The 57348-nt window shown below is 72.7% G+C and carries 47 protein-coding genes and 1 pseudogene (1 of these 48 only partly in view); 29 read left to right on the top strand and 19 right to left on the bottom strand.

Annotation, left to right across the window (positions count from 1 at the left end; all coding sequences use genetic code 11):
• Positions 1–1026, bottom strand: partial view of an FUSC family protein gene (locus ACI2L3_RS38160; protein ID WP_404757056.1) — the 5' portion only. It extends 756 nt beyond the left edge of the window; only the first 1026 of its 1782 coding nucleotides appear in the window; its start codon is at positions 1024–1026; its stop codon lies beyond the left edge, outside the window.
• Positions 1027–1193: 167 nt separating this feature from the next.
• Between ACI2L3_RS38160 and ACI2L3_RS38155 the strand changes: the two genes are divergently transcribed.
• The gene (locus ACI2L3_RS38155; protein ID WP_404757055.1) at positions 1194–1748 is read left to right on the top strand and encodes a DUF5134 domain-containing protein; all 555 of its coding nucleotides are present in this window, start codon (positions 1194–1196) and stop codon (positions 1746–1748) included.
• 27 nt (positions 1749–1775) lie between these two features.
• Here the strand turns inward: ACI2L3_RS38155 and ACI2L3_RS38150 are convergent, their stop codons facing one another.
• Positions 1776–2417, bottom strand: a complete 642-nt coding sequence (locus tag ACI2L3_RS38150) for an HAD family hydrolase (protein WP_404757054.1) — start codon at positions 2415–2417, stop codon at positions 1776–1778.
• Positions 2418–2558: 141 nt separating this feature from the next.
• On the opposite strand from ACI2L3_RS38150, the gene ACI2L3_RS38145 reads away from it, so the two are divergent.
• From ACI2L3_RS38145 to ACI2L3_RS38130, 4 genes are all read left to right on the top strand, one after another.
• Positions 2559–3494 (top strand): M56 family metallopeptidase, encoded by a 936-nt coding sequence (locus tag ACI2L3_RS38145; RefSeq protein WP_404757053.1) that lies wholly within the window; start codon positions 2559–2561, stop codon positions 3492–3494.
• Positions 3495–3602: 108 nt separating this feature from the next.
• Positions 3603–4292, top strand: coding sequence for a phosphatase PAP2 family protein (locus ACI2L3_RS38140; RefSeq protein WP_404757052.1), 690 nt, complete (start codon positions 3603–3605; stop codon positions 4290–4292).
• 34 nt (positions 4293–4326) lie between these two features.
• Entirely contained in the window at positions 4327–5022 is a 696-nt protein-coding gene (locus tag ACI2L3_RS38135) for an HAD family hydrolase (protein ID WP_404757051.1), read from the top strand.
• Positions 5023–5205: 183 nt separating this feature from the next.
• Positions 5206–5859 carry a TetR/AcrR family transcriptional regulator gene (locus ACI2L3_RS38130; protein ID WP_404757050.1) on the top strand — a complete coding sequence of 218 codons (654 nt, stop codon included), beginning with the start codon at positions 5206–5208 and terminating at the stop codon, positions 5857–5859.
• Here ACI2L3_RS38130 and ACI2L3_RS38125 read toward each other — a convergent pair.
• Positions 5825–7327: an LVIVD repeat-containing protein gene (locus ACI2L3_RS38125; protein ID WP_404757049.1), complete on the bottom strand. Its 1503-nt coding sequence runs from the start codon at positions 7325–7327 to the stop codon at positions 5825–5827. The genes ACI2L3_RS38130 and ACI2L3_RS38125 overlap by 35 nt on opposite strands.
• 212 nt (positions 7328–7539) lie before the next feature.
• Here ACI2L3_RS38125 and ACI2L3_RS38120 point away from each other — a divergent pair, with 212 nt between their 5' ends.
• From ACI2L3_RS38120 to ACI2L3_RS38110, 3 genes are all read left to right on the top strand, one after another.
• Positions 7540–8163 (top strand): DUF305 domain-containing protein, encoded by a 624-nt coding sequence (locus ACI2L3_RS38120; RefSeq protein WP_404757080.1) that lies wholly within the window; start codon positions 7540–7542, stop codon positions 8161–8163.
• 114 nt (positions 8164–8277) lie between these two features.
• Positions 8278–9648, top strand: coding sequence for an FAD-dependent oxidoreductase (locus ACI2L3_RS38115; protein ID WP_404757048.1), 1371 nt, complete (start codon positions 8278–8280; stop codon positions 9646–9648).
• 3 nt (positions 9649–9651) lie between these two features.
• The gene (locus tag ACI2L3_RS38110; RefSeq protein WP_404757047.1) at positions 9652–10224 is read left to right on the top strand and encodes a hypothetical protein; all 573 of its coding nucleotides are present in this window, start codon (positions 9652–9654) and stop codon (positions 10222–10224) included.
• A 44-nt stretch (positions 10225–10268) separates the two neighbouring features.
• Here the strand turns inward: ACI2L3_RS38110 and ACI2L3_RS38105 are convergent, their stop codons facing one another.
• A complete protein-coding gene (locus ACI2L3_RS38105) occupies positions 10269–10643 on the bottom strand; it encodes an ArsR/SmtB family transcription factor (protein ID WP_404757046.1) in 375 nt (124 codons plus the stop codon).
• Between the two features lie 151 nt (positions 10644–10794).
• Between ACI2L3_RS38105 and ACI2L3_RS38100 the strand changes: the two genes are divergently transcribed.
• On the top strand, positions 10795–11874 hold the full coding sequence (locus ACI2L3_RS38100) for an NADH:flavin oxidoreductase/NADH oxidase (protein WP_404757045.1): 1080 nt from the start codon (positions 10795–10797) through the stop codon (positions 11872–11874).
• 277 nt (positions 11875–12151) lie between these two features.
• On the opposite strand, the gene ACI2L3_RS38095 is transcribed toward ACI2L3_RS38100, so the two are convergent.
• A complete protein-coding gene (locus ACI2L3_RS38095) occupies positions 12152–13258 on the bottom strand; it encodes a transporter substrate-binding domain-containing protein (protein WP_404757044.1) in 1107 nt (368 codons plus the stop codon).
• 18 nt (positions 13259–13276) lie between these two features.
• Complete coding sequence (locus tag ACI2L3_RS38090; protein ID WP_404757043.1) at positions 13277–13972, bottom strand: hypothetical protein; 696 nt, start codon at positions 13970–13972, stop codon at positions 13277–13279.
• A gap of 182 nt (positions 13973–14154) precedes the next feature.
• Between ACI2L3_RS38090 and ACI2L3_RS38085 the strand changes: the two genes are divergently transcribed.
• Complete coding sequence (locus ACI2L3_RS38085) at positions 14155–14457, top strand: DUF3040 domain-containing protein (RefSeq protein ID WP_404757042.1); 303 nt, start codon at positions 14155–14157, stop codon at positions 14455–14457.
• 33 nt (positions 14458–14490) lie between these two features.
• On the opposite strand, the gene ACI2L3_RS38080 is transcribed toward ACI2L3_RS38085, so the two are convergent.
• Positions 14491–14754, bottom strand: a complete 264-nt coding sequence (locus tag ACI2L3_RS38080; RefSeq protein WP_404757079.1) for a GlsB/YeaQ/YmgE family stress response membrane protein — start codon at positions 14752–14754, stop codon at positions 14491–14493.
• 102 nt (positions 14755–14856) lie between these two features.
• The gene (locus ACI2L3_RS38075) at positions 14857–15240 is read right to left on the bottom strand and encodes a VOC family protein (RefSeq protein WP_404757041.1); all 384 of its coding nucleotides are present in this window, start codon (positions 15238–15240) and stop codon (positions 14857–14859) included.
• Between the two features lie 107 nt (positions 15241–15347).
• Between ACI2L3_RS38075 and ACI2L3_RS38070 the strand changes: the two genes are divergently transcribed.
• A complete protein-coding gene (locus tag ACI2L3_RS38070) occupies positions 15348–15638 on the top strand; it encodes a WhiB family transcriptional regulator (RefSeq protein WP_404757040.1) in 291 nt (96 codons plus the stop codon).
• A 91-nt stretch (positions 15639–15729) separates the two neighbouring features.
• On the opposite strand, the gene ACI2L3_RS38065 is transcribed toward ACI2L3_RS38070, so the two are convergent.
• Positions 15730–16083 (bottom strand): DUF6479 family protein, encoded by a 354-nt coding sequence (locus ACI2L3_RS38065; RefSeq protein ID WP_404757039.1) that lies wholly within the window; start codon positions 16081–16083, stop codon positions 15730–15732.
• Positions 16084–16232: 149 nt separating this feature from the next.
• Between ACI2L3_RS38065 and ACI2L3_RS38060 the strand changes: the two genes are divergently transcribed.
• From ACI2L3_RS38060 to ACI2L3_RS38040, 5 genes are read left to right on the top strand one after another with little or no spacing between them, the layout of a single operon-like run.
• Positions 16233–17132, top strand: a complete 900-nt coding sequence (locus ACI2L3_RS38060) for a DUF4132 domain-containing protein (protein ID WP_404757038.1) — start codon at positions 16233–16235, stop codon at positions 17130–17132.
• A complete protein-coding gene (locus ACI2L3_RS38055; protein ID WP_404757037.1) occupies positions 17129–22045 on the top strand; it encodes a hypothetical protein in 4917 nt (1638 codons plus the stop codon). Before ACI2L3_RS38060 ends, ACI2L3_RS38055 begins: the two co-directional genes overlap by 4 nt.
• Complete coding sequence (locus ACI2L3_RS38050) at positions 22042–23202, top strand: AAA family ATPase (protein WP_404757036.1); 1161 nt, start codon at positions 22042–22044, stop codon at positions 23200–23202. The genes ACI2L3_RS38055 and ACI2L3_RS38050 overlap by 4 nt, the downstream gene beginning before the upstream one ends.
• On the top strand, positions 23189–27109 hold the full coding sequence (locus ACI2L3_RS38045) for a DUF5682 family protein (protein ID WP_404757035.1): 3921 nt from the start codon (positions 23189–23191) through the stop codon (positions 27107–27109). The genes ACI2L3_RS38050 and ACI2L3_RS38045 overlap by 14 nt, the downstream gene beginning before the upstream one ends.
• Positions 27106–29001 carry a hypothetical protein gene (locus ACI2L3_RS38040; RefSeq protein ID WP_404757034.1) on the top strand — a complete coding sequence of 632 codons (1896 nt, stop codon included), beginning with the start codon at positions 27106–27108 and terminating at the stop codon, positions 28999–29001. The genes ACI2L3_RS38045 and ACI2L3_RS38040 overlap by 4 nt, the downstream gene beginning before the upstream one ends.
• Here the strand turns inward: ACI2L3_RS38040 and ACI2L3_RS38035 are convergent.
• From ACI2L3_RS38035 to ACI2L3_RS38020, 4 genes are read right to left on the bottom strand one after another with little or no spacing between them, the layout of a single operon-like run.
• The gene (locus ACI2L3_RS38035; protein WP_404757033.1) at positions 28996–30264 is read right to left on the bottom strand and encodes a hypothetical protein; all 1269 of its coding nucleotides are present in this window, start codon (positions 30262–30264) and stop codon (positions 28996–28998) included. The genes ACI2L3_RS38040 and ACI2L3_RS38035 overlap by 6 nt on opposite strands.
• A 22-nt stretch (positions 30265–30286) precedes the next feature.
• Positions 30287–31132 carry a transporter substrate-binding domain-containing protein gene (locus ACI2L3_RS38030; RefSeq protein WP_404757032.1) on the bottom strand — a complete coding sequence of 282 codons (846 nt, stop codon included), beginning with the start codon at positions 31130–31132 and terminating at the stop codon, positions 30287–30289.
• 16 nt (positions 31133–31148) lie between these two features.
• On the bottom strand, positions 31149–32741 hold the full coding sequence (locus tag ACI2L3_RS38025; protein WP_404757031.1) for a M81 family metallopeptidase: 1593 nt from the start codon (positions 32739–32741) through the stop codon (positions 31149–31151).
• The gene (locus tag ACI2L3_RS38020; RefSeq protein ID WP_404757030.1) at positions 32738–33946 is read right to left on the bottom strand and encodes an ROK family protein; all 1209 of its coding nucleotides are present in this window, start codon (positions 33944–33946) and stop codon (positions 32738–32740) included. The genes ACI2L3_RS38025 and ACI2L3_RS38020 overlap by 4 nt, the downstream gene beginning before the upstream one ends.
• A 236-nt stretch (positions 33947–34182) precedes the next feature.
• Between ACI2L3_RS38020 and ACI2L3_RS38015 the strand changes: the two genes are divergently transcribed.
• The 9 genes from ACI2L3_RS38015 (at position 34183) to ACI2L3_RS37975 (ending at position 44820) form a co-directional block, all read left to right on the top strand.
• The gene (locus ACI2L3_RS38015) at positions 34183–36024 is read left to right on the top strand and encodes a peptide ABC transporter substrate-binding protein (protein ID WP_404757029.1); all 1842 of its coding nucleotides are present in this window, start codon (positions 34183–34185) and stop codon (positions 36022–36024) included.
• Positions 36021–36998 (top strand): ABC transporter permease, encoded by a 978-nt coding sequence (locus tag ACI2L3_RS38010; RefSeq protein WP_404757028.1) that lies wholly within the window; start codon positions 36021–36023, stop codon positions 36996–36998. The genes ACI2L3_RS38015 and ACI2L3_RS38010 overlap by 4 nt, the downstream gene beginning before the upstream one ends.
• On the top strand, positions 36995–37900 hold the full coding sequence (locus ACI2L3_RS38005; RefSeq protein ID WP_404757027.1) for an ABC transporter permease: 906 nt from the start codon (positions 36995–36997) through the stop codon (positions 37898–37900). The genes ACI2L3_RS38010 and ACI2L3_RS38005 overlap by 4 nt, the downstream gene beginning before the upstream one ends.
• Positions 37901–37917: 17 nt before the next feature.
• Positions 37918–39999: a dipeptide ABC transporter ATP-binding protein gene (locus ACI2L3_RS38000; RefSeq protein WP_404757026.1), complete on the top strand. Its 2082-nt coding sequence runs from the start codon at positions 37918–37920 to the stop codon at positions 39997–39999.
• The gene (gene mmuM, locus ACI2L3_RS37995; protein WP_404757025.1) at positions 39996–40901 is read left to right on the top strand and encodes a homocysteine S-methyltransferase; all 906 of its coding nucleotides are present in this window, start codon (positions 39996–39998) and stop codon (positions 40899–40901) included. The genes ACI2L3_RS38000 and mmuM overlap by 4 nt, the downstream gene beginning before the upstream one ends.
• A 105-nt stretch (positions 40902–41006) precedes the next feature.
• Entirely contained in the window at positions 41007–42092 is a 1086-nt protein-coding gene (locus ACI2L3_RS37990) for a WD40/YVTN/BNR-like repeat-containing protein (protein ID WP_404757024.1), read from the top strand.
• A gap of 33 nt (positions 42093–42125) precedes the next feature.
• Positions 42126–42803 carry a uracil-DNA glycosylase gene (locus ACI2L3_RS37985; protein WP_404757023.1) on the top strand — a complete coding sequence of 226 codons (678 nt, stop codon included), beginning with the start codon at positions 42126–42128 and terminating at the stop codon, positions 42801–42803.
• Positions 42800–43780, top strand: coding sequence for an N-acetylglucosamine kinase (locus ACI2L3_RS37980; RefSeq protein ID WP_404757022.1), 981 nt, complete (start codon positions 42800–42802; stop codon positions 43778–43780). Before ACI2L3_RS37985 ends, ACI2L3_RS37980 begins: the two co-directional genes overlap by 4 nt.
• 95 nt (positions 43781–43875) lie before the next feature.
• Positions 43876–44820: a sirohydrochlorin chelatase gene (locus ACI2L3_RS37975; RefSeq protein WP_404757021.1), complete on the top strand. Its 945-nt coding sequence runs from the start codon at positions 43876–43878 to the stop codon at positions 44818–44820.
• Positions 44821–44919: 99 nt separating this feature from the next.
• On the opposite strand, the gene ACI2L3_RS37970 is transcribed toward ACI2L3_RS37975, so the two are convergent.
• Complete coding sequence (locus ACI2L3_RS37970; protein WP_404757020.1) at positions 44920–45978, bottom strand: lactonase family protein; 1059 nt, start codon at positions 45976–45978, stop codon at positions 44920–44922.
• 285 nt (positions 45979–46263) lie between these two features.
• Here ACI2L3_RS37970 and ACI2L3_RS37965 point away from each other — a divergent pair, with 285 nt between their 5' ends.
• The gene (locus ACI2L3_RS37965; RefSeq protein ID WP_404757019.1) at positions 46264–47007 is read left to right on the top strand and encodes an alpha/beta fold hydrolase; all 744 of its coding nucleotides are present in this window, start codon (positions 46264–46266) and stop codon (positions 47005–47007) included.
• Positions 47004–47579, top strand: coding sequence for a hypothetical protein (locus tag ACI2L3_RS37960; RefSeq protein WP_404757018.1), 576 nt, complete (start codon positions 47004–47006; stop codon positions 47577–47579). Before ACI2L3_RS37965 ends, ACI2L3_RS37960 begins: the two co-directional genes overlap by 4 nt.
• Before the next feature lie 37 nt (positions 47580–47616).
• On the opposite strand, the gene ACI2L3_RS37955 is transcribed toward ACI2L3_RS37960, so the two are convergent.
• The 5 genes and pseudogenes from ACI2L3_RS37955 to ACI2L3_RS37935 all read right to left on the bottom strand — a co-directional run.
• Positions 47617–48633: an endonuclease/exonuclease/phosphatase family protein gene (locus ACI2L3_RS37955; RefSeq protein ID WP_404757017.1), complete on the bottom strand. Its 1017-nt coding sequence runs from the start codon at positions 48631–48633 to the stop codon at positions 47617–47619.
• A gap of 16 nt (positions 48634–48649) precedes the next feature.
• Positions 48650–50158 carry an FUSC family protein gene (locus ACI2L3_RS37950; RefSeq protein WP_404757016.1) on the bottom strand — a complete coding sequence of 503 codons (1509 nt, stop codon included), beginning with the start codon at positions 50156–50158 and terminating at the stop codon, positions 48650–48652.
• A 196-nt stretch (positions 50159–50354) separates the two neighbouring features.
• The gene (locus ACI2L3_RS37945) at positions 50355–51773 is read right to left on the bottom strand and encodes an NAD(P)/FAD-dependent oxidoreductase (protein ID WP_404757015.1); all 1419 of its coding nucleotides are present in this window, start codon (positions 51771–51773) and stop codon (positions 50355–50357) included.
• 68 nt (positions 51774–51841) lie between these two features.
• On the bottom strand, positions 51842–53968 hold the full coding sequence (gene glgX, locus ACI2L3_RS37940) for a glycogen debranching protein GlgX (protein ID WP_404757078.1): 2127 nt from the start codon (positions 53966–53968) through the stop codon (positions 51842–51844).
• Between the two features lie 399 nt (positions 53969–54367).
• Positions 54368–54835, bottom strand: a pseudogene (locus ACI2L3_RS37935) (pep a2); the annotation flags it as partial.
• A gap of 237 nt (positions 54836–55072) precedes the next feature.
• On the opposite strand from ACI2L3_RS37935, the gene ACI2L3_RS37930 reads away from it, so the two are divergent.
• Together ACI2L3_RS37930 and ACI2L3_RS37925 are read left to right on the top strand one after the other, a co-directional pair.
• On the top strand, positions 55073–55315 hold the full coding sequence (locus ACI2L3_RS37930) for a DUF5133 domain-containing protein (RefSeq protein WP_404757077.1): 243 nt from the start codon (positions 55073–55075) through the stop codon (positions 55313–55315).
• A gap of 60 nt (positions 55316–55375) precedes the next feature.
• A partial coding sequence (locus ACI2L3_RS37925; RefSeq protein WP_404757014.1) for an alpha-1,4-glucan--maltose-1-phosphate maltosyltransferase occupies positions 55376–57348 on the top strand: 1973 nt, incomplete at its 3' end.

The following is a 57348-nucleotide window of genomic DNA, read 5'->3' as shown; positions in this document are numbered from 1 at the left end:
CGCGATGGGCAGCAGCGGTGAGCCGGGGGCGAGCCGCCGCCACAGCGGGACCTTCGGCCCGGCGAGTTCGGCGTCCAGGCCGAGGAGTTCGTCGTCCTCGCCGGGGTGTACGCCGCGGGGGCGCGGGACGGCGCCCGTGCCGCGCAGTCCGGCCGCCCAGGAACGGAGCGCGGCGGGGTCGGCCGCGGCGGGCGCGGCGAGGGCTTCCTCGGCGCGGACGACGAGCCGGCACAGGGCGCGCCGGGCGGCGGTGGTGCGGGCGCCGGTGGCGAGCAGCGACTGCCAGGCGGCGTGCACGGCTCCGACCGCTGCGGCACGGGCCCGCTGGGCGCCGGGGCCGAGGGTGTCGGGGCCGACGGCTTCGGGGCCGGGGGTGTCGGCGCGTACGGCCTCCGCGTACGCGGCGGCGCCGTGCAGGGCGCGCGCGGTGGCCCGGCGCTCGGGCCCGTGCGGCCGCACCAGGGCGGGCGCCATGCCGACGAGCCAGGCCATCGCGCCACCGGCGAGGGTCAGCGCGAGGTGGCCGGGGACCTGGCCCGGGCTCTGCGGCGCGAAGAGGGTCGCCGAACTGATGAAGGTGAAGATCAGGTGCCCGGGCGGTCCGACGCGGGTGGCGTCGCAGAGCGTCTTCTGTGCGGCGGCGAGCAGCGCGCCGACCGCGACGAGGATCGCGGCGGAGCTCGTCAGCGAGGCGGTGACCAGGGCGACGGCGACGCTCGCGGTCATGCCCGCGACGACCCCGGCGAGGACCCGCGCGCGGGCGGCGTAGGGGAAGTTGTGGGCGTACAGGGCGCAGAACGAGCCGGCCATCGTGTACATCACCAGGTCGAGCCGCCCGAGGGCGAGCAGCGTCAGGTTCGGTATCCCGGTGGCCACGACCACGCTGCTCGCGGGCTTGAACCAGATGTCGGACGGCTTGCCCGGGCGCAGCACACCGGCGAGCGGGAGCCGGCGGACGCGGACGGGGCGGAGGGGCGGGTGGTGCGGGGACGGGTGCGGGTTCGCGGGCGGCGGCGTACTGCTCATACCCAAAAGGTTAGCAAGTGTTTTACTCGCAAACTACCTGGATCCAAAGCACCCGAAGCGCCCCCTGGCCGCTACCCCGCGCTCCCCCCGCACCCCTGTGCGCTCGCGTACGGCCCCGCGGACCCGGGCATCGACCCGACGAACACCGTCTACAGGGGGAGGGTGCGGTGCACGGACCGGCACACGCCGCCTGGCTGCTCGTCGCGCTGTGCGCGGCGACCGGGGCCTACTGCCTGCTGCGGATGCGCAGCCGGATCGAGGAACAGCGCCGCACAGCGGGCGGCGAGGCGCTCATGGGGTTCGGGATGGCGGTGATGGCCGTGCCCGCGGCCGTGGTCGCGCCGCCGCGGTGGGCGTGGCTGGTCTACGCCGGGGTGTTCGGCGTGGCCGCGCTGCACACCGTGTGGGCGGCCCGCGCCGGCCGCCACCACCTCCACCATCTGGTCGGCGCGTCCGCGATGGTCTACATGTCGGTGGCGATGGCCGCGGCGCCCGGCGCGCACGCGGGGCACGGTGGCACCGGCGTCCCGCTCCTGACGGGTGCGCTTCTGCTCTACTTCGCCGGGTATGTGCTGTGGTCGGGCGCGCGGCTGGCGCCCCGGGCGGTCGCCTCGGCGGCGGGCGGCCCCGCCGTGCTGGGGTGGGCGGACCGCTCCGAGGTGGCGCTGGCGTGCCGCCTTTCGATGGGGATAGGGATGGTGGCGATGCTGCTCACGCTGTAGACGGGCGGCCGCGCCGGCAACGTGAGGTCACCGCTCGATCAGCGGGGCCAGCGCGGTGAGGCTGTCGATCCGCCAGTCCACCGCGTCGGCGACCGCCGGGTCGTCCGCCCAGTAGTGCCCCCACGGGCCGCGGCGGATGTGCGCCGCGAGCAGCCCCGCCCGCTTGGCGGGGAACGTGTCGTGGGCGGGATGGTCGCCGACGTACAGCGTCTCCTGGGGTGCGGCCTGCGCCACTTCGAGCACCCGGGTGAAGAAGGCGGGGTCCGGCTTGGCCACGCCCCAGTCGCCCGAGGTGACGATGAGGTCGGCGGGCAGGTCGAGGTCGCGCAGGAGCTCGGCGGCGCGCGGCGTCCCGTTTCCGGCGACGACGACGCGGACGCCCAGCTTCTGGAGACCGCCGAGGGCCGGCCGCACGTCCGCGTAGAGGTCGGCCTCGCTCAGATGCTCGCCCCGGCCGGCGGTCTCCCGTGCGTGGTGGGCGGAGGCGATGTCCATGTCCGGGCTGACGAACCGCAGCGCGTCGGCGCCGTCACCGCCCTGCGCGACGACGGCGCCGACGAGCGCGGAGAGGGTGTGGCGCGGCACCTGCAGCCAGTCCGCCCAGGCTGCCCAGTAGCGGTCGTCTTTGGTGAGGGTCTCCCCCACGTCGAACACGATGGTCTCGATCACCGTCCGCACACTAACGCCGCCGTGGCACGGGAGCCGTGGTCGTCACTCGTACGTGAGATACACCCGTGTCGGCCGTGGCGTGCGTCACTTGGCCCGGCAGCCCATACCCTCGGGTAGGCCAACCCTCATAGGCTGGGCGGCATGATGGTCCCCGTCGCGCTGTTGCTGCTGGGCGCCCTGACCGCTGTCGTCGCCCCCCGGATGCTCGCGCGGGCCGACTGGCCGGAGCGCGAACCCGTGGTCGCGCTGTGGGTCTGGCAGTGCGTCGTGGCGGGTGTCCTGCTCTGCTGCGCGCTCTCGATGACCCTGAGCGCCGCCGCCGCGTGGCAGGCCGTGCGCGGCCACGTCTTCGCTCCCGCGCCGCACGGCGTGGTCGAGGCGTACGCCCTCCAGGCGCCCGGCCCCTGGGCCGCGGCGACCGCCGTGGCGCTGGCGTGCGGGGGCGTGTGGACGGCGGTCATGCTGACCCGTGAGGTTGCCCGGGCGCGCGCGCGGCGGGCCGGACGGCGGTCCGAACTGCTCGTACGTTCACCGCTGTTGCCCGGCGAGGAGCCCGGCGGCAACCGTCTCGTCGTCCTCGAGGGTGAGCGGCCCGACGCCTGGTGGCTGCCGGGCCAGGCTCCCCAACTGGTCATCACCACGGCCGCGTTGCGTCGCCTGAAGGGCCGTCAGCTGGACGCCGTCCTTGCCCACGAGCAGGGCCACGCGCAGGCCAGGCACGACTGGCTGCTGCACTGCTCGGGTGCGCTGGCCGTCGGGTTTCCGCAGGTGCGGGTGTTCGCGGCGTTCCGCGCGGAGATGCACCGCCTGGTGGAGCTCGCCGCCGACGACGTGGCGTCGCGCCGCTTCGGCCGTCTGACGATCGCCCTCGCCCTGGTCGAACTCAACGAGGACCGCGGCGTGTTCGGCCCCTGCCCGACCCACCACGCGCACGTCCCGCAGCGCGTGCACCGCCTGCTCTCCGCCCGTCCGCGCCTCACCGCGGCACGCCGGCTGCGGCTGACGGCGACGGCGGCGCTCGTGCCGGTCATCCCCGTTCTGGTCACGTTCGTACCGGGCCTGCGCGCACTGGGCTGAGAGCCCGCCGTGAACCCCCGATTACGCCCCGACGTCACGGGCAGACGGGACTTCCGACACGGCCCTCCGGGATGGCCCCCGTCCCGCTCCGTCGGCGAGGATCATTCCATGTACTCCGCGCCCACCGACTCCCCGACCCGACCGTCCGGCCCCCGTGCCGCCCGTGCCGCCGCGGCTCTCGGCGTGCCTTCGCTCCTGCTGCTCCTGCTCGTCGGAGTGGAGTGGCGGCCGCTGCTCTCGCTCGACGACGACATCGCGCACACCACGCACCGCTGGGCGGTGGACGACCCGGACACCACCCGGGTCAGCCGCGTCCTCACCGACTGGGTGTGGGACCCATGGACAATGCGCGCCCTCGTCGCGGTGGTGGTGATCTGGCTCGCGGTGCGGGGCGCCCGGTGGCTCGCGCTGTGGATCACCGGCGCCTGCCTGATCGGGGCGGCGGTGCAGCAGGGCCTCAAAGCGGCACTCGACCGGCCGCGCCCGGTGTGGCCGGACCCGGTGGACTCCGCGCACTACGCGGCGTTCCCGTCGGGCCACGCGATGACGGCGGCCCTCGTCTGCGGTCTGCTCCTGTGGCTGCTGCGCGTGTACGGTGCGGGCCCCGCCCTGTGGCGCACCGGCCTGGCGCTCGCCGTGCTCTCCGTCGCCGGAGTCGGCCTGACCCGGATCTGGCTCGGTGTGCACTGGCCGTCGGACGTCGTGGGCGGTTGGCTGCTCGGCGCCCTGACGGTGGCGCTGACCGTCGCGACGTACGCGTACGGACCCGGCAGGCGCGCCACCGGCGAGGAGGCGTGACCGCGCACTCATCGACGCTTTGGAGGCTCCGCACATGACGATCAAGGGCGTGCTCTTCGACTTCTCCGGGACCCTGTTCCGGATCGAGTCGGCGGAGTCCTGGCTGCGGACCGTGCTCGGCGAGCTCGAAGTGGCGCTGCCCGACGCGGAGTCGGGGCCGATCGCCGCGGCGCTGGAGCGGGCCGGCGCGCTGCCCGGCGGGGCGCACCCCGTCTCCGTGCCCGGGCACCTCGCCGCGCTGTGGGCCGTCCGCGACCGGAGCGCGGAGCAGCACCGCGCCGCGTACACCGGCCTCGCCCGCGAGGTGCCGCTGCCGGACCCGCGACTGTACGACGCGCTGTACGACCGGCACATGGCGCCTCCCGCGTGGCAGCCCTACGCCGACGCGAGGGAGGTGCTGGCCGCGCTGCGGGAGCGGGGCATCGGTGTCGCGGTGGTCAGCAACATCGGCTGGGATCTGCGGCCCGTCTTCCGCGCCCATGGGCTCGACCCGTACGTCGACGCGTACGTCCTCTCGTACGAGCACGAGATCCAGAAGCCCGACACGCGCCTGTTCGCGCCGGCCTGTGAGGCGCTCGGGGCCGATCCGCGGGAGACCCTCATGGTCGGCGACGACCGGCGGGCCGACGGCGGCGCGGCCAGTCTGGGGTGCGCGGTGCACTTCGTCGACCATCTGCCGGTGGACCGTCGCCCGGACGCACTGCGGCCCGTGCTCGACCTCGTCGGATGAGGGGTCCGCGGCCCTCGGAGAGCGCGCGTCGGCAGCCCGCGCGCACGCCTGTGGGCAGGCAACACTCCCCCGCAGTGCTGCCTGCCCCAGGCTCCAGCGACCCGCGCGGAATCCCTCTCGAGACTCCGCCTCGGGACGCACTGAGTATATTGGCTCGGAGCCAGTCAACGCAGGAGTTACAGAATGTCCCCGCGTAGCCCATCGGTCAATGAAGAATTGCGCAGACGTTCCCGGGAGCGGCTGCTGCAGGCCACTGTGGAGCTCGTGGGCCAGCGGGGCTACGAGGCCACGACGCTCGGCCACATCGCGGACCGGGCGGGCGCCGCCCGCGGCCTGGTCTCGTACTACTTCCCCGGCAAGCGCCAGCTGCTGCAGTCCGCGGTGCACCGGCTGATGCACCGCACGCTGGAGGCGGCGCTGGAGCGGGAGCCGCGCACCGACGACGGGCACGAGCGGATGGCGCGGGCCGTCGACGCGATCCTGGGGCTCGCCCGTGACGAGCCGCTGCTCATGCGCACGCACATGGCGGGCATCCTGCAGGCCGAGGGTTTCGTGCAGTGCCCCGAGCAGCAGCGGCTCGCGGAGCTGCTGCGCGACACCGTCGTGCGCTACGGATCGCACGACGTCGAGCGGGACTATCCGCTGCTGCGGGCGCTTTTGATGGGCGCGGTCTTCGCGCTGCTCATTCCCGGGGCGCCGATGCCGCTGGCGACGCTGCGGGCCGAGCTGTTCCAGCGGTACGAGCTCGACTGGAAGCTCGGGGTCCCGCCGGGCGGCGCACCGCCCGGCGGGACCTCCCTGGTCAGTCGAAGTAGTCCGGCTGCGTCTGGACGTTGAGCTCGTGCATGCGGACCCGCTGCGCGGGGTCCGTCCGCTTGTCGTTGATCTTCAGGACGTCGAGGCCCTTGGCCATGTCGTTCGAGTAGACCCGGCCGTTGTAGTAGTACGCCGACCAGGAGCCACCGGTGGTGATCTTGTCGGTGGTCAGCGGGCCGCGCTCGAAGTAACCGATCTCCTTGGGCTTATTGGAGTCGGTGAAGTCCCAGACGGAGACGCCGCCCTGGTACCAGGCCTGGACCATGAGGTCCTTGCCCCTGACCGGGATCAGCGAGCCGTTGTGGGCCACGCAGTTCTCGGTGTCCGCCTGGTGGCGGGGGATCTTGAAGTAGCTCTTGAAGACCAGCTTGCGCTTGTCGCCCTTGCCCTGGATGTCGTAGATGCCGTTGGCGCCGCGCTCGGGGCCGGTGGCCTCGTTGCAGGTGGCGCCGGAGCCGCCGCCGAGCTCGTCGGTGAAGACGACCTTGTTGGCCTTCTGGTTGAAGGTCGCCGAGTGCCAGAACGCGAAGTTGGCGTTGTCCTGGACCTGGTCGATGATCTTCGGGTTCTCCGGGTCCTTGATGGAGAAGAGGATGCCGTCGCCCATGCAGGCGCCCGCCGCGAGGTCCTTGGAGGGCAGCACGGTGATGTCGTGGCAGCCGGTGGTCTTGGAGACGCCCGGGTTGGTGGGCCCGCCCGGGTTGCCGCCGCCGTCGGGTCCCTCACCGGGGAAGAGCACCGGGAAGTTCACGACCGCGGCCTTCTGCGGGGCCTTGCGCGGCACCTTGATGACGGAGATGCCGTCGTGCGGCGGCTTGCAGTCGGGGAAGGTGGCGTTCGGGGAGTACGAGGAGACGTACACGTAGACGTTCCTGCGCTCCGGCACCAGCGTGTGCGTGTGCGAGCCGCAGGCGGTCTCGACGGCGGAGACGTACCTGGGGTTCGACTTGTCGCTGATGTCGAAGATCTTCATGCCCTCCCAGGAGGACTTCTCCGTCGCGGGCTGCGTGGTGCTGTTGCAGGAGTCGTCGCTGCGCGAGGAGTCCGTGGAGAGGAAGAGCAGGTTGCCGGCGACGGAGATGTCGTTCTGCGAACCCGGGCACAGGACCTGCGAGACCGTCCTGGGGGCCTTCGGGTTGCTGATGTCGAAGATCCGGAAGCCGTCGTAGTTGCCGGCGAAGGCGTACTTGCCCTGGAACGCGATGTCGGAGTTGGTGCCGGGCAGCGCGTCCTTGGGGATGTTGGCCAGGTGCTCGATGTTGTCCGAGTGGACGACCTCGTCGGGCGCGGGTATCTCGCCGCGTTCGATGGCCTCCCTGGTCTGGGCGGCGTCGCTCTTGGAGACGCTCTTGGGGGCTGCGGGGGTGTCACCGGGATCGGGGACGGCTCCCGCGGGCGCCGCGGTCAGCAGCGCGGCCAGCAGTCCGGCCGCGGCCGTGCCGACAGCCAGGCGTCTGCGCCGGGTTCGGGGGTTGCTCAACAGGGTCACTGTGTCCTCCCTAGTCGCCGTTCGCAGTTGAACGGTTCACGGACACCCGCAGTATCGTTCTCATCATGCTCAGATCAACAGAGGGAGGCGGACTCGTAACGAGAGTTTCCGGTCCCGAATGCTCATTCGCGTGCTAGGACGGACCCCAACTCGCCCGTGTGCCACAGGAGGTCGCTGTGCTCAACCGTCGTACGTCCGCCGTCACCTCACTCATGGCCGCCGCGCTTCTCGTACTCGCGGGGTGCGACTCCGACACGGGCGGCGGGGGCGGATCCGGTGCCAAGGCCAAGGCGTCACCGGAACCTTCGGTGATCGCGCCGGGCAGGCCGGGTGAGACCGCGGCGACGCTGTCCGCGAAGGACGCCGCGGAGCAGAGATCCGAGGACGACTCCCCCAACACGGCCGACTTCACCTACACGCAGATGATGATCGTGCACCACGGCCAGGCCCTGAAGATGACCGAACTCGCCCCGAAGCGTGCCGAGTCGAGCCGGGTGAAGCGGCTCGCGTCGCGCATCAGCGCCGCGCAGGGTCCGGAGATCGGCGCGATGAAGGGCTGGCTGAAGAAGCACGGCGGCCCGCGCGAGCACGCGGGGCACGACCACGCGACGATGCCGGGCATGGCCAGCGGCGCGCAGCTGAAGCAGTTGCGCGCCGCGAAGGGCAAGGCGTTCGACCAGCTCTTCCTGAAGCTGATGATCACCCACCACAGCGGGGCGGTCACGATGGCCACGGATGTGCTCTCCGAGGGCAACAACATCCAGGTCGAGGAGATGGCGAACGACGTCGTGGCACAGCAGTCGAGCGAGATCAGCAGGATGCGGGAGATGGACTGACCGGATGGCCGGATGGGGTGAACGCGCACGGACGGCCGCACACCCCTGACATCGTGCGGCCCTCGGTGCGATCCTGAAACCGTCCCGGGCGCGCCTCGCGGAAGGAGCACCACAGTGCTGCAGGTCGCCGTCGTCGGTTCGGGCCCCAGCGGGGTGTACGCCGCACAGTCCCTCGTCCAGCAGGACCGCGTGCCGGACGTGCGGGTCGACGTGCTCGACCGGCTGCCCTGCCCGTACGGCCTGGTGCGCTACGGGGTCGCGCCGGACCACGAGAAGATCAAGTCCCTGCAGAACAACCTGCGCACGGTCCTCGAACACGACCGCGTCCGCTTCCTCGGCTCCCTCGAGATCGGCCCCGGCGGCCTCCCTCCTGCCCGGCTGCTCGGCCTCTACCACGCGGTGGTCTACTGCGTGGGCGCGGCGACGGACCGCAGGCTCGGGGTGCCCGGCGAGGATCTGCCGGGCAGCTACTCGGCGACCGAGTTCGTCTCCTGGTACAGCGCGCATCCGGACGCGCTGGCGGGCGGGTACGCGCAGGACGCGTTCGTACAAGGCGTGGAGTCCGCCGTCGTCATCGGCGTCGGCAACGTCGCGGTGGACGTCGCCCGCATGCTGGTCCGCGGCGCCGCCGAACTGCTCCCCACCGACATGCCGGACGCGGCGCTCGGCGTGCTCGCGGGCAGCGGGGTGCGCGAGGTGTCCATGGTGGGGCGGCGCGGGCCCTCGCAGGCCCGGTTCACCACCAAGGAGCTGCGGGAGCTCGGCGCGCTGCCGGACACCGAAGTCGTGGTGGACCCGGCCGAGTTGGCGCTCGACCCCGCCTACAACGACCCATCGGGGCTGCCCGCCGCGAGCCGCCGCAATGTGGAGGTGCTGCGCGGCTGGGCCGAGCACCCCGCGCGGGGCCCGGCCCGGCGGCGGCTCAGGCTCCGCTTCTTCCTGCGGCCGGTCTCCCTGACGGCGGGGGCGGCGGGCCGAGTCGCCCTGACCCGGTTCGAGCGCACGCTGCCGGACGGCCGGGGCGGGGTGACGGGTTCCGGGCAGTACGAGGACATTCCCGCGCAGCTGGTGCTCCGCTCGGTCGGCTACCGCGGAGTGCCCCTGGAGGGGCTGCCGTTCGACGCCGGGCGAGGCACGGTGCCGCACGCGGCGGGACGGGTGCTGCGCGACGGGGTGCCATCACCGGGCGAGTACGTGGCGGGGTGGATCAAACGCGGCCCGACCGGCGTCATCGGCACGAACCGCCCGTGCTCCAAGGAGACGGTCCAGTCCCTGCTGGACGACGCCCCGGCCCTCGCCCGGAAGCAGCTCCCGGAGGATCCTCTGACGGCCCTGCAGGCGGAGGGCCTGCGTCCGGTCGAGTGGCCGGGCTGGCTGGCCATCGAGCGCGCGGAGGCCGCCCTCGGCCGCTCCCTCGGCCGGGGCGTGGTGAAGATCCCGGACTGGGAGGGGCTGCGGGCGGCGGCGCGGGAAGTGCGGGGCTAGCGGGTGGACCAGGGGCTGGCGGCGGTGGTCGCCGGGGCTGCGGGGCTCGTCGGGGCGGTGCTCGGCGCCTGGCTGGGAGGACGGGCGGCGACGGAGGGGACGCGGCTCGGGGCGTCCATCGCGGCCGCGGAGTCGCACGCGCTCTGGGTGCGGCAGGAGCGTACGAAGGCGTACGACCAGGTGTGCACGGCCTACTCGGCCATCGGCGTGCGCCTGTACCCCGTCTACGCCGCCGTCTGCCGGGGTGAGCTCCCCACCGCCGAGCAGGAGGAAGCGGCGCTGCGGGCGGTGGGCGAACTCGCCGGCAGCTGCTCGGGGACCGTGTCGTTCCTGGGCACTCCGGTCATCGCGAGCGCCGCGCAGGGCGTGGTCGATCAGTGCGACCGGTTCGAGATGGAGCTGAGGCCGTTCCTGGCCGCCCTGCGGGCCGGGACGCTGCCGGTCACCGAGGAGTCCTTCGGGGACCGGCTCAATGCGCACATCGACGCCCTGCGGGGCGCCCGGAACACATTGACGGACGAGTTCCGGGGGGTGCTGCTGCACGACGGCGCGGCGGCCGGCCCGGAGGGCGGCTAAATACCGGACGGCGTCCTCGCGGCGGGCGGCTCCCTGCAGGTGACTCAGCCCGCTTCGCCGAGCCGGTCGGCCTGGCGGGCCGCCGCGGCCAGGACGCTGTCGAGCAGGCCCGGGAAGAGCGCGTCCAGGTCGTCGCGGCGCAGCACGTTCAGCTTGGCCGTGCCGCGGTAGATCTGCCGGATGACGCCGCTCTCGCGCAGCACCCGGAAGTGGTGGGTGCAGGTGGACTTGGTGACGGGCAGCTCGAAGTAGGAGCAGGAGAGCCCGGCCGCGCCCTCCTCCCGGGCCAGCTCCCGGACCACCAGCATCCGCATCGGATCGGCGAGGGCGTGCAGCACGGCTTCGAGGCGGATCTCCGGGGGCTCGGGGTGGGCGAGCGTCCTGCTGCTCGCGCTGCCGGTCGCGGCGGCGGTCGTCATGGCGGCTCCACTTCGTCCTGTGCGCCCCGGGCGCTTGACCCCGGGCGATCCCTGCGCACCATTGTACGAGAGCCATCGTAGTTTGACATCCGCCGTACTACGAGGTCTATCGTACGAGGAGCACATCAGCCCCGACGAATGGGAGCCCGCCATGAGCGCGCTGTTCGAGCCCTACACCCTGCGATCGCTGACCATCCCGAACCGGGTGTGGATGCCCCCGATGTGCCAGTACTCGGCGGCCCCCGAGGGGGCCGGGGTGGGCGCCCCGCAGGACTGGCACTTCGCCCACTACGCGGCGCGCGCCACCGGCGGCACCGGCCTGATCATCGTCGAGGCCACCGCGGTCAGCGCCGAGGGCCGCATCAGCCCGTACGACCTGGGCATCTGGAACGACACCCAGGTCGAGGCGTTCCGCCGCATCACGGACTTCCTGAAGAGCCAGGGCACCGTCCCGGCGATCCAGCTCGCCCACGCGGGCCGCAAGGCGTCCACCGACCGGCCTTGGAAGGGCGGCGCCCCGGTCGGCGCCGACGAGTTCGGCTGGCAGCCGGTCGCGCCCAGCGCGGTCGCCTTCGACGACCGGCACCCCGTGCCGACGGAGCTCACCGTCGAGGAGATCCACGAGGTCGTGCGGCAGTTCGTGGACGCCGCGCGGCGCGCGCTGGACGCGGGCTTCGAGGTCGCCGAGCTGCACGGCGCCCACGGGTACCTGATCGGCGAGTTCCTCTCCCCGCACAGCAACAGGCGCACCGACGCGTACGGCGGCTCGTACGAGAACCGCACGCGCTTCGCGCTCGAGGTCGTCGACGCCGTACGGGCCGTGTGGCCCGAGGACAAGCCGCTGTTCTTCCGCATCTCCGCCACCGACTGGCTGGAGGAGGCCGGCTGGACGGCGGACGACACCGTCCGCTTCGCCACCGAGCTCAAGGAGCACGGCATCGACCTGCTCGATGTCTCCACGGGCGGCAACGCGGCGGGCGTCAAGATCCCCGTCGGACCCGGCTACCAGGTCCCGTTCGCGGCGCGCGTGAAGGCCGAGACGGAGCTGCCGGTCGCCGCGGTCGGCCTGATCACCGAGGTGGAGCAGGCCGAGAAGATCCTCGCCAACGGCGAGGCGGACGCCGTCCTGCTGGGCCGGGAGCTGCTGCGCGACCCCTCGTGGGCGCGGCGCGCGGGCCGCGAACTCGGCGCCGAGGTGCACGTGCCGGACCAGTACCACCGCTCCGTCTGAGAGCCGGTCTTTGAACCCCCGTCGTTCGCGCGGAGCGCGGGCGCAGCGGCGGATTGGGGCCTCCCCTGCTCGAGCGAAGCCGAGAGCTTGGGGAAGCGTGCGATCGCGTGCGGTGTCCCAGGTCATGTGGCGGAGCCACCTGTCCTGGGGCGCCGTGCGGCATGGGGGTCCCCCTGCTCGAGCGCAGCCGAGAGCTTGGGGGAGTGCGTGCCGGGCGTCGCTGCGCAGGCGGGGGTTCAAAGACAGGCTCTGAGAACACCGGCGTGTCAGCGGGGGCCTACTGGCCCCCGCACGACGTCTCGGTGAGCGCCTCGAACTCGTCGTCGGTGGGCTTGTACTGCTGCTCGTAGCCGGCGACGCGCTCGGTGATGCTCCTGAAATGCGCCTGGAAGGCGAGCGTCCACCGGGTGTCGAGGAAGCGCTTGAGGGCGCCGTTCAGCTTGCGGCAGTCCGCCTCGTGGCCCTCGCGCAGGCCGATTCCGTAGAACTGCTGTTTCTTGACGGTGATGTCGCGGACGACCTTCACGTCCTTCTTGTACCGCGGGTCCTGCGCGAAGCCCTCCAGGATGATTTTGTCGGTCCATACGGCGTCGAAGTTGCTCCGCGTGAGCTCCCTTACGCACGTTTTGTAGCTGTTGCGGAACTCGGCCACCACATTCGGGCCGAGCGCGTCGCGCACCGACTTCTTCGCCTTGTCGTCCTGCTCGCTCTCGGGATCGCCGGTGGACCCGCGCACGCTGCAGACCCGCTTGCCGTCGACGTCCGGCAGCCTCTCGATGCCCTCCTCGTCCTTGCGGACGAGCACACCCTGGTACGTCTTGAGGTAGGGGGCGGTGAAGTCGATCTTCTTGTCGCGGGGCGCCGTGATGGAGTACGTGGCCACCACCAGGTCCATGCTGCGCTCGCGCAGCACCTTCTCGCGGTTGCGGGACTGGACGTCCCAGTCCGCGGCCTTGAACCCGAGATCAGTGCTGAGGAACTGCACCAACTGCGCCTCGAACCCGGCGAAGTCGTCCTCCTCCTCGCTGCGCGTGCTGAAGCCCGGCTGCCCCTTCTTGACGGCGATGTTGAGCGTCTGCTTGTCGAAGAGGGACGCGGGTCCGCCGCCGGCTGAGCCGCCCGCACGGGAAGGCGAAGCGGAGCCTGACCCGTCACCGGAACCGCCGCCCCCACCACTGCAGGCTGCGACCAGGGTGGACAGGGAGAGGGCCAGCAGACATGTGGTGAGCAGCCGGGGCCGAAAGGCCGGGCGCGGCGCCGGGGTTCGGTGGGACGGGGACGGCGTTCCGGGCGACGGCGTGCTGAGTGACGGCGTTCTGGGCGATGGCGTGCTGGATGACGGTGGTCTGGGCGACGGCGTGCTGCCGGGCATGGGCACTCGCACTCTGGCACTCTCCTTGGGCTACCGGCGGTACTCCGCCTTCTCCAGCGTCAGCTCGACCTGGCAGTCCGGGCTGCCGACGAGCCGGATGTCGACCGTCACCTCGGAACCCGGGTCGTCGAGCGTGAGGGTCGTGGTGAGCGTCTCCTCCAGGTCGACGGGCGCCTTTGCCTCGACGTCCTTCCCCTGGAACCTCAGCTTTCCCATACGCAGACACGGAGATGCGCCCGCCGCACTGTCCCGTGCCGTGAACGACACCCTCAACTCGCCGTTGCCATCCGGCGGCGCTTTGACGTCGAGCCTCGCCGTCACGCCCGCGCCGAGGGTTCCGCCCGTCAGACGCGTGTCGTCCGTGACGTCGTCGGGCCGCGCCGCGAGGACCCACCACAGGACGCCGCCGAGAACGGCCGCCGTGGTGAACGCCGCGAGGAACGCCAGCAGATGCTGCGTCACTTCCTTGCGCTCGTCCCGACGCGCGTAGAGCGTCATGGCCGACACGTACGCGATGAATCCGCCGCCCGCGACGGTCAGAGCGGTCGCCGAGTCACCGATGACCGCGATGGCGACGAGGATGAGCATCAGTACGAGGTGCACGATGAACAGCACCGTGAAGTAGCGCCTGGCCTCGCGGTCCGGTCCCTCGGAGTCCGGCCTCTCGGGGCCCGTCGCGGACCCGCCGTCCCCACGCGGCGGAAGGGGTTTCGACTGCGCGTCCAAAGCAGAACCCCTCCCCCCGGACGAGCGGTACACACGGATGGCAAGGATGCCACAGAGAGTGATGTGGAGGGCATCAACTTGCGCACAGCCGCGGCCCGGACGCCCTGTTAGCCGCTCCCGGCCCTGGGCACCCGGGCACCGAATCTCATCCCGCATAAGAAACCTGCGTAAGAGGGGCGACGATGTCGACAGACCGGCTTCCGGAGCACGAACAGCGCGTCCTCGACGAGATGGAAGCGGCGCTGCGCAACGACCGCCGGCTCAAGACCCGCATGTGGGCCCTGCGCGCCAGGCGCCGCGTACACGCTGTCCTCACGCATACGCCGCGCCCGCTCACCGTGGCGTTCTTCGCCACCGTGTCCTGCACGCTCCTGGTCATCGGCATCCGCACCTCGGCGCCCGGCGTGATCTGGGCCTTCGCCTGCATGTGGCCGCTCACGCTGATCGGGTTCCTGCGGCTGCTGTGCCGGTGGACGGAGCCGTGAGCCGGGCGCGGCGGGTCCGTGCCCGGGCCGGGTTCAGCGGCGCAGCTTCACCCGGTCCAGGGCCGCGACGCCGAGGGCGGCCAGAGCGATCTGGATGAGCCACTCCCCCCAGTCCACGCCGTCGGTGTCGGCCACGCCCAGGCCCGCCGCCACGGCCGTGCCGATCAGCGCCGCCACGATGCCGACGACGATGGTCCACAGCAGGCCGATGCGCTGCCGCCCGGGTATGACGAGCCTGCCCAGAATGCCGATGACGGCGCCGATCAGAATCGCGCTGATGAGCCCCGAAATCTCCATCACTACCCCTTCGTCCGGGCCCTTGGTCGGGTCCATTCGTCACTGTGTTCGGACCAACCGAGTGCCCGTGTAAGAGCCGCGCAATCTCGGGCGCGGTGGCGCTCATTCAGGGATGGCGGCCAGCGTGAAGGAGTGCCCGGCGGGGTCGGAGTAAGTGCGGGTGTCCCGCGGCCCGTTGTTGTTCTTCGTGTCCACGGGCCGCGCACCGAGACCGACCGCTTCCCGCTCCGCCTCGTCCATGTCGTGCCGGCCCACCAGGATCCTCAGGTGTGCCTGCTGCGAGTCCTCCGGGCGGGGCCAGCTCGGCGGGATGTAGTCCCGCTCCCTGTGCACGGCCAAGCAGACCCCGTTCTCGTTGGTGATCTCCACGTAGTCGGGGTCCTTGCTCAACCGCACCTCGGCGCCCAGCAGTCCGGCGTAGAACTCGGCGAGGCTCTCGGGTTCCGAACAGTCCAGTACGAGCACGGCGTTCTTGTGGACGGTCATGGCGACCGGGTCCCCCGCCCCGTACCGCCCAAACAGCCGCCGGTTTCCGGGCTTTGGCCTTGGGCACCCGCGCGAGCATGGAGTTGTTGAGCACGGAGTTGTTGAGCATGGAGTGGCCGAAGAAGGCCGCCTGCACGGAAGAGGATCCGGACCTGTTCTTCCCCGTCGGCACGACGGGCCCCGCGGCACGGGAGACCGCCGCCGCCAAGCAGATCTGCGCCCACTGCGAAGTGAGGGTGCAGTGCCTGGCCTGGGCGCTCGAGGCAGGAGAGACCGGCGTGTGGGGCGGAACCTGCACGGAGGAGCGGGCGGACCTGCGGAGAAAGACGCGGTGGTCGCGGTCGGCGAGGTCGGCACGGGCGTCGCGGACGGCGCCGAAGACGCGACGTTCCCACTGACGCCACGCTGTCAGGGTGGCAGGGCCCCGGCGCCGCGTCGCCGGGGCCCTCGGCACCGCCCGCTCAGCCTGGGCCTTTGCGCCGGGCCACCTCACCCACGCGCGCCCGGACCCCCGCTCCCGAAGGCACCGCTGCTTCCCCTGTTCCAGCGTCGGCGGCGCTGGTCGTCGCTCCGCTTGGAGGCGACGTTGCCCGAACCCTTGAGCTGGTGAGGGGTCAACCTGCCGCCGTCACGCGGGACTTCGTCCGGCTCGCGGTGCTCCGTGACGGAGCCGACGGGACCGTCGGCGGGCAGCCTCGGCTGTTCCTGAGGCTCGGGTGGTCGTTGCTCCCTGCCGCGGGTCCGGATCCCGAACCACACGGCCCAGACCAGCAGGACGGCGATGCCCAGACCGGTCAGGAACGGGGCGAGACCGCCACCGGGCACGGCTGCAAGATGTTCCACGCTGAGATACGTCATGGGCGCCGGGTACCCCCGCCGTCCGCCGGGAAAAGCCCGTGCGCCCCCGACGGCACCCGCTCGCGAGGGGATTGTCAGACCCGTCACCTACTGTGATCGACATGGAAAGCAGGAGGTCTGGGAGGGGTCCTGTCATGGGCTGGGTCGAGACGGCGGGTGGGTACGCGGTCAGTCTGGACGGCACTCGGGTGCTGTGCAGGAATGCCGCGGGGCGCACGCTGAAGCAGGTCCCCGCGAAGCTGCGCGACGACGTCGAGGTGGTACGGCTGCGGCAGCTCGCCGAGTGGCTGGAGCGCCACGAGCGGGAGTGCCGGGCGCAGGTGGACACCTGGCTGGTCCGCTCCCTGCCCGTCCCCGCGCGGCTGCTCACGCAGGTCTGGCCGGATGCGGCCTGGCAAGGGGCGCTGCGTGACCTCGTGGTGGCACCGGCGGGGGCCGACGGAAGCCCGGACGTGGAGCGCGCCGGGTTCCTCCGGGACGCCGATCCGGAGCGGGGCCTCGGCATCGTCGACCTGGACGGCGACTCGGTGCGGCTGGACGCGGAGCAGGTGCTGATACCGCACCCCGTGCTCCTGGACGACCTCGAGGAATTGCGGGAGTTCGCGGTGGAGCTGGGCGTCGAGCAGGGTCTCGACCAGCTGTTCCGGGAGGTCTGGCCGCGTCCGGAGTCGGTCGACGCGGCGGCGCTGGAGTGGGGGGCGTACGCCGACGCCAAGTTCGAGGAGCTGCGGCACGCCACCGCGAGAGCGGTGACGTACGGATACCGCGTGCGCGGGGGTTACGCGGTGTGCGCGCTGATGGAGGACGGCCGCGCGCTGGAGGCGGCGTACTGGCTGGGTGACGACTATCCGGAGAGCGAGGCGTACACGGGCGGCCTGGAGTGGCGGGCCGTCGGCGGGCGGCGGGTGCCGCTCGGCGAAGTGGGGCCCGTGGCCTGGTCGGAGGGCGTCCGGATGGCCGCGCTCGTGCATGCGGGGCGCGTGGTGAAGAACGAGTACGACGAGTCCGAAGAGGGCGGGGCGGGGGAGCTGTGAGCAGGGCTGCGAGTGGGGACCAGAGGTTGCTGGAGGCGGGGGCGGTGCTGCCGTCGGGCGGCTCGGCCGGGGACACGCTGACCGCGCGGGCGTACGAACACCCGGTGCTTGCGGGGCGCACGGTGGTGCGGCTGGTGCCCGAGGCGATCGGTCCCGCGGAGGATCTCGCCCTGGAGTATCTGGGGTTCGGCGCGGCGACGGCCACGGAGGTCGGACGGGTGCGGCGCCAGTCGCTCGGCTTCCCCGCGTGGGCGCTGGTCAACGATCCGGCCAATGGCCGGCACGCGCTCGCCGTGGTCAAGGAGATGGAGCGGCTGGCGCGGCTTGTCACCAACAAGCCCGGGCTGGCGAAGGAGGGCTTCGACGAGATCGGGGAGCGCCTGGACCGTTCCGTGCCGCACTTCCTGCCGACGTACTACGAACAGGTCGCGCGGCTCTTCCTCGCGGCCGAGTCGCACCAGCACGCCTCGGTGTTCTTCGGCAAGGCGCGGGCGGCCGAGCAGCGGCACGCGCTGGAGATCGACGAGGAGCGGCTGCGGGAGGTGTTCCTGGAGTTCGCGGGCGCGGGCGCGCTCAGCGGCAAGGTGCTGCGCGAGCACGCCAAGGGGCTCGTGGCGCGGCTGACCGGTGGGGAGGCGTACGAGCAGTTCAGGACGTTGTCCTTGCAGCGGTGCGCGGCGGGCATCGCCCCGTACGCGGGCATGCTGGAGGATCTGCGGCGGCTGGCGAAGGGCGCGGGGCTCGCGGCCCGCGCGGAGGAGTGCTCACTGCTCGCGGAGATCATCCAGTCGGGGGCGATGACGCGCGCGGCGGGCAGTTTCTGGAAGTCCGCGCTGCCCGCGCTCGCCGAGCTGGCGCAGGGCGATCCGGCGGTGCGGCAGCGGCTGTTGACGCTCATGCCGACCGCCGGGGGCGACTCGACGGAGGCCTTCGACGAGGCGTGGCTGGCGCTCCTGAACCGGTGCGGGGCGTTCGGGATGCTCATGGAGGGGGCGTCGGGCGCCGCCGAGTGGCTGGGCGCGTGGGCGCGGCACCGGCAGCGCGGCTGGCGGGAGTCGAAGCGGCTCGCCGCCGAACTGGCCCTGGTGGAGCGGCTGGCACCCCGTCTCGTCGCGGACGGTACGCCCGTGCGGATCGTCGTCGACCGCGGCTGGCGGTGCGAGACGGACCTGGATCTCCTCGACGCGGCGCTCGCGGCCGGGGTGCCGGTCGCGGACCCGCCGGCGGAAGCCGGCGGTCTGGAGCTGCGGTACTGGCTGGAGGACGCCAGCGCGGGCCGCAGGGATCTGGCGGCGCTCACCTCGGACGCGCGGTTCGCACCGCTGCTGCGGGATGCGGTGGAGAGCTTGTCGACAGCGGACGGCCCCGGCGCGGTGCCCTCGGCGCGGCTGGAGCGGGTCGCGGAGTATCCGGCGCTGCGCGGTGTCCTCGCGGACTGGCTCGTCCACCGGGCCGACGACCTCGACCGGCCCATCGGACTGCCGGGCCTGGACGCGTTGTTGCGGAACGTCACGCGGTTCGCCAAGCCCGCCGTCCTGGCCACCGCGCCCGACGCCGTCGAGCGGATCGTCTCCTTCGACCCGGCGCCGGTGCTGGCCTGGACGCTGCGGGCGGGCGTCTTCGACGAGCTGGGCTGGCCCGCGCTCGAAGAGGCGCTCGGCACGTTCGGCGACGCCGGCAAGGCGGCGGCAGCACAGACGCGGTGGCCGCACGTCCACAACCAGTGGTACAAGTCGGCGGACGCCTGGCCCGCGCTCATCGTCCGGGTCGGCACGCAGGTCGCGCTCGCCGGGCCCGAAGGCGTCCTGGACCGGCGCACGTTGAGCCTGCCCGGTGGCAAGCCGCCGGGCCACGGGGAGCCGACGGTGCGGTTCGTCGACGGGCAGTGGCTGATCGCTTCGGGGTACGGCAACGACCGGCGGGCTGCGTGGTCCGGCAGCCCCGCCGACGTGTTCAGACCGACCGGTCTCCAGGACGGCTGGTACGGCACGGGCACGGTCTCGGTGCCGCTGCCCGACGGCAGCCGGTGGTACGGCGCGCGGCCCGTGCGCGCCGGCGACACCGCCTTCCCGGAGCGGCGCCGCGAGATCGCCTCGGACGGCGTCTCCTCCTGGGTGCTGCACGAAGGGCGCTGGTACGAGTACGACCCCGCGTCCGCGCGCCGCGGCCGGGCCTCGGTGCCCGCGTTCTTCGACTCGGCGCTCGACGGGGCGGGCGCGGGCGTGCGCCTGGAAGAAGGGTCCTGCCGCCTCCTGCCGGTCCAGACGGGCCTCGAAGGCTCGCCGTTCGGCAGCAAGGACGGACTGCTGGGCTGGTGGGTGACGTACGACGAGAAGTCCGGGACCCGCACGGCCTGTTCCGTCGACGGCACGCGCGGGCCCGCGACGGCCGACGGCCGGCCCGCGGCACCGCTGCGGCTGCCCGCCGGGGCCGTGCTCCACCCCGTCCAGCTCGGCCACGACCATTCGGTGACAGAGCTGCGGGACTCGGACGGCGTGGACGTCGCCCGCGTGCAGGTCGGCGACCGGGGCAGCGCCTATGCGGCGGGCACCCGTCTCGTGCCGCCCCTCTGGTACTGGCACGCGTTGCGGCCGCGTGACGAGCGGGGCTCCGCGGCGCTGCGCGCGGTGACCGACGCGGACGCGGCGGCGCTCCTGGCCGCCGTCCTGGGCGGCGAGAGCTCCGGCGCGGCCGTGGCACGGCTGCTGCCCGCCGTCACCGACGAGGCGCTCGCCCAGGGCGTGGCCGGAGTCGTCGAGGAGACCGCGCGCTGCGCCAAACGGATCGCCGTGCTCGCCGAGCGGGCGGACCGGCGGGCGGACGCGCCGCAGGACGCCGCGCCCACCGTCCGGCACGCGTACGACTCCGTGCTGCGCGAAGCCATGCAGGGTCTGACCGGACCGCAGCACTACTACGGCTCGTACCGCTACTACGGCGGCCGGGCCGAGCAGTCCACCACCGCGATCGATCAACTCGCCGCTCTTGCGCGGGCGTTGCGCCCGGACACCGTGGCGGGGAAGGAGACCCTGGGTGGCACCGGTGTGGCCTGGCTGACGCTCGCCGGACCCGGCATGGCGGCGATCGCGCTGCGGGCCGCCGCGCCGGCCACGGACGACGCGCACCGCGCGGCGCTGCTCGAATTCCTCGACGCCGTCCTCGCCGTGCGGGCCGACGACGACGCCGTGCTCGTCGATCCGCGCGGGCGGCTGCGTGTGGTGGAGCTGAAGACGTCGCACAAGGCACGGCCCGAGCGTGTGGGCGACGTCCTGGTCTCCGGAGCACGGCGCATGCTCATCGTGTCGTGCCGGCGGGTGGAGGGGGACGACGCGTACTGGACCGGCGTCGAGTACGACCCGGCCGGCGCCTTCGGCGCATGGGACGGCTTCGCCCTCACCTCCTTCCAGGTGCACGGGACCGCGGACGACCCGCGCCGTGCGCCGTCGCTGCGGCGGCTCGTCGCGGTGCTGCGGGAGCGGGGGCCGCTGCCCTACCGTCCGGAGCAGGCGGTGGAGCTCGCCGAGCGCATCGGGGTCGGGCCGGTGAGCGGGGCGCTGCTGCTGCTCGGCCTGCCGGGGCTGCAGGGGTACGGCAGGGAGGGCCTGCTCCCCGCCGAGTACCTGAAGCCGCTCGGCGCGAAGAGCGCGGAGGCCAGAGCGGCGCGGGGCGCGCTGCACGATCTGCCCCTCTCGCTGCGGCAGGCGTTCACGGCCGCCCTGTTGCCCGTCGGCCCGGAGCGCGTCGAGGAACTGTGGGTGAGCGGTTTCACGCCGGACGACGCCGTCGAGATGTGGCTCGCGGCCCGCGGCAGACACCGCGTCGCACCGCCCGAGCTGATCGCCCAGGTCGTCGCCGAGGTCGGCCCCGGCCCCATCCTCGACCACGTCCTCAACCCCCGTTCACGCCGCGAACTCATGGGGCGTACGGAACAGAAGGTCGACGACGGACTGCGGCCGGAGGACCCGGAAGCCCTGCTCACCGGCCATGCCCTCGTCCCGTACGTGGACATGCTGCGCTGGCTGGCGTACCGCCTGCCGTACGGCGATCCGCTGCGCCCGGTGCTGCCCGAGACGCTGCGGATCCTGCGCGAGCGGCTCGCCGACCCCGGCCTGCTGCTCGATCTGCGGGTGAGCTGGGGCACGGACGGCAAGGCGACGGGCGGCAGCGTCCGCGAGACGTTCGGGCTGCCGCCACGCGGCGGAGAGAACGACCAGGGCTTGGTGGACGCGGGCCCCGCGATCGTCCTCGCGCCGATGCAGCACCGCTCCGAATGGGACGCGGTGTGGGTGCGGCCTTCGGCACTGTTGCCCGGCGCGGTGGAGGACGGCGGCCCGGACCACCCGGCGCTGACGCTCCTCACCGGCCTCGCCGGGAACAGCGCCGCGCTGCGGGCCCTGCGGACGCTGCTCAGTGACGAGTTCACGGCGCTGCTCACCGCCGACGGGCCCGCGGGGGCGGCGCAGAATCCGCTGATCGGCGCGCCGGGCGCGGTCGCGGATGCGGTGGCGCGGTTCGGGCTCTCCGAGGACGCGGCCGTGGTGTATCTGATGCTGCTCGCCCTGCCGGATCCGACGGACCGCCGCCAAGCGGCGTGGACGGGCTGGAAACCGGCCCGGCTGAAGAAGGCACGAGCCGAACTGGCCGCCACCGAGCTGGTGGTGGAGGCCAAGCGGTCCCGCGCGGGCCGCACTCTCTTCCTGCCGGGCGGCTGGCTCGACCGCAAGGCGCCGCTCCTGCCCGTGGAGAGCTGGAAGGTCCCGCTGTTCCCGGAGCCGAGCGCCCGCTTCGAAGTGCCCGAGTGCCCGGTGCCGGAGCTGTACGCGCGCGCGTGGCGGCGGGTCGTCGACGGCGAGGGGCCCGGTTACGAGGAGTTCGAGGAACGGGCCGGCCGCAAGGGCAAGGGAGGCAGGCGATGAGCCGGCAGGTGACGGAACAGGCGGTCACGGGCGGCGGGCGACAGATGGAGCTGCCCGAGGACCGGTACGCGCGGGAGCTGGCCTTCCTCGCCGCGTACGACGACGGGCCGCGCCCGCCGGGCTGGCGGCTGACGCCACGCGCGGTGGTGCTCTTCGTCTGCGGTTCGGACGGTGAGGAGCTGCGTGACGCGGCGGGGCGGCGGCTCGCCGTGACACGGAAGTTCGTGGGCGACAGACAGCTCGTGGAGCGCTGTGTGGTGACACTCGCGGGCGAGCGCGGGCTGCTGCTCGTCGGCGAGCCCGGCACCGCCAAGTCGATGCTGTCGGAGCTGCTGGCCGCCGCCGTGTGCGGCACCAGCGCGCTCACCGTGCAGGGCACCGCGGGCACCACGGAGGACCAGCTGCGGTACGGCTGGAACTACGCGATGCTTCTCGCCAAGGGCCCCAGCCGAGAGGCCCTCGTGCCCTCGCCGGTGCTCACCGCGATGGCGCGGGGCGCGGTGGCCAGGGTCGAGGAGGTCACCCGCTGCCTGCCCGAGGTACAGGACTCCCTGGTGTCGCTGCTCTCCGAACGGCGCATCTCCGTACCGGAGCTGGCGGGGCAGGACGGGGACGACGGCACGGTCCACGCGGTGCCCGGTTTCACCCTCATCGCCACGGCCAACCTCCGGGACCGCGGCGTCTCCGAGATGTCCGCCGCCCTCAAGCGGCGCTTCAACTTCGAGACGGTCGGCCCGATCGGCGACCTGGCGGCGGAGACCGACCTGGTGCGGCGCCAGGCGACAGCGGCGCTTGCCCGCTCCGGGGCCGATTTCTCGGTGGACGACACGGTTCTGGAAGCACTGGTCACCGCCTTCCGTGACCTGCGCTCCGGGCGCAGCGCCGAGGGCTGGGAGGTCGAGCGGCCCTCGACGGTCATGTCGACGGCGGAGGCGGTGCAGGTCGCCACGTCCATGGGGATCGGCGCCGCGTACCTCGGCGACGGCCGGGACGTCGTCCGTACGCTGCCGGGCCACCTGCTGGGCACGGTGCGCAAGGACGACCCGGCCGACCACGCGCGGCTGCTCGGCTACTGGGACGGTCCGGTGCGGCGGCGCGCGGAGAGCGGGGCGGGGCTGTGGCGGACGTTGTGGGAGCTGCGTGATGACCTCGGGTGAGGGTGGGGGTGAGGACGGGGGCCAGGGTGCGGCGTTGGTACCGGAGCCGGAGCCAAAGCAGGAGCCAAAGCAGGGGCCGAAGCCGGAGCAGGTGCTCGGTGAGCTGGCCGGGTGCCGGGATCCGTTTCTGATCGGGGTGCGGCACCATTCCCCCGCGCTCGCCGCCGCGATGCCCGAGCTGCTCGCGGCGGCCGCTCCCGAAGTGCTGCTCGTGGAGCTGCCCGTGGAGTTCGAGCCGTGGCTGGAGCACCTCGGTGACCCGGCGACCGTGCCGCCCGTGGCGCTCGCGGGCAGTACCGGGGCGGGCGAGCTCGTCTTCCTGCCGTTCGCGGAGTTCTCACCGGAGCTGGCGGCGATCCGCTGGGCGCGGGAGGCGAAGGTTCCGGTGGTGCCGTTCGACCTGCCTCTGGCGGAGCGGGATACGGTGCGCGATCCCGTGCGGGGCGGCACTTCGGCTGATGTGACCGATGGCGGCGAGGGCGGGGCCTCCTCCCGGGAGCCGGGCCACCTGGTCGCCGCGCTCCGCTCCCGTGCCGGGCTGCGCCCGCGGGACGACCTGTGGGACCGCCTTGTCGAGTCGGCGGCGCCGGGCGGCACGGCGGAGGCGCTGCGCAGGGCCGCGCTGCTGGTCGGCTGGGCCCTGCGTGCGGACGGCGGCGAGGTGTCCGCGTACGACCTGGCCCGCGAGTCGTACATGCGGCGCCGCCTCGCGGAACATACGGGGCGGCGGGCGGTGGCGGTGGTCGGGGCGTTCCACGCGCCGGCGCTGACCGGGATGTTGACCGGGCTGCCTGGACGGTACGACGCGTCGGACGAGGCGTGCGGGGAGCGTGTGGCGGCTGATGAGACATCCGGAGGCTGCGCGGCTGGTGAGGAGGGCTCGGGAAACCGCGTGACCACGTCGCTCGTGCCGTACTCCTATCCGCTGCTGGACGAGCGTTCCGGGTATCCGGCCGGGATCCGCGATCCCGAGTGGCAGCGCGGTGTGTTCCGGGCGGGCGGTGAGGCCGGCGGGCTCGACGAGCTGCTGACCGTCGCCGCCGTACGGATCTGCGCCGCGGTCCGCGCGGCGGGGCACCCCAGTGGACCGGCGGACGCGCGGGAAGTGGTCCGGTTCGCCCGCGACCTGGCGGCCCTGCGCGGGTTGCCCGCGGCGGGCCGCGGCGAGCTGGTCGAGTCAGTGCAGACGGTGCTGACGCAGGGCCAACTCCTGGGACGCGGGCGGGTGGTGGCCGCGGCCATGGAGCAGGTGCTCGTCGGGGACCGGCGCGGGCGGCTCGCCCCGGGGACGCCCCGGTCGGGGCTCGGGCCCGCCGTGGAGGCGGCCCTCGCCGAGCTGTCGCTGCCGAGACCCGAGGCGCCCGCGCGGCGCGAACTGCGCCTGGACCCGCACCGTTCGGAGCCGGACCGGCGGCGGGAGGTCCTCCTGCGCCGCCTGAAGGTGTGCCGTGTGCCGTACGGGGAGGAGGGCGAGGTGGCTCGGGTCGGCGAGACCACCGCGCTGACCACGCGCTGGACGGTGGAGTGGACTCCGTCGACCGCCGCGATGCTGGACATCTCGGGCGTGCACGGCGTGACCCTGGAGCAGGCGACGGCCGGCATCCTGCGGCAGCGCCACGCGACCGATGTGCGGCACGGCGGGCCGACGGCGGCACAGGTGCTCGCCGGGCTGGCGGACGCCGCGTCCTGCGCGCTGCCTGAGACGGCGGCCGAACGGCTCGACGAGGCGGCCTGGTTGCTGCCCGCGTCCGGCACCTTGCCGGACATCGTCGAGGGGCTCGACCTGTTGGGCCGTATCGAGGCGGGCCACCTGCCGGGGCTTCCCGCGGGGTGGCGGGCCGCCGAGGTCGCCGCCGTGCGTGAGCAGCTCGGGGCGGCCGGGGTGCGGGCGCTCGACGGGCTCGCCGGGTCGACCGAAGCGGCCGACGCCCGCGCCCTGGTGGACCTCGCCGTTCGTGCGGCCGAGGGCGGCGGTGGGCTGCGGCTCGCGGACGCGCTGGCCCGCCTCGACGCGGAGGGCACGCCTCTCGTCCGGGGTGCGGCGGGCGCGGCGCGGGTGCTGCTCGGGCAGCGTGACGTCGAGGAGTTCGGCGTCCGGCTCGCCTCCCGCGTGGACAGCGCGGTGACGCCCGAACTGCGTGCGGATCTCGGCGCGTTCCTGCGGGGCACGCTCATCGCGGCGGGCCCGCTCCTGGAGACGGGCCGAGCGATGGACCCGCTGCTCGAACGGGTCGAGTCCCTCACGGACCGCGCGTTCCTCGACCGCCTGCCCGCGCTCCGCTCGGGCTTCGACACGCTGTCCCCCGCGTCCCGCGCGCGCTTGCTCACAGCGGTGGAGGACCGCACGGGCCTCTCGGCGGACACACTGCCGCCGACAGCCCCCGACCCGACAACTCTCGCGCGGCTCGCGGAGGCGGATCTGGCGGGGCGGGAAGTGTTGGAGGGGATTGGGGTGGGGGGTGTGTTGGGGGCTTGGGGCTCGCTGGGTGCGTTGGGCGCGTTGGGCGCGTTGGGCGCGTCGGGCGCCCCAGGTGCGTCGGGCGCGTCAGGTGCAGTGGGCGCCCCGGGTGCGTCGGGCGCGTCAGGTGCAGTGAGCGCCCCGGCTGCGTCGGGCGCGTCAGGTGCATTCGGCGCCCCCAGTGCGTCGGGCGCCTCAGATGCATTTGGCGCCCCGGGTGCGTCGGGCGCCTCAGGTGCATTTGGCGCCGCGGGTGCGTTGGGCGCCTCCCGCTCGCTGAGATCCTCCGGCGCGTTGGGCGCCCCCGGCGCCCTCGGCGCCCCCGGTGCCCTCGGCGCACACGAGCGTTGGCGGCTTCTGCTGGGGAGGGCCCGGGGGCTGGGCGGGCAGGCGGGGCGGGTCGCCGCCGCGCTCGACGAGTTGTACGGCAGCGGGCGCGGGGAAGGCTCGCGCGGGGAGGACGGCGCCGGGCGCGGGGCCGGGGGCGGCAGCGACGCCTCGTACCCCGATGTGCGCAGCTGGTCGGAGGAGCTGGCCGCGCTGTTCGGACCCGGCGTACGAGAAGAGGTACTTGCCGCGGCGGCGAGCACCGGCCGTATCGACGCCGCGATGGAGCTCGACCCCACCACGGCACGCCCTTCGGTGGAGCTGCTGCGCACGGTCCTGTCGTACGCGGGCGGCATGCCGGAGAGCCAACTCGCCGTGCTGCGCCCGTTGGTGGGCCGCCTGGTGAAGGAGCTGACCGAGGCGCTGGCCCAGCGTCTCCGCCCGGCAGTCACCGGTTTCGCACACCCCCGGCCCACCTCCCGCCCCGGCGGACCGCTGGACCTCGCCCGCACACTGCGGGCCAACCTGGCGACCGCGCGCCGCGATCCCGTCACGGGCGCGGTGACGGTACTGCCCGAACGCCCCGTGTTCCGTACGCGTTCGCGCAAGGCGGCGGACTGGCGGCTCGTCCTGGTGGTGGATGTGTCCGGTTCGATGGAGGCGTCGACGATCTGGTCGGCACTCACCGCGTCCGTGCTCGCAGGCGTCCCCGCACTCAGCACACACTTCGTGGCCTTCTCCACCGAAGTGCTCGACCTCACCGGTCAAGTGGACGATCCACTCGGGCTGCTCCTGGAGGTGAGGGTCGGCGGCGGCACCAACATCGCGCGCGGCCTGCGGCACGCCCGCACCCTCGTGACCGTGCCGTCGCGCACTCTCGTCGTGCTGGTCAGCGACTTCGAGGAGGGCGGCCCCACCGGTCCGCTGCTCTCCGAGGTGCGTGCCCTGGTCGACGCGGGCTGTCACGTGCTGGGCTGCGCCTCGCTCGACGACGCGGGCCTGCCACGCTACTCGGCGGGTGTAGCGGGGCAGTTGGTGGCCGCGGGCATGCCGGTCGCGGCGCTCAGCCCGCTGGAGCTGGCCCGCTGGGTCGGCGAACGTATGGGAGGGGTTACCCGATGACTACGCCACCCGCGCCGACCCCACCGCCCACGCTTCCCCCGGTGGCCGCCGAGCTCGCCGCCGCCGCGCTCGACCCACTGCCCGCACGGCTGCGCAAACGCGTCGACGCGGCGGCGGCCAAGGCCTCGGCCTGGCCGGTCGACGTCACGGAGAACGGTGACGGTGTCGTGGTCCGTGCCGTCGTCCGTGTCGACGACGACACGGCGGTGACCCTGGTCGCTCCGCAGGGCATCGTCGCCACCGCGGACGACGCGACGTGCACGTGTCTGCTCGCGCCGGCGTGCCTGCACAGGGCGGCGGTACTGCTGCGGGCGCCGCTGGCGGAGGAGGAGACGGCGGGGAACGGGACGGCGGAGGACGGGACGGCGGAAGAGGCGACCGGGGCAGAGGGGGCGCGAGACATGGAGGTCACCACTCCCCCAGTCCCCCCACCCCTCACCTCGCCCCTCAACCCACCCCTCACACCACCCCTCACCCCACCCCAATCCGCCGCCGCCCAAGCCCTCTGGGCCGCTGCCACGGACGTGCTCGTCGCCGGGGTCGGTGCTGTCGGCGTGGCCGGAGCCGGGGCCGTGCGGCGGGCGCAGCTGCTGCACGCGGCGCACTCCGCGCGGCTGGCGGGGCTGCACCGTCCTTCGGCCGCGGCGGCACGCGTGGCGCGGCGACTGGGTGAGGCCGCTTCGGGTGATCCGGGGTTCCGGCTGGCCGACCTGTCGGGTGAAGTGACCGAACTGCTCTACGTACTGCGAAGGTTGCAGGCAGCGGGGGCCGCGGACCCCGCCCTCGTCGGCACGGCGCGCCACGCCTACCGGCCGGAGCGCCCGCTGCGCCTGCACGGCCTGTTCACCGAGCCGGTGGTCACCGCGTCCGGTTACGCGGGGGCGGTCACCTACGCACTCACCCCGGACGGGCACCTGCGCACCGTGTCCGACGTCGCGCCCGGCGGCCCGGACCGCGTCCGGCGGGCGACGGGGTCGTCCGTCCCCGGCGGCTGCGCGCTGTCGTTGCGGGAGCTGGGCGACGGCGGCGGGGTGACCCTGACGGCTCCGACCGTGTCGCCGGACGGCCGGATCGGCACGGGGAGCACAGTGCGTTCGGTACGGGCGGCGGGCGCCGCCTGGACGCAGGCACCTCTCGACGCCCTGTGGCACCGGGCACCGCACCAGCAACTCGCCGACGCAATCGCCTGGCTGGGCACACCGGCCGATGAGCGGACGTCCGCCGGCGGTGACCTCGTCTTCCTCCGTGGGACCGTCACCGCGAGCGGACTCGCCGTCGCCGACGGGCCGACGTTGCGCCTGCTCGCGCCGGACGAGCGTCCGGAGTTGCCGTACGCGGAGAATCTGCGCCTCCTCGCGACCCGTACCGGTCTGCCCCTGCGTGTCGTCGCCCGCGTCGCGCCGGACCGTCCCGGCGGCGTCCTCGCGCTGGCCACCGCATGGACCGGCCACGACGGCCGGGCACTCCGTGTCGACCTCGGCCTGCGCCACCTCGACCGCACGCACCTACCGCCACACACCTCACACACCCCACCGCCGTCGCCCAGCCCGCTCAGCCCGCTCAGCGACACCGCGCCCCCGACGCTCCCCGCAGAACTCGGGCTGCTTCACCGCGCCGTGGACCGTGCGCTGGCGGGCGGCCGCCCCGTCGCCGCCGCGGACACCGACGGTGAACTCCCGCGCCGACTGCGAGCGGTGGGCCTCACCACGGGAGCCCTGTGCGCCCGGCGCCTCACCGACGCGGCCGCCGACCGCAGTCACGACGCGCTCGGCCGGCTGCGCCCCGCCGACCCCGGCACGTACGCCGAGGCGTGGCTGGCGGCATCCCTCTACACGAAGGCGGCCACCGCGTCCCTGCTCACCGCGGCGTGGGCGCCCCCGGCAGCCTCATAGCGACCGGAGGTCCCGTCCGACATCGCGCATCACGAGACCCGAAAGGACCACGACCCCCACATCCCTCGTCCGCGCGTGAGGGCCGGCGTGCAGGCCCCGGACTTCGCCGAGCCCTCTCGTCGCCAACCTCCCCACCGCCTCGGCGACAGCGGTCTCGTCCGCACGCAGCAGCGCCTCGATCAGCGCGACCGTGTCCGCGCGGTCGGTGCCCGCCGGAGCGAGCGCGTCGAGGTCCGAGCGGCGGACCGAAGCCGTGACGTCGGGGCCCTCCCCGCACCGGTGCGCCGCGGCCAGCGCGGCCAGCACGAAGCGCTCCGCGTCGGACGCCTCGTCCCAGCGGGCGAGGAGGCGCGGCACCGCGTCGCGCACCGCGTGCCGGACGGCGTGCTGTGCCTCGGTCTCCGTCGAGGCGCGGCCCAGCGCGGCGTTGCGGTCGGCCAGCGCCACGTCGTCCGAGACGCCCGCGGTGGAGTGCCGCAGCAGGTCGACGAGGAGCAGGACTCTGGCGGTCACCGGCACCGCGGGCTCCGTGGCGACCGCCACCAGGAAGGGCACCGCCTCCGCGGTGCCGGGCAACGCCGTTCCCTGGTGGGCCACCGCGTCGTCGAGATCGGCGAGGAAGTCGGCAGCGGACTCGTACGGTTCCCCGAAGGCGAAGTCCTCGTCGAGCAGCCAGGCCACCGCCTCGGGGGCGTTCTCCGCACTCCCGTACACGCGTTCCGCCACCTCGACCACCGCCGCGACGAGTACCGCCGGATCACCCGGCTCCGGCCAGACCCACGGCGGCGCACCCGACACCGGCACCGACGCCGACGCCGACGCCGGCCCATCCGTTGCGTGCAGCGCGCCCGCACCCTCGTGCAGCAGCCCCGTCCGGTCGAACTCCTTCTCCAGCGTCGACTCGTGCCCCTCCGCGCACCCGTCGCTGAATCCGCCTCGCGACCGTGCGACCTCAGCGACGTATCTCGCCTGCTCGTTCAAGTACGGCCGCACAGCGGGCAACCGCTCCGCAAAGCCTCCGCCCCTTTCGACAGCGGCCACGTACACCGCAAGAGAGAAGACCTGCCACCAGCCCGCCAACCCCTCCCCGGCCTTCGGCGAGAACTCCCCGTACCAGGCGGCGAGTTCGAAGGGCGAGGAGCGGTGCGGGCGCACGGCGACGAGTCGGTGCCCGTGCCGGGCGAGCTCCGACGCCGCGTCCCTGGCCGCCTCTTCGGTCGGCACCGTCAGGGTGTACTGGACACCCCAGCCGGATCCGCTCACCTCATCCACTCCTCAACCACTCTCATCCACTCCGCATCCACTCCGCCTCGTACTTCGCGTACGTCCCGTCATGCGTCGCGAGGTGCACGAACTGGTCGACGTACGCCTTGAACTCGTCGTCGCCGCGCGGCATCGCGTACGCCTTCTCGGAGAAGGTGAAGGGCTTGTCGGGGTGGAGGGCGCACAGTTCGGGGTGGATCTTCGACTGGTAGAGCGTCTCGCTCGCGTCCGTCATCATCACGTCCGCCCGGCCGTCGATGATCTCCTGGAAGATCGTGGTGTTCTCCGGGTGCAGCTTGATCGTGGCCTGTTTGATGTTCGCCCGGGTGAACTGCTCGTTCGTGCCGCCCGGGTTCACCACGACGGTCGTGCCCGGCTTGTCGATATCCGACAGGGCGCCCGCCCCGAACCTGTCCTTGTCCGCGCAGCGCACGATCGGCGTCTTGCCGTCCTCACGCGTGGGCTCGCTGAAGTAGACCTGGCGGGCGCGCGGCAGGGTGATCGAGACACCGCCGACGCCGATGTCGCACCGCCGCGCCGCCACGTCCTTGGTGAGGTCGGCCCAGGTGGTGGCCACGAACTTCGGCCTGGCTTCGAGGCTCTTCGCCAGGTCGCGGGCCATTTTGATGTCGACGCCGCTGTACGTTCCGGCGGCGGGGTCCAGCTTCGTGAACGGTGCGTAGTCGCCGGTCGTGCAGACCCTCAGGACACCCTTCTTCGGCACGGCGTCCAGGAGGCTGCGCGCGTGGTGGCCCTCCGGTCGGCGGTTCGCGTCGGAAGAGCGTTGGCCCGCGTCGGGAGAGGCGGGCGCGGCGGCCGTGACGGCCAGCAAACAGACCAGCGCGGACAAGGTGACAGCACGCTTCACAGGTGACTCCTCTGCGCTACGGACGTACGTCGGCAACTAGTGGGGCGAGCCGAACCGGGGTCAGGTCAGGCGTCCCGCCGCCGTACGCGTACGCGTCCTCGTCGAACGGATACAGCGGCCGTTCCACCCGGTGGTGGCCGAGGCGCGGCAGGTCCTGGTCGACGCCGCCCGGCGTGAGGGCGAGCAGCCAGTCGGCCGCCATGTCGTACAGCTCCGGCTCCAGGTAGCCGATCTTCACGGCCACGATGTCGTACGTACGAGGGTCGATGCCGAGGCCGCCGTCCGCCGGGCCCATGAAGTCGGCGAGCGTGTGGAACGGCTTGCGGCGCTCGACGAGGATGACGGTGAGGCCGCCGCTGCGCACGGCCGCCATGTCGACGCCACGGTCGTACGCGCCGCCTTCCGCGCGGTCCTTCTGGTCGGTGGCGCGCTGCAACGCAACGACGGTGCCGGTGAGTTCGTACGGTCCGCCGTGGTTCGCGTCGACCTTGCCGCCGACGCTCAGCGTGACCTCCGCGCCGACGCCCGCGTCGAAGCAGTGGGCGACGGCGACCGGGTCGGTGATGCCGGGGTGGACGGCGGTGACCCGGCCGTCGCGGACCGCGTCGTTCTCCAGCAGCTTGCCCAGCATGTACGCGAGGTCGCCCGCGCCGCCCGCCGTCGGGTTGTCGCCCGAGTCGCTGATCAGGAAGGGCCGCGCGGACGAGCTCACCGCCCGCTCGATGCACTCCTCGGCGGTGCCCGTCGGGCCGACGAAGACGAAGTCGCGGCGCACGTCCCAGTAACGGCGGGCCAGTTTCTCGGCCTCGGCGGCGGCGAGTTCGGCGTCGTCGCCGGTGACGACGGCGGCGGCCCGGCAGCGCGGTTCGTCGGCCCAGGCGTACCCGACCCACAGCGCGGCGTCGAGGATGCCGGGCAGCCGCTCGATCTCGGCGAGGGAGGCGTAGAGGGACTTGGCGGGCTCCAGGCGGGTGCTGGTCTTCTCGCCGGGCAGGAGGACGGGGATCTGCACCCATGCCCGGTGGGGACGCACGCCCTCCCGCAGGCACCGCACGAGGTTGCGGGCGGCGCGTTCGCGGGTCTCCCAGGCGTCCTCGTGCGGGGCGAGGCGGTGGGCGGTGAGCAGGTCGACGGGCTCGGCGAAGCGGCGCGAGACGTTGCCGTGCAGGTCCATGGCGGCGGAGATCATCGGGCGGCCCGCGCCGCCCGGGGTGCCGGCGGAGTCGAGGGCGGCCCGTACCGCCTCCGTCAGGTCGGCCTCGGCGTCGGTGAGGCCGATGACGCTCATCGCGCCGTGGATGTCGTACACGAGGCCGTCGAGCGGGCCCGCCGCCCGTATGCGCGTGACCAGTTCGTCCTTCAGCGTCAGGTACGACTCCGCCTCCACCGGGCCGCCGGGCAGCGCGGTGGCGTGCAGCAGGGGCACCCATTCGACGGCGTCGGCGAGGTCGGAGTCAGGACCGGTCCATGTGTAGCGGTCGAGAAGTTCCTGGCCCCGCGTCCGGCGGAAGTCGTCGGTGGTGGAGCGGTGCGGGCAGAACGTGGACGACTCGATGCCGATGCCGCCGATGCCGATGCGCAGGCGGCGGTGGTTGGCGGTGGGGGTCATGCGGGTGCGCTCTCTTCCTGGAACGGGGGTGCGGGGGCGGGGACGGGGGCGGTCGGGGAGGTCGGGAGGTACTGGCGCAGCGCGGTGAGGCCGGCGCCGAGGAGCCCCGCGTCGACGCCCGTCACGGTCGTGGTGATCTCCAGGTCGGCCGTGGCGAGGGGCAGGCAGCGTTCGTAGAGCACCCCGCGCACGGCGGCGACCAGGGGTTCGGCCGTGGCGAGGACGCCGCCGAGGGCGACGGCCTGTGGGTTGAAGAAGTTGACGACGACGGACAGGACCGTGCCGATGTGCCGTCCCGCGGTGCGCACGAGGGTGGTGGCCTGCGGGTCGCCGTCCGCGACGAGCCGCAGCAGACCGGCGGTGTCGGCCACCTCGACGCCCTGTCCGGCGAGTTCGCGGATCAGGGCGGCGCCGCTGGCGACGGTCTCCAGGCAGCCGATGTTGCCGCAGCTGCACGGGCGGTCGCCCGCGGCGTCGACGCGGACGTGGCTGATGTCGCCCGCGCTGCCGTTGGCGCCGTCGTGCGGGCGGCCGGCGGAGATGACGCCGCTGCCGATGCCGCGGCCCGCTTTGACGACGACGAGGTGGTCGAGGTCCGGGCGCGCGACGCGGTGCTCGCCGACGGCCATCATGGTGGCGTCGTTGTCGACGGTGACGGGGATGCCGAGCCGCTCGGTGAGGACGTCGCGCAGCGGGTAGCGGTGCCAGCCGGGCATCCGGGAGGGGCTGAGGACGCGGCCGGTGGCGGGCTGCACGGGGCCGGGGAAGGCGACTCCGAACGCGCGTACCGTGCGGCCCTCGTCCCGTTGCCGGGCGATCAGCTCCTCGACCTGGCCGCAGAGCCAGTCGACGGCGGACTCGGGGCCCGCGGTGATGTCGTGCGGCAGGTCGACGGCGTCGGTGACGGTGCCGCCCATGCCGACCGCGCCGAGCCGCGCGTGATGGCTGCCGAGGTCGGCGGCGAGCGCGACGCCTCCGTGCGCGGCGACCCGCAGCAGCCGGGGCCTGCGGCCGCCGCGCGAGGCGCCCTCGCCCGACTCGCTGAGCAGTCCGGCGTCGACGAGCTCCTGCACGCGCAGGGAGACCGTCGAGGGGGCGAGGCCCAGCTCGCGCACGAGATCGGCCCGGGACGTGGCCGCCCCCGAGGAGACCAGGTGCACGATGTGCTGTGCCGATCCCGGCTCGCCGAGTGGTGTTCCGGTCATGACGCCCCCAGTTACTTGCTTCAGCCCGCTCGACTTACTTCGAGTTGTTCGGCTTGTTCATTCGACAAGTAGGCGAACACTAGAAGCTGACGAACCAAGTTGGCTACCCTCGCCACCTTTTCCACTTCTTGCCGAATGAACCTATTGACTTGTTTTTCGCGCCCGGCCTAGCGTTCGGGCGCCGCCCCGTCGTTCTCCGGCACGGGCCGGCCCCGTCCCCTTGGAGGCCCATCGCCATGCGCTCATTCAGGTCCGCGGCGGCCGCGCTGCTCGTCCTCGCGGCGGCCCTCACCGGCTGCACCCGCGAGGGCGGCCGCATCGACATGGGTCCCACCGGCGGTACGCCCGTCGAGGGCGGCACGGCGACGATGGCGCTGCCGCCCGCCGCTACACCCAACTGGATCTTCCCGATCGGCGCGCCGGGCTACGGCGGCTCCTACAACTACGGCATCCTCTCCCTGCTGTTCACGCCGGTGTACGACGCCGTGCAGGACGAGGCGAAGGGCGAGCTGACCACGCACGGTCCCGGCACGCTGGGCCTGGAGCCCGAGTACAGCGACGGCAACAAGACGGTGACCGTGCCGCTGCGCGAGGGCGTCGAGTGGTCCGACGGGAAGCCGGTCACGGCCCGCGACCTGGAGTTCTGGTTCCATCTGGTCAAGGCCAACAAGGCGGAGTGGGGCGCCTATTCGGTCGGTGCGATGCCGGACAACGTCAAGCGGTTCGAGACGCTCGACGACCACACCGTGCGGCTGCACCTGACGCGCGCGTACAACCCGGACTGGTTCACGGCCAACCAGCTCACCCTGCTGCGGGCGCTCCCCCAGCACGCCTGGGACGCGAAGACCGACGGCGGGCGGATCGGCGACTGGGACCGCACCCCGGCAGGCGCCAAGGCGGTGTTCGCGCGCCTGACGAAGCACGCCAAGAGCCTCGGCTCGTACGGCACCGACCCGCTCTGGAAGACGGTCAACGGGCCGTGGAAGCTGGCCGGTTGGCGGGACAGCGGGCAGGTCACCATCGTGCCGAACGAAAAGTTCACCGGCCCGGAGTCGGAGCGCCCGCACCTGGACAAGGTGGTCTTCAAACCGTTCACGACGGCCGACTCCGAGTACAACGTGCTGCGTTCGGGCGGCGTCGACTACGGCTACATCCCGCCGTCCGTGATGGCACAGAAGGAGAAGTTCCAGGAGAAGGGGTACCGCGTCGATCCGTGGGAGGGCTGGGCGGCGACGTACATCGTCTACAACTTCAATTCCACGCGCGGCGGACCGATGATGGGCCGGCTCTACATCCGCCAGGCCATGCAGCACCTCGTCGACCAGAAGGCGATGAGCGACGTCATCTGGCAGGGCAGCGCGACACCGACGCTCGGGCCGGTGCCGGTGACGCCGAAGAGCCAGTACCTGTCCCGGGAGATGGAGAAGAACAAGTACCCGTTCTCCGTCGCCAAGGCCCGGCGGCTGCTGGCGGCCCACGGCTGGCGGACGAAGGACGGCACGGCACGCTGCGTACGCCCCGGCACGGGGCCCGGCGAGTGCGGCAAGGGCATCGCCGGGAACACCCCGCTCGAACTGACCCTGCTCTCCCAGTCCGGCTCCACCGAGACGACGAACATGATGCAGGAGCTCAAGTCGTCGCTCTCCAAAGCCGGCATCGACCTGACCGTGCGCCAGCAGCCGCTCAACTCGGTGCTCGGCAACTCCGTTCCCTGCAAGGCGAAGGACCCCGGCTGCGACTGGGACATGTCGTTCTTCGGGACGGCCGGCAGCTGGTACTACCCGCTCAACCCCAGCGGCGAGCAGCTCTTCTCGACGGGCGCCTCCGCCAATTTCGGCAACTACAGCGACAAGAAGGCCGACCGCATCCTGCGGGGCGTGCAGTACTCCCCCGACATGAAGGCAGTGCACGAGTACGGCGAGTACCTGGCCGAGCAACTGCCCGTGATGTGGATGCCGAACCCCGCGTACCAGGTCTCGGTGATCCGCAACGACCTGCGCGGCGTCTCGCAGAACCCGACCGTCACCTTCGCTCCCCAGCACTGGTACTACGTCAAGAAGAAGGGAGCCGAGAAGTGACCGGCAGCAACGGCCTCACCGGCTTCACCGGCTTTCTGGTCAAGCGGTTCCTCCAGGCCGTCGTCGTCCTCTTCCTCGTGTCGGTCATCGTCTTCGTTCTCCTGCACCTGCTGCCGGGCGGTCCCGCCCGCGCCATCCTCGGCCCGAAGGGCACACCGCAGCAGATCGAGCACTTCAACCACCAGCAGGGGTACGACCGTCCGCTGCCCGTGCAGTACGTGATGTATCTGAAGCGGCTGCTCACGGGAGACCTCGGCGAGTCCTTCAAGCTCAACTCGCCCGTACTCGACCTGCTGAAGCAGCGGCTGCCGAAGACGCTGCTGCTCACCGTCCTGTCCACTGTTCTCGCGGTCGTCATCGCGGTCCCGCTCGGACTGCTGCAGGCCGTGCGGCGCGGCAAGGCGTCCGACTACGTGCTGACGGGCCTCGCCTTCCTCCTGTACGCGACGCCGGTGTTCTTCCTCGGCCTCATCATGATCATCCTGTTCGCGCAGGTCATGCCCATCCTCCCGGCGGAGGCCCCGCAGGGCGAGACGATCGGTGAACTCCTCGGCGACTTCACCGGGCTGATCCTCCCGGTGGTCACCATGGCCTTCGGCATCGTCGCGATGTTCAGCCGCTACATGCGCTCGGCCGTACTCGACAACCTCACCGGGGAATACGTCCGTACGGCGATGGCCAAGGGCCAGTCGAGCCGCCGGATCATGGTCAGGCACGTCCTGCGCAACGCGCTGATCCCCCTCGCGACGCTCCTCGGCCTCTATCTGCCGACGCTGTTCAGCGGCGCCCTCGTCGTGGAGTCGATGTTCAACTACCCCGGTATGGGGCTGCTGTTCTGGAACGCCGCGCAGGGCTCCGACTTCCCCGTCCTGCTCGGTGTGACGCTCGTCGTCGGTGTCGCCACCGTCATCGGCTCGCTGCTCACCGACGTTCTGTACGCCGTCCTCGACCCCCGGATACGGAGCGTGGCATGAGTACCACCGTCGCACCCGCGGCCGCACCAGGCCATGAGGACGCCGCACGGGCCACGCCCTCGCTGGCCCGCCGCACGCTCCAGGTCTTCACCGGCAACAAGCTCGCCCTGACGGGTGTGGTGGTGCTGCTCCTGCTGCTGGCGTTCAGCTATCTCGGCCCGTGGTTGTACGACACCGAGCAGATCCACACCGATCTGTCGCAGGCGAACCTCCCGCCCGGCAGCCCCGGCCACCTCCTCGGCACCACCGACCTCGGCTACGACATGATCGGCCGGCTGATGGTCGCGGGGCGGACCTCCCTGGAGATCGGCCTCGCGGCAGGCCTCCTCGCCACCCTCTTCGGCACCGTCTACGGCGCGGTCGCCGGCTACTTCGGCGGCTGGGTCGACGCCGCGATGATGCGGATCACGGACGCGGCGCTCGCCATCCCGGCGATGTTCCTGCTCGTCGTGGTCGCCGCGATCGTCACCCCGAGCAAGGGCGTCCTCATCATGATCATCGCGTCGGTGGCGTGGCTGTCGCCGGCCCGCCTGGTGCGCGGGGAGGCGCTGGCGCTGCGCGACCGCGAGTACGTGCAGGCCATGCGGATGATGGGCGGCGGCGGCACGCGCGCGGTCTTCAAGCACATCGTGCCGAACGCGATCGGCACGGTCATCGTCAACTGCACGTTCCAGATCGCCGACGCGATCCTCTACGTCAGCTATCTCGCCTTCCTGGGCCTGAGCATCCCGCCGCCCTCGGCGGACTGGGGATCGATGCTGTCGGCCGGCATCACCTACACCCAGAACGGCTACTGGTGGCTGATCTTCCCGCCGGGCATCGCGATCGTGCTGGTCGTCGCCGCGTTCAACTTCATCGGCGACGGGCTGCGGGACGCGTTCGAAGTACGGCTGCGGAAGTGAGAGGGAGTACCGCGAAGATGACCGAACCCCTGCGCGCGGCCGAGCCCCGGCCCGCGACCGACCCCCTCCTCACCATCGAGGACCTGCACGTCGACATCGCCTCGCGCGAACGCACCGTGCACGCCCTCGACGGCGTCTCCCTGACCCTGGCCCCCGGTGAGGCCCTCGGCATCGTCGGCGAGTCCGGCTGCGGCAAGACGATGACCGCGCTGAGCATCCTCGGGCTGCTGCCGCCGGGCGGCGAGATCACCGGCGGCCGCGTCCTGTTCGACGGGCAGGACCTCGCCGCCGCTCCCGCGCCCGTCCTCCAGGACGTCCGAGGTGACGGCATCGGCATGGTCTTCCAGGACCCGCTGACCTCCCTCAACCCGACGATGACCATCGGCGCTCAGGTGGCGGAGCCGCTGCTCCTGCACCGCCCCGGCATCGGCGGGAAGGAGGCCCGGGCGCGCGCCCAGGAGATGCTGCGCCTCGTCGCCATGCCGCAGCCCGCCGAGCGCATGAAGGCCTACCCGCACCAGCTGTCGGGCGGCATGCGGCAGCGCGTGGCGATCGCCATGGCGCTGGTGTGCGAACCGAAGCTGCTGATCGCGGACGAGCCGACGACGGCCCTCGACGTGACGACGCAGCACCAGATCCTGGAGCTCGTCGACGACCTGCGCGCCCGGCTCGGCATGGCGATGATCCTGGTGACGCACGACCTCGGAGTGATAGCCAACCGGGTGGACCGGGTCGCGGTGATGTACGCGGGCCGGGTCGCCGAACAGGCCGACGTGCGCGACCTGTTCGCCCGGCCGCGCCACCGTTACACCGAGGCGCTGTTCGCGGCGCTGCCCGAGCGGGCCGCCGACAGCGGCACCGAACTGCACACCATCCCCGGCCTGCCGCCGAACCTGGTGGTGCGCCCCACGGGCTGCCGTTTCGCGCCGCGCTGTACCTTCGCGACGGACGAGTGCCGTGCCGGGGAACCGCCGCTCGCGGACGATGCCGTGCGCGGCGCGGCGCACCGGTTCGCGTGCTTCCACCCGGTGCCGGAGAAGGCCGCGTCCGAGGACGACGTGGTGACGCCGGCGGCCGTGCCCGCCACCGCCGCCCCCGGTGACGTGCTCCTCGAACTCGACTCGCTGGTGAAGGAGTTTCCGCTCAAGGGCGGCGCGTTCTCGCGGAGCCGGGGGACGGTGAGCGCGGTCGGCGGGGTGTCGCTGTCGGTCCGCAAGGGCGAGACGTTCGGCCTGGTCGGCGAGTCGGGCTGCGGGAAGACGACGCTCGGGCGGATCGTCGCGGGTCTGGAGGAGCCGACGGGCGGCGCGGTGCGCTTCGAGGGCGCCGATCCGTCACGGATGTCACGGGCGGAGCGGCGCGCGCACCGGCGGCGCGTCCAGCTGATGTTCCAGGACTCCACCGCCGCGATGGACCCGCGCATGCGGGTCGGCGAGATCCTCCGCGAACCGCTCGTCATCCAGCGCGCCGGCAACCGTCCCGAGCAGGAGAAGCTGATAGCCGGACTCCTCGACGCCGTCGGCCTGCCGCGCGGTGCCGTGTACCGCTATCCGCACGAGTTCTCCGGCGGCCAGCGTCAACGGCTCGGCCTGGCGCGGGCGTTGACGCTCTCCCCCAACCTGGTGGTCGCCGACGAACCGGTGTCCGCGCTCGACGTGTCCGTACAGGCGCAGATCCTCAACCTGATGCGGGAGCTGCAGCGCGAGCGCGGCCTGACCTATCTGTTCATCTCGCACGACCTGGCCGTCGTACGCCATCTGGCGGACACCGTCGGCGTGATGTACCTGGGCAAGCTGGTGGAGTCCGGCCCGGCCGCGCAGGTGTACGCGCATCCGCTGCACCCCTATACGCGGGGCCTCCTGGACACGGTCAACCTGCCCGACCCCGAGGCCGCGTCCGCCCCACGGCGCGCGCCCCTTCAGGGCGAGACCCCCTCCGCGGCCGAGCCCCCGTCCGGCTGCCGCTTCCGCACCCGCTGCCCCGTCGCCCAGGACATGTGCGCCACGACGGAACCGCGGGCCACTACCCCGAACGGGGCCGGACACGAGGTGGCCTGCCACTTCCCCCTGCCGGCCCCTCGGCTAGCGTCGACGACGTGAAACTCACCGAAGCCCTCACCCGGCGCCCGGTCGTCCTCGACGGCGGTCTGTCCAACCAGCTGGAGGCCGCCGGGCACGATCTGAGCGACGCCCTGTGGTCCGCGCGGCTGCTCGCCGACGAACCGGCGGCGATCGAGGCAGCCCATCGCGCGTACTACGAAGCGGGCGCCGAGGTCGCGATCACCGCCAGCTACCAGGCGACGTACGAGGGATTCGCGCGGCACGGAATCGACGCGGCGCGCACGCGCGAACTCCTCGCCCTCAGCGTGGAGTTGGCGCGGCGCGCAGGCGCCGGGCTCGGGCGTGAGGTGTGGGTGGCCGCGTCGGCCGGGCCCTATGGGGCGATGCTCGCCGACGGCTCGGAGTACCGGGGGCGGTACGGCCTCTCCGTGGACGCGCTGGAACGCTTCCACCGGCCGCGGCTCGAAACCCTCGCCGAGGCCGGGCCCGACATCCTCGCCCTGGAGACGGTCCCCGACGCCGACGAGGCACGGGCACTGCTGCGGGCGGTCCGCGGCCTGGGGGTGCCGGCCTGGCTGTCGTACAGCGTCGCGGGCACGCACACGCGCGCGGGACAGCCCCTGGCCGAGGCCTTCGCGCTCGCCGCCGATGTGGACGAGGTGGTCGCGGTCGGCGTGAACTGCTGCGATCCCGGGGACGCCGGCGCCGCGGTGGAGCTCGCCGCGCGGGTCACCGGGAAGCCGGTGGTCGTCTATCCGAACAGCGGTGAGACGTGGGACGCGGACGCCAGGGCCTGGCGGGGGCCCGCGCGGTTCGCAGCCGGGCAGGCCGCGAGGTGGCGGGCGGCGGGGGCGCGGCTGGTGGGCGGGTGCTGCCGGGTGGGTCCGGCGGCGATCGCGGAGGTCGCCGGGGAACTCGCGGGGCCTGGGCCGAAGGGCTGAAAACACGGCGCTGGCCTGCGGGAACGTGACGCCGGAGGGTGACTGTCAGTGGTGGGGTGCAGACTGACGGATACCTGAGACAACGACGTCGCGGAGGTGGCCACCATGGCCGAGGTACTTCTGACCGTAGGCACACGCAAGGGCCTCTTCATCGGCCGCAGGCGAGGCGGCGCCTGGGAGTTCGACGACAGCCCGTACTTCAACGCGCAGGCGGTGTACTCCGTCGCCATCGACACCCGCGGCTCCACCCCCCGGCTCCTCGTCGGCGGTGACAGCGCGCACTGGGGCCCCTCCGTCTTCCACTCCGACGACCTCGGGCGTACGTGGACGGAGCCGGCGAAGCCCGCCGTGAAGTTCCCCAAGGACACCGGGGCTTCGCTGGAGCGGGTGTGGCAGCTGCACCCGTCGGCCGCCGAGCCGGACGTGGTGTTCGCGGGCACGGAGCCCGCCGCGCTGTACCGCTCGGAGGACCGCGGCGAGTCCTTCTCGCTCGTCCGTCCTCTGTGGGAGCACCCCACCCGCTCCAAGTGGGTGCCGGGCGGTGGCGGAGAGGGCCTGCACACCGTGCTGACCGACGCCCGCGACGCCGGCGCGGTGACCGTCGCGGTGTCCACCGCCGGGGTGTTCCGCACCCTGGACGGCGGCTCGAGCTGGTCCCCGTCGAACAGCGGCGTGTCCGCGGTCTTCCTGCCCGAGCCGAACCCGGAGTTCGGCCAGTGCGTGCACAAGGTCGCGCGGGACGCCGCCGACCCGGACCGGCTGTATCTGCAGAACCACTGGGGGGTGTACCGCAGCGACGACGCGGGCGCGCACTGGACGGACATCGGCGAGGGCCTCCCGTCCACCTTCGGCTTCGCGGCCGTCGCCCACCCGCACCGCGGCGACACCGCGTATGTCTTCCCGATCACCGCGGACAGCGACCGCGTCCCCGCCGACCGCCACTGCCGTGTCTACCGCACCCAGGACGCGGGCAAGAGCTGGGAGCCGCTCAGCGCCGGCCTGCCCCAGGAGGACCACTACGGCGTGGTGCTGCGCGACGCCATGTCCAGTGACGACTGCGACCCGGCGGGCATCTACTTCGGCAATCGCAACGGGGAGGTGTTCGCGTCCGCGGACGACGGCGACAGCTGGCAGCAGCTCGCCTCGCACCTGCCGGACGTCCTCTGCGTACGGGCAGCGGCCATCGGTTGATCTCCCCCGCCGTTACGGCAGTAGGGTGACGCCGTGGCACCACGACCCTTGCATGAAATCGTCGAGTCCGGCTGGGCGAAGGCCCTGGAGCCGGTGGCCGAACGGATCGCCTCGATGGGGGACTTCCTGCGCGCGGAGATCGCCGCCGGGCGCACCTATCTCCCGTCGGGGGCGAACGTTCTGCGCGCCTTCCAGCAGCCCTTCGACGACGTCCGCGTCCTGATCGTCGGCCAGGACCCCTACCCCACGCCCGGTCACGCGGTGGGCCTGTCGTTCTCGGTCGCGCCCGACGTGCGGCCGCTGCCCGGCAGCCTCGTCAACATCTACCGCGAGATGAACAGCGACCTGGGCCTGCCCGCGCCGTCCAACGGTGACCTCACGCCCTGGACCGAGCAGGGCGTCCTGCTGCTCAACAGGGCACTCACCACCGCCCCGCGCAAGCCCGCCGCCCACCGCGGCAAGGGCTGGGAAGAGGTCACCGAGCAGGCCATACGGGCGCTGGCCGCCCGCGGGAAACCGCTGGTGTCGATCCTCTGGGGGCGGGACGCCCGCAATCTGCGGCCACTGCTCGGGCAGTTGCCTTCGGTGGAGTCCTCGCACCCCTCCCCCATGTCGGCGGACCGTGGCTTCTTCGGCTCGCGCCCCTTCAGCCGGGCCAACGACCTGCTGGTCCGGCAGGGGGCGCAGCCGGTGGACTGGCGGCTGCCGTGACACCCGGCGAGTGGGTACTGGGCGTCGACTCCGGCGGCTCCGGACTGCGGGCGGCGCTCCACGTGGCACACGGCACGGGCCGCGCCGGCCCGGTGCGCTCCTCGGGTCCCGTACGCACCGGTCCGCTCGGCATTGACGCCGGGCACTTCATGGAGCAACTCCTGCCACTTGCGCGGGGCTTGCTGGAAGCGTCGGGCGGCGGGCGGATCACGGCCGTCGCCGTCGGTGCGACGGGCATGGCGACCCTCGGTGACGACCTCCGCGCCGGACTGCCGGCGGCGCTCGCGCGGACGCTGGGGGTACGCCGCACGGCGCTCGCCGCGGACGCCGTCACCGCGTACGCGGGCGCGCTCGGCGACCGCCCCGGCGCGGTCGTCGCGGCGGGCACCGGCATGATCGCGACCGGCACCGACCTGACCGTGTGGCGCCGCGCCGACGGCTGGGGGCATCTGCTCGGCGACTGCGGCAGCGGTGCCTGGATCGGCCGCGCCGGACTCGAAGCGGCGATGCGGGCGCACGACGGCAGACGCGGCGGTTCGAAGGTGCTCCTCGCACGCGCCGAGGAGCTGTTCGGCCCGCTCGCCGGTCTGCCGGCCCGGCTCTATACCCGTACCGACCGGCCCGCGGTGCTCGCCTCCTTCGCGCCGGAGGTGGCCGGCTGTGCAGCGGACGACACGGTGGCGGGCGGCATCCTGCGGGCCGCGGCCCGCCACATCGCGGAGGCCGCGGCCGCCGTCTGCCCCTCCGCCGGCGCGTGCGAAGTCGCCCTCACCGGCGGCCTCTTCAAACTGGGCGAGCCCCTGCTCGCACCCCTGCGCGACGAACTGGCCGAGCAACTGCCGCACGCACGGCGCGTTCCCGCGGCCGGCGATCCGCTGGACGGCGCGCTGCGCATAGCGGCCGATGTCGCCGCGGACCGGCTGCGGCTGCCGCTCGACGCCGGCATGCTCTCCGTCCACAGCGAAGGCGACAGTTGACCTCTACGTAATTCATCAGACAAAAACGGACTTATACCGCCCACCTGCACCCTCCCCGAACAGGGATGGCCCGCAAGCCAGTAGCATGCGGGCGCATGAGCTCCCCCACTGGGCCCGCATCCGGCCTGCCTGTACGAATGCCGCGCCCCCGTCAGCCGGGCCGGCACCGCCGTCCGGAGCCCGTCGCGGCTCCTGAGGGCGCGCCCGCACTTGTTCTCGCCGTGCCGGGCACCCCCAGCACGTCCACGCGCGGCCTCGCCGAGGAAGTCGTGAGCATCGCCCGCTCCGAGCTGCCCGGTCTCGACGCCAGAATCGGTTACGTCGACGGTGAGGAGGACGCCACCGTCACGTCCTTCCCCGAGTTCCCCTCGCTGCGGTCCGTGCTCGCGCACGCGGCCGCCGAGCGCACCGCCCGCGTCGAGCGTGCCCGCGCCGCCGGCGCCGAGGTCGCCGACCCGGAAGGCCCCGTGGCCGTCGTCGTGCCGCTGCTCGCGGGACCCGACAGCGCGCTGATGCGCCGCATCCGGCAGGCCGTCATGGACAGCCGTGCCGCCGCCGAGCTGACGGACGTCCTCGGCCCCCACCCGCTGCTCGCCGAGGCGCTGCACGTGCGGCTCTCGGAGGCCGGGCTCGCCCGCGCCGACCGCGCCCGCCTGTTCACCGTGGCGACCGCCGCGGACGGCATCGTGCTGGCCACGGTCGGCGGCGAGGAGGCCGTGCAGGCCGCCGGGATCACCGGCATGCTGCTCGCCGCGCGCCTCGCCGTGCCGGTGATGGCCGCCGCGCTCGACGAGGAGGGCGCCATCGCCGCGATCGCCGAGCAGCTGCGCGGCTCGGGCTCGGCCCAGCTGGCGCTCGCGCCGTACCTGATCGGCCCGGAGCTCGACACCGCGCTGCTCGACGCGGCCGCGAAGGAAGCGGGCTGCTCCGTCGCCGAGCCGGTCGGCGCCTACCCGGCGATCGGCAAGCTGGCGCTCGCCAAGTACACGACGACGCTCGGCATCACACCCCAGCAGCCTTCGGGCACGCCTGTGCACTGAGCCGTTCCGTGGATACGCCGATGGGCCCGCCCCGATGTGGGGGCCGGGCCCATCGGCGTATCCGCCGTGCGGAGGGCCGCCCCAGCGGTCCCAGCAGCCTCAGCCGAAGATCACGCAGGAGGCGGCAGGCACCTCGATGGAGCCCGCCCGGCTCGGAACGCCCGTCTCCTGGTCGATGTCGAACCAGGTGACGTCTCCGGAGTGCTCGTTCGCCGCGTACAGGTGGCGGCCCGCCGGGTCGATGGCGAGGTCGCGGGGCCAGCGCCCGCCGCACGGCACGGTCGCCGTCAGCCGGGGCGCGTCGCCCGCCTCGTCCAGCGCGAGGACCGAGATGACGTCCGCGCCCGCGCCGCGCGTGGCGGTCCACAGGAACCGCCCGTCGGGCGCGACGACGACCTCCGAGGGGTACGCGTCGCCCTCCGGGGTCTCCGTGAGGACGGGCAGCTCACCGAGCGGCTCCAGCACGCCGTCGGCGGCGTCCCACGCGCAGACGGTGAGGGTGGGGCTGAGCTCGTTCAGGACGTACGCACGGTCGCCGCGCGGATGGAACACGAGGTGCCGCGGGCCGGAGCCCGGGCGCAGCGCGACCTCGCGCCGCAGGGTCAGCTCCCCGCCCGGCTCGCCACCCTCGAACGCGCAGACGCGCACGGAGTCCGTGCCGAGGTCGACACTGACCGCCCAGCGGCCGCTCGGGTCCGCGAGGACCTGGTGGGCGTGCGGGCTCTGCTGACGCTGCGGGTGCGGGCCCGAGCCGGTGTGCCGGAGCTCGCTCGCCGCCGCGGCGGCGAGGGTTCCGTCGGCGCTCAGCGGCACGGCGGTGACGCTGCCCGAGCGGTAGTTGGCGGCGAGTACGTGCCCGTCGTACAGCGCCAGGTGCGTGGGCGCCGAACCGACCGGCACGGGCGAACCCGCGAGCTCGGCCGTGTCCCCCGCGGTCCGGAAGGCGGCGAGGGCGCCGTCCGGGGTCTCGCTGACCGCGTAGAGCATGTCCCCGGAGGGCGCGAGGGCGAGGTAGGACGGGTCGGCGACCGCGTCCGTGGCGCCGAGTACGGTCAGCGCGCCGGTGTCCGGGGCGACGGCCGCGGTGACGACGCCCGGCCCTCCGGCCTTGCTGAAGGATCCGATGTACGCGCGCTCCGCCTGCCTGCCGACGACCACTGCCAGTCCCCTTTCGACCGGGGCGCCACGTCCGAGGCGCCGCTCGTGCGGCCGACGCTAGCAGCCGGTCTAGACCAGGCGGCGGGCAGGCAGGCCGGCTGTTGGACGCGGACCGCTCCCGCACGGCCCGCGTCCGTTGACCGCGGGATTACCCCGCGAGAGGTCTGATCCACCGTGTATGTGCCCGGTGCACATGCTCCCCCCACCCGGAGGGGGGGAGGGCGGGCAGGACGGCCCGGGGTGGCCCCGGAGCGTGCCGGGCGTGATGGTGGGCAGGTGGATCACGTGACTGACCCCGGCTTCTTCGCCCGCGGGTACGGGCCTCCGCCACGCGAGGGCCGTCCCGCCATGGTGCTCGTCCACGGACTCGGGCTCTCCGGGCGGTACTTCGTGCCACTGGCGCGTCGGCTGGCCGCGGGAGGGGCGAGCGTGGTGGTGCCGGACCTGCCCGGCAACGGCCGTTCCCGGGCCGCCGTGCGCCGCGCACCCGATGTCGGGCAGCTCGCCGACGCCCTGGCCCGCCGGTACCGGCGGCTGTCCCTGGGCCCGGGCCCGCTGGTGGCCAACTCGGTCGGCTGCCAGGTGGCCGCGGCCCTGGCCGCCCGCCACCCCCACCTGGTGAGTCACCTGGTGCTGACCGGTCCGGCGCTCGAACCGGGAGTCTCCGGCCGGCGCCAGTTCGGGCGCCTCGTCGCGGACGCGCCCAGGGAGCCCCTCGGGCTGCTCTCGCTGGCCGCGTTCGACTACCTGGTGACCGGCCCCCTGCGCTGCGCCGCCTCCTTCCGCCACTCGCTGCGGGACGCGGCCGAGTCATTCGAGGTGAACCTGGAGCGGGTCCGCGCGCCCACGCTCGTCGTACGGGGAGCGGGTGACACCATCGCCTCCGGCACGTGGGCCCGGCGCGTGGCGGGTCTGGTCGCCGACGGGCGCGCGGTGGACATCCCGGGCGCGGCGCACGCGGCCCACTACAGCGCGCCGGACGCCATGGCGGAACTGATCGGGAAGTTCACGGCGGGAGAGCCCGGATGAAGCGGATGAAGTCCTCGAAGGAGCCCGCCTCCGCACGGCCCGGCCACGGATCGTCCGAGCACACACCGTCCGGACACGCACCGTCCGGGCACCGGGAGCGCCCCTCCCCCTGGCTGCGTCTGCTGCCCGGCATCTCCCCCAAACGCCGGGGTTTCGTCCTGGCCTGGTGGGGGTTCGCGCTCACCTTCGGCGGGATGCGTCTGCTGACCTGGCTCATCCACATCGACGTGGCCGGGATCGGTGACATGCAGGCCGGCGGGGTGCACATCCACCACTACGTGTGGGGCATCGTGCTGCTCGCGGTCGTGGGCGCGGCGGGCCTGGCCGACCGCTCGGCGCGGGCCCGCGCCTGGATGGGTCTCGCCTACGGGGTGGGCCTGGCCCTCGTCGTCGACGAGGCGGCGCTGCTGATCAGCCTGGAAGACGTGTACTGGGACACCGAGGGCGGAGTCAGCATCGCCCTGGCCATCGCCGTGATCGCCGTCGCCGGCAGCGTCCTCGCGGTCACGCGGGGGCGGCGCGCGTCGAAGGACGATCCGGACGACGACGGGCCGGCGGGGCGGAACGGCTGAAGGCCGCCGCTAGGGCGTGTCTTTTGGATCGGTCCGGTCAGCCCGCGGTGTCTGGTGCGGTGCATCGCAAGGCGGAGCATCGCCCGCGGACTGGGTGTCCGTGGGTGATGCGACAACGCCGCGAGGCGCCGTGCCAGGCGTCGCGGGCCCGGGCTGATCCAAAAGACACGCCCTGAGCGGGGTCCACGTCGGCGTGGAGCATGTGGTGGTCCGAGTACGGGCTGTGCTCCACGCTGTGTTCGATCGGGGCGACGCCGCGCAGGAAGACGTAGTCGAACTTGAGGGCCCAGTCGGTGGTCGGCTCGCAGGTGGCGGCGGACGCGGGGCGGCACCGGGAGCCCGTGGCGTCGGACAGCTTCCACATCGGGGCGAGTTCGGGCGCGTCCGGCACGGCGTTGAAGTCGCCGAGCACGATGGCGCGGTCGTGCCGGGCGACGGCTTCGGCGAGTACGCCGGTCTGTTCCGCCCGGACCGCTTCCTGCTGTCGCTGGGCGAGGTGTGTGTTGAAGACCCGGACGGGGCGGCCGCCCACCAGCGTGGTGACGGCCATGTACCCGCGGTCCTCGGATCCGCCGTCGGGGTACTCCACCTTGACGGGGTCCGCCATCGGCGCCGCCGAGAGAATCGCCTGACCGAAGCCTCCCGGATGCCACGGCACTCCCCCGCAGCGGCCCCAGTCGCGCAGAACCGGCCCGTACTCGACGTGGTAGACGAGCCCGTAGAAGCGCTCCAGGTAGTCCCTGATCCGCTCGACGTCCCGCGTGCACGCCTCTTGCAGACCGATGACCTGGGGCGCGTACGTGGCGATCTCCGCAGCCCGGTCGACGTCGCTCTTCTCGCAGGGGTTGCAGATGTTCCACGTCATGACCCGGTTCGGTACGACGTCCTTGACGGCGTGCACGGGCAGTGGCCTGCCGATGGGGACACCGCTCGGCGCGCTGGGACCGACGAACACCATGCAGGCCACGGCCATGACCACCGCGAGCAACCCCGTACCCCGTCCGAGCACCAACGCCTCCCTACCCCGCATGGACACGACGTCCGACGTCTCCATGCATGAGGTTATGGGGTCAGCCGCCGGCCACCGGCGTGCGGGTCACCCGCTGCAACGGGGCCGCGAGTTCGACGAGGGATTTCTCCAGGCTGTGCAGGTGGGCGAGGGCAGGCTCCAGGACGGCGGCATGGTGCGGTTCGCCGGGGGCACCCGCGGCCCTCGGCGCCGGTTCCCGCGCCGTCAGGGACTCGACCGCGGCCTCGACGCGCCAGCACGCGGCGGCGAGCCGGGCGTCGTGGGACGCCTCCGGGTCCCCGGCGATGGACGCCAGCCCCCGGACCTCACGCGCGCAGTCGTCGAGCAGGGCGATCACCCTCAGGGCACGGCCCTTGCGTGCCCGCAGCGGACTGAGTGGATGCACGAGCGGAGCGAGGGACAGGCGCACCCGCCCCAGGATCGCCTCCAGTTCCGCGACCCGCGGAGCCGGGTCGGCGGACGTCGACCCGGCAAGCCGGGCCGCGGCTTCCGCGGTGCAGGCATGCACACACAGGAGCGCCCGCTCGACCCAGGCGTCGGTCGTGGAGTGGGTGGAGATGGGCAGGATGAGCAGCACGGCGAGCACGGCACCAAGGGCTCCGACACCGGTCTCGACCAGCCGCAGTCCGAGCAGGCTCGCGTCCAGCACCCCGAGAAGGCCGTACAGGGAGCCGGCAAGGACCGTCACCGAGAGCATCATCCAGGAGTAGGAGACGGCGGCCGTATAGAAGATGCCGAAGACGCTGATCGCGATGAGCAGCGCGCTCGGAACGGGCGCACCGTCCAGCGGCACGACGAGCACAAGGCCGGCGCCGATCCCGACGAACGTTCCGAGCACCCTGCGGAAGCCGCGGACGAGCGTCTCGCCCCGCGATGTGGTGTTCACGAAGACCCACCAGGTGGCCCCCACCGCCCAGTACCAGCGGTCACCGGATATCGCCTGCCCCACGGCGAGCGCGAAAGCGCCGCCTATCGTGGCCTGCACCGCCTGCCGGGTGGTCGCCCGCGCCAGCCCTTCGCCGCTCGGCGGGGCGGGCACGGCGGCAACGGGCACCCCGCGCTCGTAGCACCAGAGCCCGAAGCGGACCGTGGAGGAAGCGGCCAAGGAGAAGAGGACCGCCGCGTAAAGCTGGGGAAGCTGTTCCAGCTCGGCGTGGAGGAACTGCGTGCTGAAGAACATCATGAAGGCGAACACGCCGAGCGAGTGGCCGCGCGGCCCCCACCGCCGGGCGTACACGCCGACGCCCATGACGGCCAGGAAGGCGACGTCCCGGGCCACCGGATAGTCGTGCAGCCCCGCCGCGAGGGCGAGCACGGGGAAGCCGACGACGGGCAGGAGCGCGGTGGTGACCGCCTGGCCTCGCACGGTCGGGTCCGTCACCGTGAAGAGCGCGAGCAGCGCGGCGAGCCCACCGGTGATCGCCGCGGCGAGCGAATGCCCCGCCACGCCGCACACGACCACGGCCAGCGTGATGCCCAGGACCGCCCGCGACGCGAACCGCAACCGCGCCCGCCCCGGATCCGGCGCCACGAACACCCTCTTCAGCACGGCTTCCCGCCCCTTCCGCCCAGCTCGACCTGCCCGCATGAAAAAGGCGCCGCGGAGATCCGCAGCGCCATCGACAGACCCATCACACCATCTGGTGGCCTCCTGGCTCAACCGACACCCTCACCACTGGGCCAATGGATCAGCGGCGTGCCGCCGAGCTGGACCACGGGCAGGCCAATGGACCACGGCAGGAGCTTCACACCCGCCGGCGCAGTCCGACGGGGTCGAGGGTCAGGTACAGGCCCGCCGACGCCTGATCGGGGCGTGTGGGCAGGGGGAGCATGTGGCTGGTGCCGTGGCCGCCCAGGCCCTGGGGGCGGTGGCCGTCGACGGGGTGGCGGGTGAGCCGGTCGAAGAGGCGGGCGGTGGCCTCGTCCTGTGCGTCGCCGAGGTCCTCGGCGCCGGTCACGATGTTGAGGAACGACTCGTGCAGGCGCAGCCCCCGCTGGTCGCGGTGGCTGAGGGACTGCGCCCTGCGGAAGTAGGCATCGCGGCCGTCGTGGATCCGGTAGAAGGCGCCGACGAGGATGAGCAGACGTTCGTAGGCGTGCCGGTAGGCGGTGCGGTAGAAGCGCTGGGCCGCGGCTTCGTCGAGCTCTCCGCGCAGGACGCTGCCGATCGCGGCGGCGGAGAGCAGGCCGCTGTACATGGCCAGGTGGACCCCCGTCGAGAGCAGGGGGTCGAGGAAGCAGGCGGCGTCCCCGGCCAGGTAGTACCCGGGGCCGCAGAACTCCTCCGCCACGTAGGAGTAGTCGCTCTCCACCTTGAGCCCGGAGACCCGTTCCGCCCCGTTCAGCATGCGGCCGAGGAGCGGGCACCGGGTGAGGGCCTCCTCGTAGACGCCGTCGAGGGAGCCGTGCCGCTGCCTGGCGCGGTTGAAGGAACGCTTGTCCGTCACCAGGCCGACGCTGAGGGTGCCGTCGTGCAGAGGAATGGCCCAGAACCATCCGTTGTCGGGAAGGGAGAAGACACCGATCGCCCCTTCGGGCGTGCCCTCCAACGGTGCGGCCCCGCGCCAGTAGCCCCAGGCGGCCACGTTGCGGAACACGTCGTGGAAGCGGCGCGTACGCAACTGCCGTGCCGCGAGGAGGCCGTTGCGGCCGGAGGCGTCGACGAGGCAGCGGAAGGACGTCTGCCCGTCGCGGCCGGACGGGGAAGAGGTCCAGGTGGCCGAGGTCGCCCGCTCGCCGGTGAATTCGACGCGGCGTACGCGAGTCTCCTCGCGCACCTCGACCCCCTGCTCGCGGGCGTGCTCCAGCAGCAGACGGTCGAACTCTGAGCGGATGACCTGGAAGCTGTAGGTGGCGGGCCGGTCGGGAGTGTCGAACCGCAGTTGCCACTCCTGACCGCTCCAGCCGTAGAACGCTCCGGTCTTGCGGATGAACCCGTGCCGCTCGACCAGGTCACGGGCGCCCAGCACGTCGAGGACGGGCAGCAGGGAGGGCAGCAGCGACTCCCCGATGTGGTAGCGGGGAAAGCGGTCCCGCTCCAGGAGCGTCACCTCGAAGCCCTGCCGGGCCAGCACGGTGGCCGCGGTCGAGCCCGCAGGACCGCCTCCGGTGACCAGTACCTGCGTCCGCTCCCGCTGCGCCCGCTCCACGCGTGTCGGCTCCACGTCCAGCCCCTCGTCCGCCGGTCACCATGTCCAGTAGAGACGGAGGCGCCACCGCCGGGCAAGAGGTGTCAGAGCCTGCGGCCCGTTCCCGTCGTTCGGGCGGGGCGGGAGAGCAGCAGCAGGCTGTGTGGGGCCATGGAGACCTCGCCGGACGCCTTGTGTTCGACCTCGTCCGCGATCCCCTCCGGGTCGGAGGTGTCGATGCGGGCCGTCCAGCGCTCGCCGTACGTGGCGTCCGGCAGGTCGAAGACGATCGGCTCCTGGTGGCTGTTGACCAGGAGGAGGAACGAGTCGTCGACCACGGGTCTTCCCTGGGCGTCGGGTTCCGCGATGGCGTCGCCGTTGAGGAAGACGCCGACGGCGTGCGCGTCGGGCCACTGCCAGTCCTCGTCCGTCATCTCGCGCGCGTCGGGCCGCAGCCAGACCAGGTCGGGCAGCGGCTGGTCCTCGTGTGTCGCGGTGTCGCCCCGGAAGAAGCGGCGGCGGCGCAGCACGGGGTGGGCGAGGCGGAGCCGGATGGCGCGGCGGGTGAAGTCGATCAGCTCGCGCTGCGCGGCGGTGAGGTCCCAGTCGATCCAGGAGAGCTCGCTGTCCTGGCAGTAGGCGTTGTTGTTGCCCTGCTGGCTGCGGCCGAGTTCGTCGCCGTGGGCGAGCATGGGGATGCCTTGCGAGAGCATGAGCGTGGCGAGGAAGTTGCGCTGCTGGCGTGCGCGGAGTTCGAGGACCGCCTCGTCGGTGGTGGGCCCTTCGGCACCGCAGTTCCACGAGCGGTTGTCGCTCTCGCCGTCCTGGTTGTCCTCGAGGTTGGCCTCATTGTGCTTCTCGTTGTACGAGACCAGGTCGCGCAGGGTGAATCCGTCGTGCGCGGTGACGAAGTTGACGCTGGCGCGCGGGCGGCGGCGGTCGTGCTGGTACAGGTCGGAGGAGCCGGTCAGCCGCGACGCGAACTCGGCGAGCGAGTGGTCGGCGCCGCGCCAGAAGTCCCGTACGGAGTCGCGGTACTTGCCGTTCCACTCCGACCAGAGCGGCGGGAAGTTGCCGACCTGGTATCCGCCGTCGCCGACGTCCCAGGGCTCGGCGATGAGTTTGACGCGGCTGACCACGGGGTCCTGCTGGACCAGGTCGAAGAAGGCCGAAAGACGGTCCACGTCGTGGAACTGCCGCGCGAGCGTGGCCGCGAGGTCGAAGCGGAAGCCGTCGACGTGCATCTCGCTGACCCAGTACCGCAGCGAGTCCATGATGAGCTGCAGGACGTTGGGGTGGCGCATCAGCAGGCTGTTGCCGGTGCCGGTGGTGTCGAAGTAGTGCGCGGGATCGTCTTCCGCGAGGCGGTAGTACGACGCGTTGTCGATGCCCCGGAAGGCGAGCGTGGGCCCGTTCTCGTTCCCCTCCGCCGTGTGGTTGTAGACCACGTCGAGGATCACTTCGAGCCCGGCCCGGTGCAGCGCCTTGACCATGGACTTGAACTCGGTGACCTGCTCGCCGCGCGAGCCGTGCGCCGCGTAGGCGTTGTGCGGGGCGAAGAAGCCGATGGAGGTGTACCCCCAGTAGTTGGACAGGCCCCGGTCGCGCAGGAAGCCGTCCTGGACGTACTGGTGGACCGGCATCAGCTCGACCGCGGTCACGCCCAGGGACGTGAGGTGGTCGATGACCGGCTCCGTCGCGAGGCCCGCGTAGGTGCCCCGCAGTTCGGCGGGCACGTCGGGGTGCGTGCGCGTCAGTCCCCGTACGTGCGTCTCGTACACGACCGTCTCGGCGTACGGGCGGCGCGGCGGTCTGTCGTCCTCCCAGGGGAAGGACGGGTCGGTCACCACGGAGAGCGGGGTGTGCCCGGCGCTGTCGGCGGGGTCAGGACCGTGGGCCGCGCGTTCGAAGAGAGAGGCGTGGTTGTCCGTCTGCCCCTCGATGGCCCTGGCGTACGGGTCGAGGAGCAGCTTGGCGGGGTTGCAGCGGTGGCCCGCGGCGGGGTCCCAGGGGCCGTGCACCCGGTAGCCGTAACGCCGGCCCGGACCGACCCCCGGCAGATAGCAGTGCCAGACGAAGCCGTCGACTTCGGTGAGGGTGATGCTCCGGTGTGTGCCGTCGTCGTCGATGAGGACGAGGTCGACCCGGTCGGCCACCTCGCTGAACAGGGCGAAGTTGGTTCCTTCACCGTCATAGGTGGCACCGAGGGGGAAAGGGGCACCGGTCCAGATGCGCACGCAACTGCCTCCGTACGGATGGGCTTGGGTCGGGCGGCTGAAAGGGGGGCGGGCGTGTCGGATGTGTCGGGTCGGTGTGGCGGGTCGGGTGTGCCGGTGTGGGTGTGCCTCGCGTGGCCGCGGCCGCTCACTCGGGCAGCCGCGGCCGGCACATCGCCTCACGACGGGTCGGGCGTTCACGCGTGACGTACGTTCACGCCACCCATGCGTGACCGGCGTTCACACAGCGGGCTCCGGCTCCAACTCCGGCTCCGGCACGGGCTCCCGCTCCGGCACGGCCTCACCCGCTGCCACCATCCTCGTCCGGAACTCGTCCGGCCGCAGCGCGCGGGCGCTCGGCGAGACCGGGGCGGCCACAGCGACCGGGACGGGAAGCTCCGCTTCGCTCGCGTTGGCGAGCACGGCGTGGCGCACCTCGCGCGGCAGCTCCAGCTCCTCGCGCAGGTCGGGGGCGGGCGCCGCCGGGGCCAGCGGGGCGCGTTCGGGCGCCCGGGCACGGCGGGAGAACCAGATGATCTTGCCGTTGGTCGCGGGGAAACTGCCCCAGCCGTCGCTCAACGCGGCGATCTGCGTCAGACAGCCCTGCGGCCCGTAATGCCGCTCGGGCAGGTCGCGGTTGTTGTCCGACACCGCGGTGATGAGGTGCTGCCCGCTCCACCACATCTCCACGACGGTGTTCTTGTCGTCTCCGTACTCATCGATCTCCCGGAGCAGCACTCCGGTGCAGTGGCAGACGGATTCGACGAGAACCTCCAGCCCCCAGTGCCGGAGATGCGCGGTCAGAATGCGTCTGACCTGGTCGATCCTCTCCGAGCTGACCTCGACATCGAGGTGGTAGTAGCAGGGGATCGCGGATTTCATTGCTCTTGGCTCCTCTCGGCGAAGCTGTTCGCTCCGCCTCGGCCTGACTGACCGAGCCCCGAACACGAAGCGTGAGCACTGATCGCTTCTGAGTCAGTCTCAGCCTGCGAGCACTACTCCATCCGCGCAACACGAGACGGCGCCCGAACGGTAGTTGAATACCCAACAGGACGCTGGGTGCTCATACGTGCACGATGAGTCAGAAGGTTTCGCGGAGACGAGAAGGTGACCAGCTTGATGCTGCTGCCCGCCAGAGCCGAGGTCGCCCGGCATCTGCGTCAGTACCGGTCGTGGGAGCGGCGGCTGCTCGCCCATCCGGCCGACCTCGCCGTGCGCATGCGGTTCGAGGACACGGCGTACACGCTGTGTGTGCTGATGGGTGAGCCCAAGGCGCGGTTGGCGGCTGACGCCGCCGAGCTCTATCTGCGGCCACGAGCCACGCGCCGGCGGAAGCCGCCCCCGGTTCCCCGGGGCCTGTGACGACGCGCGGCACCTGCGAGACGGACCGAACTGCACGAAAGCCCGGCGGAGGAGGGACCGATGACGTCAGCTCCACAGACGAGCCCTGATCCCGCCGCCGTGACCGTGCCGGTCCTGGACGTGCAGCCGGTCGTCGACCGCGGCCGGCGCCCCGCGAAGGCGGTCCCCGGCGAGACCTTCCGGGTCACGGCCACCGTCTTCGGCGAGGGCCACGCGGCGGTCGGTGCCAATGTCGTCCTGCTCGGCCCGGACGGCCGCCGCGGGCCGTGGACGCCGATGCGTGAACTCGGCCCGGGCAGCGACAGGTGGGGCGCGGACGTCACTCCGGACGCCGAGGGGCACTGGACGTACCACGTGGAGGCCTGGGCGGATCCCGTGCGGGACTGGCGGCGCTCCGCCGAGATCAAGGTCCCGGCCGGTATCGACGCCGGGCTGATGCTCGAAGAGGGCGCGCTGCTGTACGAGCGTGCGGCGCGCGGAGTTCCGAAGGGTGCGGAACAGCGGGTGCTGCTGGCCGCGGCCGGAGCGCTGCAGGACGAACTGCGGTCTCCGGCGGCGCGGCTGGCGGCGGCGCTCGCTCCGGAGGTGGAGGCGGTGCTCGCGCGCCACCCCCTGCGTGACCGGCTCTCCCGCTCGCCCGGGTTCCCCCTCTTGGTGGAACGGCAGCGGGCTCTTTTCGGGTCCTGGTACGAGTTCTTCCCCCGCTCGGAGGGTGCCGTCGTCGAGGAGGGGGAGCCGCCCGTCTCCGGGACTTTGCGGACCGCCGCCGAACGGCTGCCCGCCATCGCGGAGATGGGCTTCGACGTCGTCTATCTGCCGCCGATCCACCCCATCGGCTCCACCTTCCGCAAAGGGCCCGACAACACCCTCTCCTCAGGACCGCACGACGTCGGTGTGCCCTGGGCGATCGGTTCCCCGGAGGGCGGTCACGACGCGGTCCACCCGGATCTCGGGACGCTCGACGACTTCGACGCGTTCGTGCGCCGGGCCGGTGAGCTCGGCCTGGAGATCGCCCTCGACTTCGCGTTGCAGTGCTCCCCCGACCACCCCTGGGTGGAGAAGCACCCGGAATGGTTCGCGCACCGCCCGGACGGCTCCATCGCGTACGCCGAGAATCCGCCGAAGAAGTACCAGGACATCTATCCCATCGCCTTCGACGAGGACATGCCGGGGCTGATCGCGGAGACCGTGCGGCTGCTGCGGTTCTGGATGGGCCACGGTGTACGCGTCTTCCGCGTCGACAATCCGCACACCAAGCCCGTCGTCTTCTGGGAGCGGGTCATCGCCGAGGTCAACGGCACCGATCCCGACGTCATCTTCCTCGCCGAGGCGTTCACCCGGCCCGCGATGATGCGGACGCTCGCGGCCATCGGTTTCCAGCAGTCGTACACCTACTTCACCTGGCGCAACACCAAGCAGGAGATCACGGAGTATCTCACCGAACTCTCCGGTGAGACCGGGCACTTCCTGCGCCCGAACTTCTTCGTGAACACCCCCGACATCCTGCCGGGCTACCTCCAAAAGGGTGGCAGGACCGCCTTCGAGGTGCGGGCCGTGCTCGCCGCCACGCTCGCGCCGAGCTGGGGCATGTACGCCGGGTACGAACTGTGCGAGAACACCCCGGCGCGCCCGGACTGCGAGGACTACCTGCACTCGGAGAAGTACGAACTGCGCCCGCGCGACTGGGAGGCCGCCGCCCGGGAAGGCCGCTCGATCGCGCCCCTGATCACGGAGCTCAACCGGATCAGGCGCGGCCATCCCGCCCTGCGACTGCTGCGGAACCTCCGATTCCACGAGGCCGACAACGACGCGGTCATCGTCTACAGCAAGCGCGAGGGCCAGGACACGGTCCTGGTGGTCGTGAACCTCGACCCCCACCACACCCAGGAGGCCACGGTCACGCTGGACATGCCGCAACTCGGCCTCGAAAGGGACGGCTCCGTGCCGGTGCGCGACGAGCTCACCGGCGAGACCTACCACTGGGGCAGGGCCAACTACGTGCGCCTCGAACCGGGCCGCGCCCCCGCGCACAT

It is taken from the genome of Streptomyces sp. NPDC029674 (assembly GCF_044903205.1).
GTDB lineage: Bacteria > Actinomycetota > Actinomycetes > Streptomycetales > Streptomycetaceae > Streptomyces.
This window is presented reverse-complemented; position numbering and strand designations above follow the sequence as displayed.

What these genes read in the sequence shown, in the direction of transcription:
- ACI2L3_RS38145 (WP_404757053.1), top strand. Translation starts at nt 2,559, where the DNA reads ATGATGGTCCCCGTCGCGCTGTTGCTGCTGGGCGCCCTGACCGCTGTC.
- ACI2L3_RS38140 (WP_404757052.1), top strand. Translation starts at nt 3,603, where the DNA reads ATGTACTCCGCGCCCACCGACTCCCCGACCCGACCGTCCGGCCCCCGT.
- ACI2L3_RS38135 (WP_404757051.1), top strand. Translation starts at nt 4,327, where the DNA reads ATGACGATCAAGGGCGTGCTCTTCGACTTCTCCGGGACCCTGTTCCGG.
- ACI2L3_RS38130 (WP_404757050.1), top strand. Translation starts at nt 5,206, where the DNA reads ATGTCCCCGCGTAGCCCATCGGTCAATGAAGAATTGCGCAGACGTTCC.
- ACI2L3_RS38120 (WP_404757080.1), top strand. Translation starts at nt 7,540, where the DNA reads ATGGCCGCCGCGCTTCTCGTACTCGCGGGGTGCGACTCCGACACGGGC.
- ACI2L3_RS38105 (WP_404757046.1), bottom strand. Translation starts at nt 10,643, where the DNA reads ATGACGACCGCCGCCGCGACCGGCAGCGCGAGCAGCAGGACGCTCGCC.
- ACI2L3_RS38100 (WP_404757045.1), top strand. Translation starts at nt 10,795, where the DNA reads ATGAGCGCGCTGTTCGAGCCCTACACCCTGCGATCGCTGACCATCCCG.
- ACI2L3_RS38085 (WP_404757042.1), top strand. Translation starts at nt 14,155, where the DNA reads ATGTCGACAGACCGGCTTCCGGAGCACGAACAGCGCGTCCTCGACGAG.
- ACI2L3_RS38080 (WP_404757079.1), bottom strand. Translation starts at nt 14,754, where the DNA reads ATGGAGATTTCGGGGCTCATCAGCGCGATTCTGATCGGCGCCGTCATC.
- ACI2L3_RS38075 (WP_404757041.1), bottom strand. Translation starts at nt 15,240, where the DNA reads ATGACCGTCCACAAGAACGCCGTGCTCGTACTGGACTGTTCGGAACCC.
- ACI2L3_RS38070 (WP_404757040.1), top strand. Translation starts at nt 15,348, where the DNA reads ATGGAGTGGCCGAAGAAGGCCGCCTGCACGGAAGAGGATCCGGACCTG.
- ACI2L3_RS38060 (WP_404757038.1), top strand. Translation starts at nt 16,233, where the DNA reads ATGGGCTGGGTCGAGACGGCGGGTGGGTACGCGGTCAGTCTGGACGGC.
- ACI2L3_RS38050 (WP_404757036.1), top strand. Translation starts at nt 22,042, where the DNA reads ATGAGCCGGCAGGTGACGGAACAGGCGGTCACGGGCGGCGGGCGACAG.
- ACI2L3_RS38045 (WP_404757035.1), top strand. Translation starts at nt 23,189, where the DNA reads ATGACCTCGGGTGAGGGTGGGGGTGAGGACGGGGGCCAGGGTGCGGCG.
- ACI2L3_RS38040 (WP_404757034.1), top strand. Translation starts at nt 27,106, where the DNA reads ATGACTACGCCACCCGCGCCGACCCCACCGCCCACGCTTCCCCCGGTG.
- ACI2L3_RS38025 (WP_404757031.1), bottom strand. Translation starts at nt 32,741, where the DNA reads ATGACCCCCACCGCCAACCACCGCCGCCTGCGCATCGGCATCGGCGGC.
- ACI2L3_RS38020 (WP_404757030.1), bottom strand. Translation starts at nt 33,946, where the DNA reads ATGACCGGAACACCACTCGGCGAGCCGGGATCGGCACAGCACATCGTG.
- ACI2L3_RS38015 (WP_404757029.1), top strand. Translation starts at nt 34,183, where the DNA reads ATGCGCTCATTCAGGTCCGCGGCGGCCGCGCTGCTCGTCCTCGCGGCG.
- ACI2L3_RS38005 (WP_404757027.1), top strand. Translation starts at nt 36,995, where the DNA reads ATGAGTACCACCGTCGCACCCGCGGCCGCACCAGGCCATGAGGACGCC.
- ACI2L3_RS38000 (WP_404757026.1), top strand. Translation starts at nt 37,918, where the DNA reads ATGACCGAACCCCTGCGCGCGGCCGAGCCCCGGCCCGCGACCGACCCC.
- ACI2L3_RS37990 (WP_404757024.1), top strand. Translation starts at nt 41,007, where the DNA reads ATGGCCGAGGTACTTCTGACCGTAGGCACACGCAAGGGCCTCTTCATC.
- ACI2L3_RS37975 (WP_404757021.1), top strand. Translation starts at nt 43,876, where the DNA reads ATGAGCTCCCCCACTGGGCCCGCATCCGGCCTGCCTGTACGAATGCCG.
- ACI2L3_RS37960 (WP_404757018.1), top strand. Translation starts at nt 47,004, where the DNA reads ATGAAGCGGATGAAGTCCTCGAAGGAGCCCGCCTCCGCACGGCCCGGC.
- ACI2L3_RS37955 (WP_404757017.1), bottom strand. Translation starts at nt 48,633, where the DNA reads ATGGAGACGTCGGACGTCGTGTCCATGCGGGGTAGGGAGGCGTTGGTG.
- ACI2L3_RS37930 (WP_404757077.1), top strand. Translation starts at nt 55,073, where the DNA reads ATGCTGCTGCCCGCCAGAGCCGAGGTCGCCCGGCATCTGCGTCAGTAC.